General features: G+C 32.3%; 40 protein-coding genes (1 of these 40 running past the window's edge). 13 read left to right on the top strand and 27 right to left on the bottom strand.

Annotated features, from left to right (window positions below; genetic code table 11):
- From BC961_RS12415 to BC961_RS12405, 3 genes are all read right to left on the bottom strand, one after another.
- Positions 1-477: the beginning of an exo-beta-N-acetylmuramidase NamZ family protein gene (locus BC961_RS12415; protein ID WP_121926329.1), read on the bottom strand. 729 nt of this gene lie to the left of the window's left edge; only the first 477 of its 1206 coding nucleotides appear in the window; the start codon lies at positions 475-477; its stop codon lies beyond the left edge, outside the window.
- A 245-nt stretch (positions 478-722) separates the two neighbouring features.
- Complete coding sequence (locus BC961_RS12410; protein WP_121926182.1) at positions 723-2450, bottom strand: RagB/SusD family nutrient uptake outer membrane protein; 1728 nt, start codon at positions 2448-2450, stop codon at positions 723-725.
- A 24-nt stretch (positions 2451-2474) separates the two neighbouring features.
- Entirely contained in the window at positions 2475-5741 is a 3267-nt protein-coding gene (locus tag BC961_RS12405) for a SusC/RagA family TonB-linked outer membrane protein (RefSeq protein ID WP_121926181.1), read from the bottom strand.
- Positions 5742-5956: 215 nt separating this feature from the next.
- On the opposite strand from BC961_RS12405, the gene BC961_RS12400 reads away from it, so the two are divergent.
- From BC961_RS12400 to BC961_RS12365, 8 genes are all read left to right on the top strand, one after another.
- Positions 5957-6706 (top strand): DeoR/GlpR family DNA-binding transcription regulator, encoded by a 750-nt coding sequence (locus BC961_RS12400; protein ID WP_121926180.1) that lies wholly within the window; start codon positions 5957-5959, stop codon positions 6704-6706.
- A gap of 131 nt (positions 6707-6837) precedes the next feature.
- Complete coding sequence (gene nagB, locus BC961_RS12395) at positions 6838-8760, top strand: glucosamine-6-phosphate deaminase (RefSeq protein WP_121926179.1); 1923 nt, start codon at positions 6838-6840, stop codon at positions 8758-8760.
- 169 nt (positions 8761-8929) lie between these two features.
- Positions 8930-11842 (top strand): FAD-binding and (Fe-S)-binding domain-containing protein, encoded by a 2913-nt coding sequence (locus BC961_RS12390; protein ID WP_121926178.1) that lies wholly within the window; start codon positions 8930-8932, stop codon positions 11840-11842.
- Between the two features lie 48 nt (positions 11843-11890).
- Positions 11891-12712 carry an alpha/beta hydrolase gene (locus tag BC961_RS12385; RefSeq protein WP_121926177.1) on the top strand — a complete coding sequence of 274 codons (822 nt, stop codon included), beginning with the start codon at positions 11891-11893 and terminating at the stop codon, positions 12710-12712.
- 14 nt (positions 12713-12726) lie between these two features.
- Positions 12727-14562, top strand: coding sequence for an outer membrane protein assembly factor BamB family protein (locus BC961_RS12380; protein ID WP_121926176.1), 1836 nt, complete (start codon positions 12727-12729; stop codon positions 14560-14562).
- 87 nt (positions 14563-14649) lie between these two features.
- Positions 14650-17157 (top strand): beta-N-acetylhexosaminidase, encoded by a 2508-nt coding sequence (locus BC961_RS12375; protein ID WP_245980932.1) that lies wholly within the window; start codon positions 14650-14652, stop codon positions 17155-17157.
- A 4-nt stretch (positions 17158-17161) separates the two neighbouring features.
- Complete coding sequence (locus tag BC961_RS12370) at positions 17162-18466, top strand: serine hydrolase domain-containing protein (protein ID WP_121926175.1); 1305 nt, start codon at positions 17162-17164, stop codon at positions 18464-18466.
- Between the two features lie 256 nt (positions 18467-18722).
- Positions 18723-20654, top strand: a complete 1932-nt coding sequence (locus BC961_RS12365) for an amino acid permease (RefSeq protein ID WP_121926174.1) — start codon at positions 18723-18725, stop codon at positions 20652-20654.
- Positions 20655-20793: 139 nt separating this feature from the next.
- Here BC961_RS12365 and BC961_RS12360 read toward each other — a convergent pair whose 3' ends face one another.
- The 3 genes from BC961_RS12360 to BC961_RS12350 all read right to left on the bottom strand — a co-directional run bounded on the left by BC961_RS12360 (position 20794) and on the right by BC961_RS12350 (position 22937).
- On the bottom strand, positions 20794-21369 hold the full coding sequence (locus BC961_RS12360) for a hypothetical protein (protein ID WP_121926173.1): 576 nt from the start codon (positions 21367-21369) through the stop codon (positions 20794-20796).
- Between the two features lie 165 nt (positions 21370-21534).
- A complete protein-coding gene (locus tag BC961_RS12355; protein WP_121926172.1) occupies positions 21535-22035 on the bottom strand; it encodes a YqiA/YcfP family alpha/beta fold hydrolase in 501 nt (166 codons plus the stop codon).
- Positions 22036-22136: 101 nt separating this feature from the next.
- Positions 22137-22937 (bottom strand): DUF2490 domain-containing protein, encoded by an 801-nt coding sequence (locus BC961_RS12350; RefSeq protein ID WP_121926171.1) that lies wholly within the window; start codon positions 22935-22937, stop codon positions 22137-22139.
- 251 nt (positions 22938-23188) lie between these two features.
- Here BC961_RS12350 and BC961_RS12345 point away from each other — a divergent pair, with 251 nt between their 5' ends.
- Positions 23189-24412 (top strand): metallophosphoesterase family protein, encoded by a 1224-nt coding sequence (locus tag BC961_RS12345; protein ID WP_121926170.1) that lies wholly within the window; start codon positions 23189-23191, stop codon positions 24410-24412.
- 11 nt (positions 24413-24423) lie between these two features.
- A complete protein-coding gene (locus BC961_RS12340) occupies positions 24424-27465 on the top strand; it encodes an SbcC/MukB-like Walker B domain-containing protein (protein WP_121926169.1) in 3042 nt (1013 codons plus the stop codon).
- Between the two features lie 60 nt (positions 27466-27525).
- Here the strand turns inward: BC961_RS12340 and BC961_RS12335 are convergent, their stop codons facing one another.
- From BC961_RS12335 to cls, 5 genes are all read right to left on the bottom strand, one after another.
- Positions 27526-29139: an efflux MFS transporter permease gene (locus tag BC961_RS12335; protein ID WP_147440543.1), complete on the bottom strand. Its 1614-nt coding sequence runs from the start codon at positions 29137-29139 to the stop codon at positions 27526-27528.
- A 3-nt stretch (positions 29140-29142) separates the two neighbouring features.
- Complete coding sequence (locus tag BC961_RS12330; protein WP_121926167.1) at positions 29143-30228, bottom strand: HlyD family secretion protein; 1086 nt, start codon at positions 30226-30228, stop codon at positions 29143-29145.
- A 29-nt stretch (positions 30229-30257) separates the two neighbouring features.
- Positions 30258-31580: a TolC family protein gene (locus BC961_RS12325; protein WP_121926166.1), complete on the bottom strand. Its 1323-nt coding sequence runs from the start codon at positions 31578-31580 to the stop codon at positions 30258-30260.
- A 44-nt stretch (positions 31581-31624) separates the two neighbouring features.
- Positions 31625-32464 carry a universal stress protein gene (locus BC961_RS12320; protein ID WP_121926165.1) on the bottom strand — a complete coding sequence of 280 codons (840 nt, stop codon included), beginning with the start codon at positions 32462-32464 and terminating at the stop codon, positions 31625-31627.
- A 99-nt stretch (positions 32465-32563) separates the two neighbouring features.
- On the bottom strand, positions 32564-34021 hold the full coding sequence (gene cls / locus BC961_RS12315; protein WP_245980930.1) for a cardiolipin synthase: 1458 nt from the start codon (positions 34019-34021) through the stop codon (positions 32564-32566).
- Between the two features lie 585 nt (positions 34022-34606).
- Here cls and BC961_RS12310 point away from each other — a divergent pair.
- Both BC961_RS12310 and BC961_RS12305 read left to right on the top strand, forming a co-directional pair.
- Positions 34607-35785 (top strand): cation:proton antiporter domain-containing protein, encoded by a 1179-nt coding sequence (locus BC961_RS12310; protein WP_121926163.1) that lies wholly within the window; start codon positions 34607-34609, stop codon positions 35783-35785.
- Positions 35786-35851: 66 nt separating this feature from the next.
- Positions 35852-36682 (top strand): mechanosensitive ion channel family protein, encoded by an 831-nt coding sequence (locus BC961_RS12305; protein ID WP_121926162.1) that lies wholly within the window; start codon positions 35852-35854, stop codon positions 36680-36682.
- 111 nt (positions 36683-36793) lie between these two features.
- Here BC961_RS12305 and BC961_RS12300 read toward each other — a convergent pair whose 3' ends face one another.
- From BC961_RS12300 to BC961_RS12230, 15 genes are all read right to left on the bottom strand, one after another.
- Positions 36794-37696: a DMT family transporter gene (locus tag BC961_RS12300; RefSeq protein ID WP_121926161.1), complete on the bottom strand. Its 903-nt coding sequence runs from the start codon at positions 37694-37696 to the stop codon at positions 36794-36796.
- A gap of 198 nt (positions 37697-37894) precedes the next feature.
- Complete coding sequence (locus tag BC961_RS12295) at positions 37895-38674, bottom strand: glucose 1-dehydrogenase (RefSeq protein WP_121926160.1); 780 nt, start codon at positions 38672-38674, stop codon at positions 37895-37897.
- A gap of 48 nt (positions 38675-38722) precedes the next feature.
- On the bottom strand, positions 38723-40426 hold the full coding sequence (locus BC961_RS12290) for an amidohydrolase (RefSeq protein WP_121926159.1): 1704 nt from the start codon (positions 40424-40426) through the stop codon (positions 38723-38725).
- A 43-nt stretch (positions 40427-40469) separates the two neighbouring features.
- Complete coding sequence (locus tag BC961_RS12285; RefSeq protein WP_121926158.1) at positions 40470-40937, bottom strand: hypothetical protein; 468 nt, start codon at positions 40935-40937, stop codon at positions 40470-40472.
- 549 nt (positions 40938-41486) lie between these two features.
- Positions 41487-41978: a GbsR/MarR family transcriptional regulator gene (locus BC961_RS12280; RefSeq protein ID WP_121926157.1), complete on the bottom strand. Its 492-nt coding sequence runs from the start codon at positions 41976-41978 to the stop codon at positions 41487-41489.
- Positions 41979-42641: 663 nt separating this feature from the next.
- Positions 42642-43058 carry a DUF2141 domain-containing protein gene (locus tag BC961_RS12275; RefSeq protein ID WP_121926156.1) on the bottom strand — a complete coding sequence of 139 codons (417 nt, stop codon included), beginning with the start codon at positions 43056-43058 and terminating at the stop codon, positions 42642-42644.
- Positions 43059-43070: 12 nt separating this feature from the next.
- On the bottom strand, positions 43071-44078 hold the full coding sequence (locus BC961_RS12270) for an NAD-dependent epimerase/dehydratase family protein (protein WP_211331321.1): 1008 nt from the start codon (positions 44076-44078) through the stop codon (positions 43071-43073).
- Between the two features lie 602 nt (positions 44079-44680).
- Positions 44681-45127, bottom strand: a complete 447-nt coding sequence (locus BC961_RS12265; protein WP_121926155.1) for an META domain-containing protein — start codon at positions 45125-45127, stop codon at positions 44681-44683.
- Between the two features lie 298 nt (positions 45128-45425).
- A complete protein-coding gene (locus tag BC961_RS12260; protein WP_121926154.1) occupies positions 45426-46094 on the bottom strand; it encodes a ferredoxin reductase domain-containing protein in 669 nt (222 codons plus the stop codon).
- 683 nt (positions 46095-46777) lie between these two features.
- Positions 46778-49201, bottom strand: a complete 2424-nt coding sequence (locus BC961_RS12255; protein WP_121926153.1) for a polysaccharide lyase family 8 super-sandwich domain-containing protein — start codon at positions 49199-49201, stop codon at positions 46778-46780.
- Positions 49202-49707: 506 nt separating this feature from the next.
- Positions 49708-50976 (bottom strand): adenosylmethionine--8-amino-7-oxononanoate transaminase, encoded by a 1269-nt coding sequence (gene bioA, locus BC961_RS12250; protein ID WP_121926152.1) that lies wholly within the window; start codon positions 50974-50976, stop codon positions 49708-49710.
- On the bottom strand, positions 50961-51956 hold the full coding sequence (gene bioB, locus BC961_RS12245) for a biotin synthase BioB (RefSeq protein ID WP_121926151.1): 996 nt from the start codon (positions 51954-51956) through the stop codon (positions 50961-50963). The genes bioA and bioB overlap by 16 nt, the downstream gene beginning before the upstream one ends.
- 4 nt (positions 51957-51960) lie before the next feature.
- Complete coding sequence (gene bioD, locus BC961_RS12240; protein ID WP_121926150.1) at positions 51961-52581, bottom strand: dethiobiotin synthase; 621 nt, start codon at positions 52579-52581, stop codon at positions 51961-51963.
- Between the two features lie 65 nt (positions 52582-52646).
- Positions 52647-53756, bottom strand: a complete 1110-nt coding sequence (locus BC961_RS12235; protein ID WP_121926149.1) for an aminotransferase class I/II-fold pyridoxal phosphate-dependent enzyme — start codon at positions 53754-53756, stop codon at positions 52647-52649.
- Complete coding sequence (locus tag BC961_RS12230; RefSeq protein ID WP_121926148.1) at positions 53749-54357, bottom strand: hypothetical protein; 609 nt, start codon at positions 54355-54357, stop codon at positions 53749-53751. Before BC961_RS12230 ends, BC961_RS12235 begins: the two co-directional genes overlap by 8 nt.
- 66 nt (positions 54358-54423) lie before the next feature.
- On the opposite strand from BC961_RS12230, the gene BC961_RS12225 reads away from it, so the two are divergent.
- A complete protein-coding gene (locus BC961_RS12225) occupies positions 54424-55911 on the top strand; it encodes an aminotransferase-like domain-containing protein (protein WP_121926147.1) in 1488 nt (495 codons plus the stop codon).
- 416 nt (positions 55912-56327) lie between these two features.
- Here BC961_RS12225 and BC961_RS12220 read toward each other — a convergent pair.
- The coding region (locus tag BC961_RS12220; RefSeq protein ID WP_121926146.1) for a HAMP domain-containing sensor histidine kinase at positions 56328-57671 on the bottom strand (1344 nt) is incomplete at its 5' end.

Genomic DNA, 57671 nt, shown 5'->3' with positions numbered 1-57671 from the left:
ATGTAATGACGAAATATAAGTGTAAAAACGTGCACCTACATCTTGTAAATCAAAAACCATTACATCTATTCCAGCTAATTGTTCTTTTTTAGGTTTCTTGTTATCTCCGTAAAGCGAAATGATACTAAGTCCTGTTTTTGGATCTTTCCCATCTACAACATGTTCGCCAGCATCTGCAGTTCCTCTAAAACCATGTTCGGGAGCAAAAATAGTTCTGACATTGATTTTTTTTGATAATAAAAAGTCAACTACATGAGTTTGATCACTTAAAATTCCAGTTTGATTTGTAACGATTCCTACTTTTTTATCTTTTAATAATGGAAGATAGCTTTCATAATTATCGGCACCGGTTTTTATAGGTCGATTACTAATTTCAAAATCTTTTTTTGAATCTAAAATTGGTATAGTAGTATTACAATAAGTTCCAATGTAGAATATAGAAAATGTAAAAACCAAACCTCTTTTTATAAGCTTCATCATCTTTATTAAAAATTAAATTATGGAATGCATTAGATTAAATAAAAGTAACAGTAATTATTTTTTAATTTAATAAACTGAATTTTATAAATGCCGAAAAGTAGTATTATATTTTATTACAATTGAAAAAATATAATAATAATGAAACAATATTATGAGCTACTTTAGTAGGTGTGTAGCTTTAAAATACTAGCTCTAGTTTAAAAAATACTAGAGCTAGTTAATTTATTTAAGTGTGGTATTTATTACCAACCTGGATTTTGTTTTAATTCTACTCCTTCAGCAAGATATAGACTAATATCATTTGTTGGAATTGCAGTTAAATAATGCTTTGGTGAAATAAATGTTCTTGAAATAGTATACGGAATTACGTAACCATCGGCATTAACTTTAGTTTTAGAGGCAGTTCCAATCAAAGAGGGAATTCTTGCTCCTAATAAAACGTCAGGGTTTTTAGCACCATCAAGATAATCTCCTTTTTTCCAACGCAAAATATCAGCTTTTCGAAGACTTGTCCAGCTAATGAATTCCATTCTACGTTCACGTCTAATTTCCCAGATAAGAGGGCTTACAGCGCCAGTGATTTGCTCTAAGCTTGATGTTCTTTGAGGATCGTTTATCTGAATTCCACCTACAGATGCATTTGATCCATCAGTAGTTAAAACTGCAATTCCTGCACGAGCTCTTACTTTGTTTAAAGATAAGTTAAGATCAGCGTTTGTTGCTGTACCAAGTTCTGCACAAGCTTCAGCATAGTTTAAATAAACTTCGCTCAAAGTAAATATTGGTGCATCAATTTGGTTTTGGCCAATAGTTGTAACCTCTGTGCCGCTAGCAGCGGGAGTGTTGTACAACTGAAATACATATCCAGTTATTGACGTTAGACCATTAAGTGGTTTGTCAGAGTAAGCGTAATCAACATTTCCAAAAGCCTTTGCAAAACGTGGATCTCTGTTAGCAAAAACATTTGTAATTGTATTATCTCCTAAATATTGAGGATTCCCTCCAATTTGTTTGATTGGCAAACCGTTAACTGTAGAATAACTCTCAGCAGCAAATTTAGACAAACCACTTTGCACAGTAGAAGTGTTAGTGTAGGCTTGAATAGAGTTACCAAGAACTCCTCTTAAATATCTTTTAGCTAAAATTACTTCAGTATTTCCTAATAACTCTAACGAATTGTATAAAGACTTCCAGTCAGAATTTAATGAATACGAAGCGTTATTCATAACCATTAATGAAGCTGCTTTTGCTTTTTGAAGATATTCGCTTCCTGGTTGTCCAAGATTATATTTTCTATTAGTTCCTTCGTAAAGACAAACTCTACTCAATAGTGCATAAGCAGTAAATTTATTAACTGTTACGTTTTTATCATCAACAGCAAGCATTAAAGAACTTGCTTCTTCTAGATCTTTAATTACATTGTTAATTACCTCAGTTCTACTTAAAGCGGGTTTATATACGTTAGCGTCATTTTGCTGTAAAAACGCATCGGTGTAGGGAACGTCTCCAAATTCCTGAGCTAATCTAAAGTACGTATATGCTCTGAAAAATTTAGCAACACCTAAATAATGATTTTTCTTTGCTTCATCCATATTAACTGCAGGCACTCTTTCTAGCATCAAATTACTGCGACGAATTAATGTGTAATAAGAATTCCAGTTTGAGTTAGTTGCATTAGCAGTTGTATTAAATGTTGTAAACACATTCATAGCTAGATTGTCATCAAAATTCGATGAATTATGAAAATAGAAATCTGCAGTTGTTCCTGCATTATTTCCATATCCTAAAAAGGTATCGTAATTCAACCAAGAGAATGTTTTAACGTTATTTTCAGAAGTCCAAAAATTACTATCTGTAAATATATCTTTTGGTGGTGTATCTAGAAAATCTGAGCAGCTAAAAGACATTCCTGCTATTGAAAGAGCAAGAACAGAAAGCTTTATCTTAGAGTTTATTTTTAATTTTCTCATTTTCTTTAATTTTTAATTTATTTTTTAAAATGCAAGTTGAATACCCATAGACCATGTTTTAGAATAAGGGAATGTTCTTCCCCAAGTCGCCTCAGAATCATTGATTTCTGGATCCACAGGTAAATTACTGTCTTTAAAAGTCAATAGGTTTAAACCAGAAACGTAAGGTCTGATCTTATCAACACCAATTCTTTTACTTAAGCTTTTAGGTAAAGTATATCCTACTGTTACGCTTTTTAATCTTAAGTATGACATATTTAATAAATATCTAGACTGTGACACGAAGTTATTTGATCCTGGAGCATAACCCCCAAAAGCATTTGCATCATGTTTAGGGAACGGATTAGGATAATAAGCATTTGTGTTATCTGGTGTCCAGTAGTCATTCATGTTCGCATACATTGCATCAGTTCTACTATAGAATGGTAAAACTAGATCTGAAGTAGCCCAGTATTGACGCTCACCAACTCCTTGAAAAAACGCATCGATATCAAAACCATATACATTTCCACCAAGACGAATACCATATTGATATTTAGGAGTAGCGTTACCTATAACACTTAAATCACCTGAATCATCAGCTGTTCCTTTTCCTCTAGATATTTTTCCATCTCCGTTTAGATCTTTGTACATAACATCTCCAGCACCGTATTTAAATGTCCCTGAGCGAATGTCTTTGTAATCAATTCCGTTAACAATAGAACCAGTTTGATCTACAACATCAGTAGCTTGAATAAGTCTATCTGTAGTTAAACCCCAAATTTCGCCTATTTTTTGTCCTGCGTAGAATGAACCTAAAAGTCTAGAAGAGTTATTCCATTCAGTAACCTCTGTTGTGTAATCAGATAAAGTTAAATCTGTGTAAACAGAAATGTCTTTAGTGATTTCTTTGTTGAAGTTAATTCCTAATTCCCAACCTCTAGTTCTTAAGTTTCCTGAATTTGTATTTGCTGCTGATTGTCCAAATGATCCTGGCAAAGTTTTTCCAGGAGATAAAACTCCTTTAGTGTCTCTTTGATAATAGTCAAATGTTAATCCAACCATATTGTAGATTCTTAAATCTAAACCAATATCTTGAGTTGTAACTTTTTCCCATGATAAGTTTGCGTCCACATTGCTTGGTAGCGATACAGAAGGTGGGATAGTAGCTCCACTTCCTAACCACCATGGATTACTACTTGTCATAACTGGTAAAAATGCATTGTTTGCAATATTTTGATTACCAATAGATCCTATAGATGCACGTATTTTTAAGTCATTCAACCAGCCTCTTGTACTTTCCATAAATTTCTCATTCGAAATTCTGTATCCAACAGATGCTGAAGGGAAAAAGCCCCACTGTTCTTGCGTTGGAAATTTTGAAGATCCATCATAACGAGCATTTAATTCTAATAAGTATCTTCCATCATAATCATAGTTAATACGGCCGAAGAAACCTGCAATTGCATATTCAGACAATCCTGGATTAATAGAAGAATTAGAAGAAAGAGGTGATGTAAATTGGTCACCAATTGCTAAGTTAAATTCTGGTTTATTTTTATCTAGCAAAGTATTTCTACGAGCGTAAGTTCTTTCGAATGATTGCCACTCTGAGTTTAAACCACCTAATGCTTTAAAGTTATGTACACTATTAAAAGTCTTTGAATAGTTTGCGTAGATATTAGCAACGTTAGTAGTGTAAGAAGATTTTGATTGAGCAACAAAATCATTGCCAGACTCCATCATTGTAGGTTTTCCAGCAACTAAATCTGCAGCACTTGTCCACCAATCCCATAAAGGTATTTGTCCACCATTAAATTTATTACTAAAGAAATTGTTGTTAATGCTGTATTCAGCAATAATATTGAAGTCTTTTGTAACTTGAGCTGTTAATTTCGCATTGATACGAGTATCGTTCTCTAATCTTTTATTCATTGAGGCATTATTCATGTAACCCGGTGCATGACGAAAAGAAATTCCGTTATAAGTACCATAAGGGAAATAAGAACCCCAACGCATGTAGTATCCAAAATATCCATTTCCAGCAGTGTCTAAACCACTGTTGTAATAATTAAAAGGAGATTTATATTCTTGCATAGAAGATAATACTTTGAAATCTCCTGAAAGCCAACTAGATAATTGAGTACTCATACCCATGTTCAAGTTAATTCTTTGATTATTTTCAGTATTTATATTCATAACCCCTTCTTGGTTAGAAACTCCTAACGAAACAATAAATGAACTTTTCTCTGATAAAGATCCTTGTGCTGAAAAGTTATGGAATGACGTTATTGCGTTTTTCTTAAGCATTTCTTTATGTGGATCCCAAACTCTGTAGAAGTATTCTTTTCCTCCAATAACATCAAAATCTTCTCCTAAGATCATATTCTTATCGTTACTGCTTCTTGTAGCTGCATACTTTTGTTGCCAGTTAATTATCCCTGGAAGTAAAGTTTTGTAGTTCATTCCAAAAGATTCTGGATTTGCATTTCCTGCACGAGCTTGCGCTTGAATCATTGCTGGAAGTTCGATTGTTGGGTCATTAAACTCAATTAATGAAATAGGATTGCTCCAACCGTAATTATTGCTGTATGCAAACCTTACTTTTCCTTTAGCGTCCTTACCATTTTTAGTAGTAATTAAGATTACTCCAAAAGCAGCACGTGCTCCATAAATAGAAGCAGAAGCAGCGTCCTTAAGAACAGACATCGTAGCAACATCTTCAGGATTAATTAATGACATATCAGATGGAACACCGTCAACTAATACTAATGGAGAACCAGTAGCAGTACCATTAATAATAGTTCCAGCTCCACGAATATTTATATTTGATGTTTTTCCAATGTTTCCAGAATTAAAAGTAATGTTTAATCCCGGCGTAGTACCTTGTAAACCTTTACTTATATCGGTAATTGGTTTACTTCCAAGTGCCTTTTCAACGTCGATTTTAGCAACTGCACCCGTTAAATTTGCTTTTTTCTGCGAAGAAAACCCAACCACTACAACTTCATCTAAGTTTAAAGTGCTCTCAAAAAGCGAAACATTAATTGTTTGTTGTTCTCCAACTTTCATTTCTTTAGTTGTAAAACCCATATAACTAAATACAAGTACATCTGCTGCTGATGCATTGATTAGATATTGACCATCCATATCAGTAACACTGCTTTTAGTAGTGCCCTTAATTAGAATCGAGGCACCTGGAATAGGGATTCCATCTGCATTGTTTTTAATAGTTCCAGTTATTGTTTTTGTTTGTGCAAATGTAACTTGTACTAAAAAAAACAAAAATGAAATCAGTAATAATTTTTTCATAATTATTGGTTTTTTAATGGTTATTATACAAATATATTTATTTAAATTACATTAGTGCAATATTTTTCGAATATTTTTTATTTTTAACATAAATAACGCAACATAACGCAAAAAATTAGTTTTAATATATAAAACTTTTGTTAAATTTAGTTAGTAAGCGCTTTAATTTCAATTGTATATTTTAATACATTTGCATTTTACCTATAAATAGCAATATGTTAAAAGCAGAAAGACACCATTATATAATGACTAAACTCGTTGCGGAGCATCGTGTGAGTACTATTGACTTAGCTGTGGAATTATGTATGTCTGAAGATTCCATTAGACGAGATTTAAACAAATTGCACGAGAAAGGTCTTCTTGAGAAAGTGTATGGTGGAGCAGTTCCTATTGCTGAAAAGAATAGAAGTGTTTTTGATATCGTCATTACTAATGAGCAAAAGAAAAAAGAGATCGGCTATAAAGCACTTTCTTTACTTCACGATGGTCAAGTTATAATCATGAGCGGTGGAACTACTAATATGGTTTTTTCAAAATTAATCCCTCCTTCCTTAAAAGCGACTATTTATACTTATAGTTTACCTATTGCTATGCAACTCTCTCAATATCCTAATATTGACTTGATATTTATTGGTGGTAAAATGCAGAAAAATGCAATGGTTACCATCGGAATGGATGTGCTCCAAGTTCTGTCAAAAATTAAAGCTGACATTTGCTTTATGGGTGTAAGTAGTATAGATGTAAAGCAAGGACTCACAGAAGAAGGATACGAAGTATCTATCGTTAAAAAAGCGATGATTGAATCCTCAGATAAAGTGATCGCCATGTTTACTGCTGACAAGATGAATACTAAAAAACCCCATGTAGTATGCGATTTAACGATGTTAGATACCATTGTTACCGACTTAGGATCGGATGATCCGCGATTAGAAGAATATAAAAAGTCAGGAGTTTTTATATTTTAATGAAATTCAATTGTATTTAGAATGCGTTATTTTGCGTTTTTCATATTTATTTATGTTAAACAACGCAAAATAAAAGAAATGTTTTGTTTTTTGTATATATTTGTTATTCTATTTCAACTTAGATACAAAATATGAAAAACAGCGCTCCATTACAATATGACATCCCTGGTAAATTTGAAGAAACTCGATTTGAAAAAAATCATAATGTAATTTTCAAAAGTGCTTCAGATGCTTCAAAATATGTTGCTGAGGAAATAGCGCAATTAATTCGCTTTAAGCAAAGTCGCTATGAATCATGTGTTCTTGGCCTTGCAACAGGTTCATCTCCAATTAAGGTTTATGAGGAATTAGTTAGAATGCATCAAGAGGATGGACTTAGTTTTCATAATGTCATTACGTTTAACTTAGATGAGTATTACCCGATGACTAAGGAAAATCGCCAAAGTTATCACTATTTTATGCAGGAGCATTTGTTCAATCATGTGGATATAAGGCCAGAAAATATTAACATTCCTGATGGTACAATTTTATTATCTCAAGTTAATCAATACTGTATTGATTATGATAATAAAATAAAACAAGCTGGCGGAATAGACTTGCAGTTATTAGGAATTGGTCGTACAGGTCACGTAGGTTTTAATGAACCTGGTTCTCATATTAATTCTGGAACCCGAATTATAACTTTAGATCATATTACGAGAATTGATGCATCGTCTGCTTTTAATGGAACTGCCAATGTTCCAAAAAGAGCTATCACAATGGGTGTTTCAACAATTTTGAGATCAAAGCGCATTTTACTACTAGCTTGGGGACAAAACAAAGCCGAAATAATCAAGAGAACAATTCAGGGCGAAATTACTTCTGAAGTTCCTGCTACTTTCTTACAAAATCATAATAATACTACTTTTGTTTTAGATCAATTCGCCGCTTCAGAATTGACACGATTCAAAACACCATGGTTGGTGGGAGAATGTATTTGGACGCAAGAATTAAAAAGCAAAGCTATAATATGGCTTTGTAAGGAAACTAAACAATCTATACTTAAACTTACAGATCGGGATTATAATAATAACGGCATGTCCGACTTATTGGCCCAAGAAGGTTCTGCATACGATTTGAATATTAATATGTTCAATGTTTTACAACATACAATCACTGGTTGGCCAGGCGGAAAACCAAACACAGACGATAGTAATAGACCAGAACGTTCTAATCCTTCTAAAAAACGAATTATTCTTTTTAGTCCGCATCCTGATGATGACGTAATTTCGATGGGAGGAACTTTTTCAAAATTGATTAAGCAAGGTCACGATGTTCATGTGGTTTATCAAACTTCTGGAAATATTGCAGTAACTGATGACGAGGCGCTAAAATTTGCAGAAGTATGTAATGATTTTATTTCGAATGAAAATAGTACTACTTTTTCATCAGTTATCTCGGATTTAAATACCAAAAGTGAAAATGAAGTAGACTCATTGGAAGTTAGGAAATTAAAGGGATTGATAAGACGTCGTGAATCTTACGCAGCAACAAGATATATCGGTTTGAAAGATGAAAATACACATTTTCTAGATCTTCCGTTTTACGAAACAGGACAAATTAAAAAAAATCCACTTGCTAAGGAGGATATTGATATCGTTGCAGCGATCATTTCAAAAATAAAGCCGCATCAAGTTTTTGCAGCAGGTGATCTGGCAGATCCACATGGAACCCATGAAGTTTGTTTGAATGCAATATTTGCGGCAATGAAGGAACTCAAAAAAGAGTCATTTATGGACGATTGCTGGTTATGGTTGTATAGAGGTGCTTGGCATGAATGGGATCTCCACGAGATAGACATGGCGGTACCGTTAAGTCCTGACGAAGTGTTGATGAAAAGACACGCTATTTTATACCATCAGTCTCAAAAAGATAGAGTTATGTTTCAAGGCAATGATTCTAGAGAATTTTGGGTTCGTGCAGAAGATAGAAATAAGAACACAGCCAAATTATATGATGATTTAGGGCTTGCTCAATATGAGGCAATTGAAGCTTTTAAGCGATTTGATTATTAAATAACCATTTTGAAAGCTCTAAAAATGTCTAATAATTAATTTATAAATCATAGCGTGAAAATTGTAACTATTCAGACAGCGAAATCAATTTATAGCACTAAATTTATAATTCAAAGTAGTACATTAAATTTCACTTTTTCGTGAAAATAATAATAAGAAAAATAAGTAAATGTCCATATCTCATAAATTAGCAAAATTAGCGGTGTCATTAGAAGGAACTCTTCTATACGACGAGCTAAATAAAATTTTATATTCTACGGACGCTTCTGCTTACAGAATCTTTCCCGTCGCTGCTGCAATTCCAAAATCGGAAGAAGATATTGTAAAGATTATTCAATTTGCTACCGAAAATAATATTTCGATTACTCCTAGAACAGCCGGAACATCATTAGCAGGTCAGACCGTTGGAAATGGAATAATTGTGGATGTCTCTAAACACTTTACAAAAATTGTTTCTTTCGATGCTGAAAATAAAACCATCACAGTACAACCGGGAGTAATTCGGGACGAGTTAAATATTTATTTAAAACCACACGGTTTATTTTTTGGCCCTAATACATCAACCTCAAATAGATGTATGATTGGTGGAATGGTTGGAAATAACTCTTCAGGTACAACATCAATACGGTACGGCGTTACCAGAGATAAAGTCGTCGAACTTAAAGCGATTTTAAGTGATGGAAGTACAGCTATATTTAAAGAAATTAGTTCTGCTGAATTCATTGAGAAAACAAAAGGAAATTCACTTGAGAGTTCGATTTATAAGAGTATTTATGAAGAATTATCAAGTACGGAACAACAAGTAGAAATAATAAAGGAATTTCCAAAACCTGAAATCCACAGGAGAAATACAGGATATGCCGTTGATTTATTGCTTAAGTCGGAACTTTTTGGTGGTACTGAAAAAACAATAAATTTAGGACAGCTGCTGTGTGGAAGTGAAGGAACTTTAGCGTTTACAACTGAAATAAAATTAAAGGTCGATACTCTTCCTCCAACTAGTAATGTAATGGTTGTTGCGCACTTTCATACTATTCAAGAAAGTTTAGAGGCTGTCGTAATCGCAATGAAGCATCATTTGTATACTTGTGAAATGATGGATGATACAATATTGAATTGTACAAAAACTAATAGAGAACAAGCTAAAAACCGATTCTTTATTCAGGGTGATCCTAAAGCCGTTATTATGTTGGAGGTTGCTTCACATAATAGCATGGAAGATGCAGAAACTCAAGCAAACGAGTTGATAGCTGATTTAGAAGCAAATAATTTTGGCTATGCATTACCTAAGATTTACGGTGCTGATATTGATAAAATTAATGAGCTTAGAAAAGCCGGTCTTGGACTTTTAGGAAGTATCGTAGGCGATAATAAAGCTGCTGATTCCATAGAAGATACAGCAGTTGAATTAAGTGATTTACCAAATTATATTGCTGAATTCTCTGCAATGATGGAGCGTCACGGTCAAAGTGCTATCTATTATGCGCACGCAGGTGCTGGTGAACTGCATTTACGTCCTGTTTTAAATTTAAAAACTAAAGAAGGATTACATCAGTTTAGAAATATAGCAACTGAAGTAGCAATTTTAGTAAAAAAATATCGAGGTTCTTTAAGTGGAGAACATGGTGACGGAATTGTTCGTGGTGAATTTTTACCATTTATGATAGGCGACAAAAACTACGAATTATTAAAGCGCATTAAAAAGGCTTTCGATCCAAATGCGATTTTTAACATTGGTAAAATAGTGAATGCGTCTAAAATGGATGACAATCTTCGAGTAGAGGCAGGAAGAGAAGAACCTGATATTAAAACAATTCAGAATTTCTCTGATAGTATGGGAATTTTACGCGCAGCGGAGAAATGCAACGGTTCTGGAGATTGTAGAAAGCTACCTTCATCGGGAGGAAGTATGTGTCCCAGTTATCGTGCAACGCGCAATGAAAAAGATACAACGCGTGCTAGGGCAAACGCATTGAGAGAATATCTAACCCATTCAGAAAAGGACAATAAGTTTGATCATCAAGAATTATACAAAGTTTTTGAACTGTGTGTAAGTTGTAAAGCTTGCGCTAGTGAATGTCCCAGTAATGTCGATGTTTCAGCTTTAAAATCAGAATTTTTATATCAATACCAAAAAGCTAATGGATTTTCATGGCGAAATAAAGCTTTTGCATTTAATGCGAAATTAAATGGATTGGGAAGTGTTGCTCCAAAATTGACAAACTTCATGGTTAATTTACCAATCGTAAAAAAAACTATGGGAATTGCTTCATTGCGTCAGGTACCACATTTAGCGCCACAGACATTTAGAAAATGGTATGGCAAAAATTGGAATAAGGAGCCTAGTGAATCTTTTGTAAATGGTACAGTATGTCTGTTTACTGACGAATTTACAAATCATTACGATGTATCTGTTGGAATAGATGCGTATGAATTACTTACTGCCTTGGGATACGAAGTTATCTTAGTAGATCATGAGGAAAGTGGTAGAGCATTTATTTCTAAAGGATTTCTAGAAGAAGCGAAGGCTGTCGCCAATAAAAATGTTAGGATATTTTCAGATTTTATTACTGCTGATTGTCCTTTAATAGGAATAGAACCTTCTGCGATATTGACTTTTAGAGATGAATACATCCGATTAGCAGATGATAAAGAGCGTGCAGTAAAGCTTTCGAAAAATGTATTTACTATTGAAGAATTTTTTAAAAACGAAATAACTACAGGTAAAATTAAGCCTAGTCAATTTTCTGAACAACCTAAAACAATAAAAATTCACGGACATTGTCATCAGAAGTCATTGAGTACAATTGAAGCAACTTTTGCAATGTTGAACGTACCAAAAAATAATTCAGTCACCATTTATAATTCAGGTTGTTGTGGTATGGCGGGTTCTTTTGGTTACGAAAAAGAGCATTATGAAATCAGTATGCAAATGGGTGAAGATACATTATTTCCTAAAATCAGAGCAACTGAAAATAACGTCCAAATTGCCGCAGCAGGAACAAGTTGTCGTCATCAAATTTTTGATGGAACGAGTAGAACTGCGCTGCATCCTGTCACTATTTTGAGAAATTGTCTTTAATGAATTGATATATTTTTAAATAATTCCCTTTAAACATAAGATTAAATCATGAATAAAATCCGATTTACAGTAGTAGTTTTATTTGTGTTTTTCTATGCACATGCCGCTAAAGTTGACACTATTCAAGTCTATAGTAAGTCTATGGGTAAATATATTAAAAGCTGCATTATAACTCCTGACACCTATAAAAAAAGTAAAACCAGATTCCCTGTTGTCTATTTACTTCACGGTTACGGCGGAAATTATGCAACTTGGGTTCAAAGTTTTAAGGATGTTGCAAGTCAAGTTGATCTATATGGCTTTATAGCTATAGGTGTAGATGGAAATACTTCAAGTTGGTATTTTGATAGTCCCATAGATTCTTCCTTCAAGTATGAAACGTATATCACAACTGAATTAATTCCCTTTATTGATTTAAAGTACAAAACCATTGTAAGTCCGAATGCTCGAGCTATAACTGGACTAAGTATGGGTGGACATGGAGCATTATATTTATCTTTTAAACATCAGGATATTTTTGGAGCAGCAGGGAGTATGAGTGGAGGAGTGGATATTCGTCCTTTTTCTGAAAAATGGGATGTAAAGAAACGCCTAGGTTCAATAGAAGATTTTCCTGAAAATTGGGAGAAAAACACGATAATAAACATGTTAGATTTGGTCCAAAATAATAAATTAAAACTTATTATTGACTGCGGTGTAGATGACTTTTTTATAGACGTAAATAGAAATCTGCACAATAATATGCTCTCTTCAAAAATAAATCACGATTATATAGAACGTCCAGGAAAACATAATACTGAGTACTGGGAAAATGCTTTAAAGTTCCAACTATTATTTTTCCATAATTTTTTTAAAGATTTCTCTAATTAATTTAAAATTACACCATGAAATATTTGTATTTAAAAATTGTTTTTCTTTTTGCAATTGCAGCTTGTTATTCTCAAAAAAATTACGAAAGGTCAGATATAAAATTTGCACATCTTACTGACTTGCATGTATCTGTTGGAAATGATAATGACTTTTTATTACAGCAAATTATTAAAGAAATTAATAGCTCTAAAAATGAATTTGTCGTAATCACTGGTGATTTGACCAATCGCGGTGACGACGATGAGTTGAATCGAGTACATGCAATTCTTACTGATTTAAAAATTCCATATTACGTCATTTCTGGAAATCACGAAACCACTTGGAGTGAAAGCGCAGGATTGACTTATAAAAAATTATGGGGAAACGATCGATTTGCTTTTTCTAAAGGAGATTATTTATTCGTCGGATTTCCGTGTGGTCCTTACATGAAAATGGGAGATGGTTTTGTAAAGAAAGAAGATTTGCTTTTTTTAGATAAAACTTTAAAAGACAGTCTAAATAACAGTGCAAAGAAAGTTTTAAGTTTTTCGCATTATCCATTAGACAATAGCCTTAGTAATTACAAAGAAGTTCTATCTATTTTGCAAAAATATCCAACCGTAGCTAGTTTTTGTGGGCACGGACATACCTTAAAAAAATATGACTTCTCGGGATTAAGTGGAGTGATGGGTGTAGCTATTGTTACCAGAGATGGTAAAACAAAAAGCTATAATGAAGTAGAAATAAGTAATGATAGCATACGCATCTATCAAAAAGAGATTGACAAACAAAAAGCATTTAGATTTTCAGTTCCTTCTCAGCCTTCAAAAATTAAAATTGAAAATGAGAATGGTTTTGCTAAAATAGTTCCTTTTATTACAGATATTGCTTCGATATACAGCGTTCCTGCATTTGATTCAAAAAACTTATATTTTGCAAATTCCGTTGGTGAGATACAGTCACTGAATGTAAAAAGTAAAGTTTCAAAATGGAAAATAGAAACAGGTAATTCTATTTATTTTACACCAACAATTATAAAAAATAATTTGGTTGTTGGTACTATAGAGGGGAATATTTTAGGTTTTGATAAAAAAACAGGAATTCAGAAGTGGAATACTGCAATAGGAGGAATTTTAGTTGGTTCACCCATTGTTGAAGATAGCAGAATTTACACTGCAAGTTCTACTAAATTTATTTGCGTGAATGGAGAAGATGGAACGGTGATTTGGGAAAATAAATTACCAAACTCTTATTCTCAAGCAACTCCATTGATCCATGGTAACTCAATTATTTTTGGCTCATGGGATTCTTATCTTTATTGTTTAGACAAGAGTACTGGAGAATTAGTGTGGAAATGGAATAATGGCAATGAAAAACAAGAATTATATTCGCCAGGTAATGTAAAGACAGTAGCTTCAAAAAATAGACTTTACTTAGTTACACCACAACGTTTCTTAACCATTATTGATATCAATACTGGTAAAACTTTATTGCGAACATCTAAATGGAAAGTTAGAGAATCGATGGGTAGGAGTGAAGATGGAAAGTATTTCTATGCTAAAACAATGGATGGTGAATTGTTAAGATTGCCATTAAATGATTTATTAGAGTTAACAGAAGAAAATTTAGTTAAAAACAGTAAAGTTCTAGATTTAAAGATTGGATATGAGCACAATCCTGCGCCAATACTTGAAAAGAATGGTAAAATTTATTTAGGGAGTCGCAAAGGCGAAGTTGTAATAATTGATGCTGATAAATTTGAAATTATAAAAATGCTTCATTTAGGAACTTCAAGTGTAAATGGTTTTACAACAGATAGTAGAGGAAATGTTTGGACCAGTCTTATTGAAGGAGGAATCTATAAGCTATAACAATTTTTGAAATTTTAGTAAACCTTCCTTTTAGCTTTAAATTAATCTTTACTATCGCATTACTCCAATTCCATTTTAATATCGAAAATGATGAAAAAACATCTTCTATTCATACTGTTTTTTTTAGGCTTTTTGAATGATTTACAAGCACAAAAACTTGATTTAATTCCTAAGCCAGTTAAGATTGAGCAGAAAGCCGGAGTTTTCTTGATTCCACCATCCGTTCAAATAATTGTAGATAAAAAAGCAAAGAAAAGTGCTAGTTTCATAAGTGAAAAGTTTTTAAAGAACACTGGTGTTAGTCCATCACTTATAATTGGAAATAAAAACAAAAAAAATGCTATTACACTTTTAGTTGATGAAAAGATGAGTGTGCCAGCAGATGGATATACTTTGAATGTATCAAAAACTGGAATGCTAATAAAAGGAAAGTCAATAAATGGTTTGCTAAATGGTTTCCAAACATTATTGCAAATCTTTTCGGCAAAAGAAGTTAAAAAAGGAACAATTCCATTTGTCGAAATTGAAGATTATCCGCGTTTTGAATGGCGCGGAATGATGCTTGACGTTTCTAGACAGTTTTTTGATAAAGAAACCGTTAAAAATTACATTGACTGGTTAGCTGCGCATAAAATGAATATCTTTCATTGGCATCTTACTGATGATAACGGTTGGCGAATAGAAATTAAATCGATGCCAGACTTAGCCTTAAAAGGAGGTTTTAGAGGTCCAGGAGAAGTATTGTTACCCTCATACGGGTCTGGAAATAAAAGATATGGCGGTTTTTACACACAAGAAGAAATAAAAGAAGTTGTGGAGTATGCATTGCAGCGAGGAGTTTCCATTATGCCTGAAATCGAAATTCCAGGACATTCCCGAGCAGTAACAGCGTCATATCCTGAAATAGGTTGCGTGACGACTCAAGAAACGAAAAGTGTTCAGGGCGAAGTAAAAAATGTATGGTGTGTGGGTCGTGAGGAAAACTACGAAATTTTAGATTCTATTATTAAGGAGTTTTCTCAAATGTTTCCATTTGAATATATACATGTTGCCGGCGATGAAGTGAACCGTGCCAACTGGGAACAATGCCCTAAATGTAAAGCGGTGATGGAAAAGGAAGGCTACACAGATACTTTCCAATTGCAAAATTATTTTTTTAGAAGAATTGAAAAAATTGTCGAAAAATATGGTAAAAAGTCTGCTGGTTGGAATGAAATTTTAAAAGGTGGCGAATTAAGTCCTAAAACTGAAATTTTTGCATGGCAAGGAATTAGCTACGGAATCGAATCTGTGAAAAAAGGTCACACTACGATAATGATTCCGGGACAATATACTTATTTTGATATGGCACAGTCTGAAAATGAGCGTGGACATCGCTGGGCAGCTATAACTGATACGAAAAGAGTTTATTCATTTGAACCTATTCCAGAGAAAGACTTATCACTAAAAGAACAAAAATTAATTAAAGGTGTTCAAGGAGCGTTATGGAGCGAGTATTTAGATTTGCCCGCTCGATTTATGGAATATCAAAGTTATCCGCGAATTACTGCTCTATCTGAAATTGCTTGGTCTAAAAAATCAGATAAAAATTGGGAGGACTTCTACAGCCGTTTAACAAATAGTCATCTAAGCAGATTAGATAATATGGGAATTGCTTTTAGAGATTTTCCACCTACTGCACTGTATAAAAATGGAAGTATAACGGTGACATTACCTTACGAAGGAGCTATTGTTCGTTATGATGGAGACGGAAAAGAGCCAAGTAACAATTCTCCGATTTATTCTGTTCCAATCCAAACTAAAGAATATGAAAAATACATGTTTCGTACTTTTTTTAATGATAATGTGTCGAGTCCGGCAGTAAAGGTTGATAAATTGCCAGTGGCGGTATGGAATACTTCAAAAGTTGAAGTTATAAATTTTTCACAGAATATATCTGAAAATATAGATAAGAATGGGATTTGGTACCTTGGTTTCAATCCCACTTCTGATGGTTCAACAAGCGGATTTATTAAAGAAGTATCTCTTTTTGAAAATGATAAACTAATAAAATCATATACAGCTGAAAATACACTAAAGTCAAAGTCCCGTTTGCGATTTGTGGTGGATAATTATAAAGAGAAAAATAAATATCGCTTGGATTTTATTTTCGAAAATAAAGAAGCTAAAGAATCTTCGGCTAAAGTAAATTTTGACTGCAGTCCCTACCAAGAGCCAGAAGTGAAAGTAACTTCATCAATGGCTGAAAATCCTAAATTTCCAATATCGAGATTAGAAGATTACAATATTGAATCCTATTTGCGTACAGATGTTCCTTGTGCAAATGGAGATTGGATTTTATATACTTTTAAAAATCCTGTGACTTCCTCTAAAATTGATGTTTCAACTGGAATTCCGCATCATCCAAGATTTATAATTAGTGGCGGTCATGTTGAATATTCTTATAATGGAATTGATTTTATAAAAGGAGATGCATTTGATTACGGTAATGCATCAATTTATCCTTCGAATGCAGTAAAGGCTGTAAAAATTGTTATCACGGAAACCAACAATGAACCAATTATGGCAGCCCAAGATTTAAGAATAAATCCTTAAAAACATGAAAAAGATACCACTAGCATTAGTTTTTGTTTCAACACTTGTATTAGGAATTGGTTGCAGTTCTACAAAAAAAGCATATACAGTTTTTGATACTCAACAAAATGAAATTTTCATTGATTCGATGATGGCCAATGCTTTGGATAAAGGTTTTTTTCCCGGTGCCCAAATCATTGTAGGAAATAAAGATTCTGTTTTTTTAAATAAAAATTATGGTTTCCATGATTATTCAAAGAAAGAATTAGTAACATCAGCTGACGTATATGACCTTGCTTCGATGTCAAAGGTTCTAGGAGCTACATTAGTCACCATGCGACTAGTAAGCGATGGAGAAATAAATGTAAACGAAAAATTAGCGGATATTGTTCCTATTTACAAAAATACTGCTATTGCTGATTTAACTATCTTCGAATTTCTTACCCATACGTCTGGTTTGACGCCGAGCATTACCTTTTATCAAAGTTTACTTTCTACGTCAGATGGTTTACCATTTCTAAATAAAGAAAAATCAGAAAATTATATAGAGTCATTTGATAATATGTATGTCAGTAAAAATATTCTTTACGACGATCAATACTTGGCTTTTGAGCCAAAAGCAAACTATGTCAAGGTTTTTAAAAATATGTGGTTAAATCCTGAATTTTATAAAATAGTTTACCAAAAAATCAGTAAAGCAAATACAAATAAGCGGGGTGAATATTTATATAGTGATTTAAATTTACTTTTGGTTAAGCAAATGATTGAAGCCAAAACAAATAAGAAATTAGATCAATTAGCCCATATACAATATACAGAAATGGGTATTAAAAATATTGGCTTTAATCCTTTAAACTGGACGTCTAATAAAAATGTTATTCCGACAGAGATCGATAACTTTTTTAGAAAAGATACTATTAAAGGTTACGTTCATGACGAAGCAGCAGCGATTTTTGGTGGAGTTTCAGGCAATGCGGGTTTGTTTGCAAACGCATCTTCGATTGCTGTAATTTGCCAAATGTTACTCAATAAAGGAAAGTACGAAGGCAAAAAAATTATAAAATCGCGCGTTATCAAAGAGTATACAAAATCGCCATTATCCAAAAAAGGAATTTACCGCGGACTCGGTTTTGATAAAAGAAAACCAAGTGAAATATATAAAAAGAACGATTTTGGACACACAGGATTTACGGGAACTTTTTTCTTCCTGAATCCTGATTCGGGAAGGTTTTTAATTATTCTTAGCAATCGTGTCAATCCTAGTCGTACAAATCGATTGATGTACAAAGATGACTTCTCATCTAAAATTTGGCAGCAAATAAATAAATAACCACATAGCATTTTATGATAATTCCTATTGTACAGTAATAAACGCTAATTCTATTTGTAATGGCATTGCTAAAATTCAAATCTTACAAAAAAAGTAGGTTTTAATTTTTTCTATTTGCTTCAAAAAAAATATGTGATCAAATCTTTCAGAATTAAAATTGTTTTATACATTTGGTTTATGAATAACCATTGCGTTATTTATAATAAAAGAGTGTTATAGTTACAAATTATTAATTTTTATTGATAAAATCCATTATATGGCAATAAGCGGTTTATTTAGAAAAAAGACGGTTCAGGATATTTTAAAACAAGTTGAAAAAAATAATGCTGACGGAGCTAATGCGCTAAGTAAACATTTAACGGGACGAGATTTAACTGCTTTTGGAATTGCAGCAATTGTAGGAGCAGGTATCTTTAGTACAATTGGAAAAGCAAGTGCTGACGGTGGTCCTGCTGTCATATTTCTCTTTTTATTTACTGCGATTGCCTGTAGTTTTGCAGCTTTTGCTTACGCTGAGTTTGCATCAATGGTTCCCGTTTCTGGGAGCGCTTATACCTATTCTTATGTTGCCTTTGGTGAGATAATCGCTTGGATTATTGGTTGGGCATTAATTATGGAATATTCTGTAGGTAATATAACAGTTGCCATCTCATGGAGCGACTATTTCACAGGATTACTCGAAAGTGGAGGGCTTAATCTTCCACAATGGATTCAAATGGATTTTCTATCAGCATCTAACGGATTTGATGATGCGACTGCACTTATGCAAGGCGGAAAAGAATTTTCTAATTTAAGTCCAAGTCTACAAAATGCATACACAGCATGGACCACTTCACCCGTGATTGGTTCCTTTCACTTTGTCGCTGACTTACCGGCCTTATTGATTATTGTTTTGATTACAGCTCTAATTTATCGTGGAATGAAAGAGTCTCGTAATGCGAGCAATATCATGGTGGTTGTGAAATTATGTGTCGTATTGTTAGTGATTGCAGTTGGTATATTTTATGTCGATACAGCAAATTGGGATCCTTTTGCACCTAACGGAGTTACTGGAGTTTTAAAAGGTGTTTCAGCTGTGTTTTTTGCGTACATAGGATTTGATGCGATTTCCACTACCGCCGAAGAATGTAAAAATCCGCAACGCGATTTGCCACGTGGAATGATGTGGGCCATAATTATTTGTACAGTTTTATATATTGCCATTGCTTTAGTGTTAACAGGAATGGTGAATTTTAGTTTATTAAATGTAGGCGATCCACTGGCTTTTGTATTCCAACAACTAGATCTTAAGTGGATGTCTGGAATTATCGCTGTAAGTGCGGTTGTTGCAATGGCAAGTGTATTATTAGTTTTCCAAATGGGACAACCCCGGATCTGGATGAGTATGAGTAGAGACGGTTTGTTGCCAAAACGCTTTTCAAAAGTACATCCTAAATATAAAACGCCATCTTACGCAACAGTTGTAACAGGATTTGTTGTTGCGGTACCAGCTTTATTTTTGAACTTAACTTTAGTGACAGATTTGTGTAGCATTGGAACTTTATTTGCTTTTGTTCTAGTTTGTGCAGGAGTTCTAGCATTACAAAATAGAACTGATATTCCAAGAGGAAAATTTAAAACTCCTTATGTAAATTCTAAATATGTGATTCCTTTTTTAATTGTAGCGGGCTTAGTATTTGCTTTTGGTTTTAATAAAAAAGCGACTATGGACTTTATTACTAACGAAGCGAAGACGAATACTTCAGAAACTATTGTAACTGCGCTAAACAAAGAAGACACAAAAAAAGTTTATGATTATTTGGTTCAAATCGATCCGAAAAATAGTAAAGATGGAAATGTAGACTTAGAACATTTGCTCGGTCAGTATCAAAAAGACGAAGTAAAATATTCTGAAGTTATTGCAGGTTTACCTTTAGCAAATTCAATCAAATACGAAAGTGGTTTTAGTCTTTTTAAACACAAAGTACCTATGTGGATTTTTCTTATTGTTTTAGTAGGATTGACCGTTTGGTCGTTTAAATCAAATCTGTCTTTAATACCTTTATTAGGATTGATTTGCTGCCTGTATATGATGGCTGAACTAAGCGTTTGGAATTGGATTTATTTCGGAATTTGGTTATTACTAGGTTTAGTAATTTATTTTGGCTTTAGCCATAAAAATAGTAAACTAAATTTGAAAGCACTTTAATTATTTAAAATAAACGGTTTGGTACTGTAGCGTGGCGGTTTTTTTGTCGAAAAAAAAATAAATATTAAATTTAGAACGACTTATTTGTTGACAGAAAATTTTTACCGAAATGTGAAATTATTTTATCTTATAAAAGTTTTTAAGTAATTTCTAAGCTGGTTTGATATGTGATTACGCTATCGCTTTTTACGAAATCAAAATGCTTTTTTTGATACATAATGTGAGAAAGAAATTGCTCATTTTGAAATTCAGACAATGAGAAAGTAAAATCGTCTAAGTTCAGATTTCTAGAGTCTACTTTTAATTGCACTGAATTGAGTAGTCCAATTGTTTTTTGAATGACGTACAATCCTTTTTCCAGTGATTTATCTTTTATAATATTTTCTTTTTCAATTTGGAATAAAGGAAATAGAAGCATTTCGTTAAACAGTTCATTTGGCTTTAATTTCAATACTTTGTGGCGGTTCAACCAAATTTCAATTTGACTTTTATGTCTGTCTAGAATTCCTGAAATTAATTTTGAGTTTAGATCAGTTATCGAGCGTACATTAGGATCTTTCAACTGATGGAAAAAAAATGAATCAAGAAGCAAATCTGATATTTTTTGATTCTTATGCGCCGCAATTTCAGACCATTGTTGATATCTGTCGTCATCGAGAATTATATGTCTGACTTCGATTCCTTCCCCGAAAGTATTAATTTTTATTTTCTGCAATTCAATTATACGTTTAGTTCCAATAAATATTGTTAATAACCGTCAAGATGCGGCGAGCTGTAAAATAGATTTTTTAATCCTTTAGACATTCGCACTTATTCTTTTTCGATTAAAATAGTGGTAGTCTTATTCAAAAATGAATTATTTACAAATGAAAACTTAGGATTAAATCAGTTGTAACTTTCGAAAAAATTCAAGAACCTCAATTTCAAAAATTGACTTTGGAATTCTATGAGTCATTTCACTATGAATTGCCAACTGAAAATTTGTAGCGTCATTTCGATTTTCAGCGAGCCATTTTAACGTATTATTCGCTTCGATCACATCATCTTTTCCTCCTAAAGCAAATTGTAAAAATGGTGAAGTATCTTCTAATTCTAGATTTGGAATATCCTGGTGCACCGGTCTATGTGGTAGAGCAGGATTGAAAAGTAAGGCAGGAACTTTCATTTTATTTGCGAAATAATAACTCATAAAACCTCCCATGCTACTTCCCATTACTACATCAAATTGGTGCTCTTTATGTAGTTCTAACAATAATTCAAAAACGGATGAATTTTTATAATAGTCCATATCAGGTGCAATTACGTTGCCGTGATCTTGCAGAACAGCTTTTTTCTCATCGCTTAATTTACTTTCTAGTCCGTGTAAATATAAAATAGTCATATACCTTATTTTTTAATTTTGATTAGCATGTCGAACGCTATTGAATATATTTCTTGTTGCTGAAGTGCAATATAGTTTGGGATGAGATACTTCGTTAATTTTTAATTACTAAAAGGATTACTCCAAGTTACTCCTAAAGCCAGAATATTAACATCAACTTTATTTGATTTTTTCCCTATTAAATTATAGCCATAACCTACATCAAATGTGAAAGGAATTTCTTTTGGCGTAAGAGAATAGAATAAAGAAAACCGACTTTCTTTATACTCAAATTTGGTCCATTCGTCTACTGGTTGGTTGCGTTTGCTAGTAGAAAATAACGCTTCGGCGCTTCCTATAATATGATGTAATTTTTGTGTTCCTAAATCAATATTTAATTGCGTTTTGAAACGTGTTCTTAATTGGTAGTCTTCACTACTTTTCGTAAAATCAGGATTAAAAAACTTTCTGTATTCTTGTCGTATTGTAGTTTTCCACTTTAATTTATCAGTTCCTGTTAAGTAGGCATAACGACCATAAATCCTAAATTCCTGCTTTATTGCGGGATCTGCAGTTTCATATGGAGCTGTAGATTCATACTCATTTTGGCGTCGATAACTTAAACCAAATGAGTATTGCCAGTTTTTAAGAAACTTATTTGAGAATTCTTGGTTGAGGACTAAAAGCCCCATTTTGTTAAAAGGATCACTATCATCAGGAGTGCTTTTTCTTCCTATACCAATGTATGTAGTTGATTCTTTTTTGCGTAAAGTATCTAATGATTGTTTAATTCCAAAAGCGAACCAAGATGCGTTTTTTACTTTTCCAAGACCTGGAGGACTAAATTGCGCATAAGTGCTCAAGGCAAATAAGGAAAGCATTGCTGTGATTAACGTTTTTTTTATGTTTAGTTGTAGTGTCATTATTCTTAATTGTAGCTTTTAGTTGTTGAGTAATAAGACAAATGTTTATTTAATAATTTCTTAATAAGTAAGTACATAAAAAAACTTATTTTTTTAGTATTTTAAAAAACATTATTTTTTTGAAGTAGCAAATTTAATATTTAAAAATTAAGAAATCATATTTATAAATTATTGCTTTTTTACAAATTTTAATTAAGATATTGCTGTTGCAAAAATAGGAATAGAAAGAATTACGATATAGTATCAAAATAATGAAAATACTGCATACAGCCGACTGGCATTTAGGAAAAAAATTGGATCATTTTTCACGTTTAGAGGAGCAGAGGCAAGTACTCAGTGAAATTTGCGTTATTGCTGATGCTCATAATGTTGATATAGTTATTGTTGCTGGTGATTTATTTGACACCTTCAATCCGCCTATAGAAGCAGTCGATTTACTTTATAAAACTTTAAAAAAGCTTACTAATAATGGTAAACGTCCTGTTATTGCTATTGCGGGAAATCACGATAGTCCTGATCGTATTGATTCACCAAATCCTCTAGCACGGGAATGTGGAATTTTATTTGTAGGTAATCCTGATGTTACGATATCGTTAATAACTATTGAAAATGGCTTTGCGATAACAAAATCTGAAAATGGTTTTTTAGAAATTAAATTACCTCATTATGATTTTCCAATTCGTATTATTACAACTCCTTATGCAAATGAGATGCGCTTAAAAACGTATCTCGGGTCTGAAGATAAAGAAGATCAGCTGAATCAATTACTGCAAGATTCGTGGGCAGCGTTGGCGGATAAATATTGTGACACAAAAGGTGTTAATATCTTGACAACACACTTATACATGTTAAAGCGTGGCGGTGAAATCCTTGAGGAACCCGATGGTGAAAAGCCATTGCGAATAGGTAATGCAGATATCGTTTACACAGATTGCATTCCTCACCAAATGCAATATACTGCTTTAGGTCATTTGCATCGTTTTCAAAACGTAGGTGGTCATGGTAGTCCAGTTGTTTATTCTAGTTCTCCTTTATCCTACAGTTTCTCTGAAGCGGGTCAAGATAAAAAAGTGGTTTTAATCGAAGCTGAACCTAATAATGCCGTTCAATATACTGCGATTCCTTTACAATCTGGTCGCGTTTTGCATAGAAAGCGTTTTGATTCGCTTGACGAGGCAGTCAAATGGTTGTTGGCTAATCCGTACTGTTTAGTTGAATTGACTTTGGTAAGTGACACCTTTATCGCTAGTCAGGATTTAAAACGTATTCACGAAAGTCATGATGGTATTATTCATATTATTCCAGTATTAATTAAGAGTGATAACGATGAATTACACACACTTAAAGTTAATTTAGAACAAGATATTCAAGGATTATTTACAGATTATTTTAAATCTAAACACAAGCAAGAACCAAACGATGAACTGTTAGACTTATTTAATGAAATTATCGGTACTCAATCTAAAAACGAATAAATAAATCCACTATGTTACCATTAAAATTAAATATTACGGGTTTATATTCCTATCAGAAAACGCAAACCATTGATTTTGAAGAATTGACTAATGCGGGTTTATTTGGAATTTTTGGCGCTGTAGGTTCTGGGAAATCTTCTGTTTTAGAAGCTATAGGTTTTGTACTATACGGCGAAACGGATCGATTGAATAAGGGGGACAAGCGCGCTTACAACATGTTAAATTTAAAATCAGATAGAGCAAATATCGATTTTGAATTCTTGAATCATGAAGAACGAAAATTCAAGTTTGTAGCAGATTGGAAACGAAAAAAACGCTTTGAGGAAACTACTACTATAGAACGATTAGCGTATGAATGGAAAGATGGGCAATGGATACCGTTGACTTCTGCTGATGCGACAGTTATAATAGGACTTACCTATGAAAACTTTAGACGTACTATTATTATTCCGCAAGGGAAATTTAATGAGTTTTTAGGTTTAAAAGGAAAAGAACGCTCTGACATGATGAAAGAAATTTTTCATCTAGAACGTTTTGATTTAAGTTATAAAGTTTCCGCTTTACAAAAAGAAACAAATAGTAAATTGGATTTCTTAAATGGAGAATTATCAGGATTTGAAGCTATTTCAGTAGAAGCGATTGCTCTTTTAGAAAATGAAGCTTTAACTGCTGTTGCGGAATTACATAGGGATAAAGTAGATTTGAGTTTAATCGAGAAGGAAGTGAATGAGCTCGCGGATTTGAAAACCAAATTTGAAGATTTAGAAAAAAAGAAAAGTCATCTTTCAAGATTGAATAATGAAAAAGTAGCGATTGATTTTTTAGAAGTTGAATTAAATTTATTCGAAAAAACGGAACGGAATTTTAAATCGAATTTAATCACATTAAAAACAGAGAAAACAGCCTTAGAAAAGGCAAAAGAAAATCTAAATTCGACTGAAAATCAGAAGAAATTAATTTTAGATAATAATATAAAAACGCAAGCTGCTTTAGATGTTCTCCAACCTGATTTTGAAACTCTCGAGAATTCTAAATATAAAGTTTACGATTTACAATCGATTGAAAAAGTAATTATAGCAAAGGCAGAAGCCAACATTATTGATGAAAAAATAAAGTTAGCAAGAGTACTATTTTTAGAAAGTGAGGAAAAAGAAAAGGGGTTAGCTGCAAAATTAGGAACTATTCAAATCCAATTGGTCGATGCCAAAAAGAACAGATTGGATCCTTCAGTTTTATTAGATGTAGGAGCTTGGTACCAGAAACAGCTTTATCTTACATCTAATCTTGAAGAGATTAATAAAAAAAAGGATGTTTTTCAAACGAATTTAAACTCAAAATCTGATGCTTTTCAGCTCTTAAAATTAACTGTCGAAAGTTGGAAAACTATTTTAAGAACCAAGTTAGAAACACTTTCTATCGAAAAGGGAAAAGCTATCGAAATCCGAACAAAACTTTTAGTTTCTAAAGAGCTAAGTCATTTTGCTGATAATTTACACGATGGTGAAAATTGTCCACTTTGTGGTTCGCAAGAGCATCCAAATGTGATGCAAGGTGAAAATGTCGCCAATCAATTAGAAATTATTTCTAATGCAATTATAAACTTTCAGGACGAAGAAACACAAATCAATTTAAAGAAGTCGGAATGTGAAAAATTAGAATTCGAAATCACTCATTTTCAGGATGAATTAGGCAAAATTATTTTAGAAAGAGAAAGAATTGAATACGAGCAAAAAATCCATTTGTCAAAATTCGTATGGAACGATTTTGATGTACAAAATTCGCAGATTTTTGAGTCAAAAAAAACGGAACAACAAGTTTTAGAAAAGACGATAATTGCTTTAGAAGAAAATCAAAATGAACTTCGCAAAGAGCAAGACACTATAGCTTTATTACTAAAAAATCACAACGCCGCTATAAGTGAATTTGAAAGCAAGAAAGCTTCTAAAGTTGGTTCCATTGAAAATGAATTATCACAACTTAAAGTACTTTCATTCAATGATTACGAAGCAGCTGCATTAGCTTCAATTCAAGCTGAAAAAATAGCTTTACAGACTAAAAACATAAAAGTAGAACAGGATTATAATCTTTTACAAGAAGTTGTCGCTAGAGAAAAGCAAGAACTAGCAACGCTAACAGGAGTTTTAGCAACTATCCAATTACAAATTGTTGAGAGCGAAAAAGCAGTATCTAAGACTCAAAAAATCATTGAAGATTTGCTTAATGAGCATTCTTTTTCGTCTGTTGAAGAAGTGCGTTCGATATTAATCAAGAACTGGAACTTTGAAGCTGAAAAAGAGAAGGTAAAACTTTTCACTGTAAACTTACTAACTGCAATTAGTTCCGTTTTAGAAGCTGAGAAAATGGTTTTAGGTAGAAATTTTGATAGTAAAGTTCTAGAGGAAAAAGCGATACAGTTTTCAGCATTTCATTTAAGATATGAATCGCAATTAGGAAAAGTATTTACTCTACAAGATAATCTAGAACGAGTTAAGAAGGAATTTATAAAAAAAGCAGACTTACTAGCTCAATTTGATGTGTTAAAAGCACGTTCGATTAACTTACAAACTCTAGCTAATATGTTTAATGCGAGTGGTTTTGTAAACTATGTTTCGAGTATTTATTTACAAAATTTAGCTGATGTGGCTAATGTACGTTTTCATCGAATGACTAAAAATCAATTAAGTTTAACGATTAGCAATTCTAACGAATTTGAAGTGATTGACTATCTAAATAATGGTGCTTCTAGAAGTGTAAAAACACTTTCTGGTGGTCAAGGTTTTCAAGCCTCACTGTGTCTAGCTTTAGCTTTAGCGGAAAGCGTTCAATCGCTAAATAAGAACGATAAGAACTTCTTTTTTATCGATGAAGGCTTCGGAACACAAGATCCAGACAGTATCTCAGTTGTTTTTGAAACCTTGCAATCTTTGTATAAAGAGAATAGAATTGTTGGGATTATTTCACACGTAGCAGAATTGCAAGAGCGAATTCCACGTTCGATAAATGTAATAAAAGATGAAGAGAAGGGTAGTGTAGTGAGTGAAAGTTGGAATTAATTAAAAAAAAAAGCACTCAGGAATTAATCAGCAACAAGTATTCGATCGTTTGTGTGTTTTTTAAACAGCAACGGCACTTGCAGCTTTCACTTCTTCTTTCATGGTTTCTTCGTCTTGAATTTCTACATCTCTAATGTATCCTTTAACAGATTTCCCTTTTAGACGTTTTTTCAATAACACAAGTCTTCTGGTGTTTAAACCCTCAAAACTGAGTAAAGAAACATAGATTAAAACAGAAGCTCCTACCATTATTAATAGCCCATAAATCCTTTTTGTAGAAATCATTAATGCATCAAGATTAATGATTCTGTATAAACCCATCGCTTTTTGTTGCGAGTAAGCAGATGCGTCGATTTTCCCGACTAAGTTTGTTAAGACTTCTAATTTCCAAATTCCATCGATGTAATTAAATGCTATACTCCATAAACCAGGTCCAATCATTGTTCGCACAATGATCAAAACAGCAGCTGCTCCAAGCATTGAGTCTGGCGGTAAATTACCAAGTGCGTAAAGCCAAATTCCAATAAATAAAACAGCCATCCCAAAACCACGAATTATGTTTGGAACAATTAATTTCTCGTAACTTAAACCTGGTGATACCAAGAAATACATAAATATGTAATAAAAAAGTAAGGCTGAGAAGCCAGTGAGAATATAAATTTTCAAGGATTTCTCTTTTACAAGCCATTTCATACTGTAAAAAATTGCAAGTAGCAAGCCCGGAATCATCCATAGATTAAATGAGTTGTCCATGAGAGTATCAAAACCTAATATTCCAATAGTTATTTTGCTCTGCAAAGAACTTCCCGCTAAGAAAAACCCTAACATCAATAACATAACGCTACCATGAATTACGCTATAATTTTTGAAAAAATTAAAATTGACAAAAGGATCATCTTTTAGACGTTGATTAATCACATATAGAATGCTTCCAAAAATCATTACTCCGAATGCGAATATAATATTATCTGATCTAAAGTAGTTTTGTTGTTTCGCAAACGCTATGACATATGCCAAAGCTAAAAACACGATCGTAAATAAAAACATCCCAGTCCAATCGATTCCTTTTCGAGACACTTTTTTATCATATCGTTGATTGTGCATAAAAACAATGGCTAATGCGGCAAGAAATAGCATAATGATTGCCATTAAAAAGTTAGAATTTTGCCAATAGGTATTAAATCCGTAACGTGTCATTAAATACCCAACCAGTTGTGGGAAAACAATTGCAGAAGGGTAAAAAATAGCATAAAAACGCGGGCGATTTCCATCTGGAGCAATAATAAACATCATTGGCATTATCAGTTCAATAAGTGCAAACATTTTAAGAAATCCTATAAAAAATGCGCTTGAAACTATAACTATATTACTATCTGTAGTTGCAATCATAAAATTAGCCAAAGCCATAAAGAGTAGCGTTCGAACCATAAGATACTTGGTATGGAATCGCAATTTATACCTAAAAATAATTGGTAAACTAACACCCATTCCCACAACTCCAGCATAGTTTGCAAAAACTATCCATTCATTTTGTGTACCAAGACTACTTACAATATAACTCAAGTTACCTGTGTAAATACCGCTTACCACTAAAACTGGTAAGAGAAATACAATAAGTAAAACCATCATCAATGGTTTTGGAACCCAATCTGCAAATAAGCCTTTATTATACATTTTTTAATCGTTTAAGGTCATCACTACATTCATTCCTACGCGAACAAGTTCCACTAATTTCGGATCATTATTTTGTGTAAATTCAATTTTAACGGGAATGCGCTGCTGTACTTTTACAAAATTTCCAGCGGAATTATCAGTAGGAATTGCAGAGTAAGCTGCTCCTGTTGCTGCTGAAATAGAAGTCACTTTTCCTTCAAATTTTTGTTTTTCCATCGCATCAACAGTAAAGTTAATTACGTCTCCTACTTTTACTAATGATAACTGAGTTTCTAATAAATTTGCTTCCACCCATTTTGAATTATCTTGAACTAAAGCAGCAATTTGCTGTCCTTGCTGTACGAATTGCCCAGCAGTAATAGTTCTTCTGCCCATAATACCATCTTTTGGAGCTAAAATAACTGTGTATTTTAAGTTAAGTTTAGCTCTTGCTAAAGTAGCTTCTGCTGATTTGATTTGTGCATCACTAACCGCTAATTGAGACTTGGTTTCATTTGTAGATAAAGACGCAGTGTTTTTCTGTTTATTTAAAGCATTGTATTGTGATTGCAAAGTTTTTACTTGCGTTTCAATTTGCTGGTATTGCTGTAACGTAACAGCATCATTATCCAGTAAATTTTTATAACGTGCTAAATCTGCTTTCGCATTACTAAGTTGCGCTTGAACTCCAAACATATTTGCTTCAACAGTGCTCTCACCACTACCAACTCGAGCAACGGATGATGATACAGCAATTTTTCCAGCTTGCGCCTGGCTCAATCCTGCCTCTGCCTGCATAATAGCATTTTCAAATTCGGTTTCATCAAGGATTAACAGCGTATCACCTTTTTTTACAGACTGATGTTCAGTAAAAAAAATGTCGGTTACATAACCTGGAACTCTCGAATTCACAGGATTTATATACGCCTTTACTTGTGCATCACTCACGTAAGTATCGTCATTAATATGCAAATAGTTTTTAATAACATACCAAATGGCAAATAATGTAATAACGAAAACAAAAGAATTTAAAAGAATTAAATAGAGCTTATTGTTTTTTTTCATTTTTGGTGTTGCTGCTGCTTCTGGTGTTGATTCTGTTGTTGCCATAATTTCTAATTCTTTATAGTGATAGTTTTTTATAGTTCACCCGTAACACGAAGAAGTCTCACGTAGTTTAAAATGATATTTGTTTGGTCGTCAAGTTCTTGTAATTCAGCTTGCAGTTTTGTGTTTGCAGCGTCAATAATTTCGATGTAAGTTACTAGTTGATTTTTATATTTTAATTCAGTAATACGATAATTCTCTGAAGCTGCTTCCTGATTAATTATGCTAACTTCTCGCTGTTGTATTGCTTGATGGTAATTTTTATAGGCTGCATTTACATCTGATTCAATTTGTTGTCTCACTGCTTCTTTTTGCTGCTCGGCTTGGTCAATTACTATTTTATCGACTGCTTCTTTTTTAGAGTTTTTATAAATCGATCCAATATTATAGGACAAACTCAAACCAACTTGGTACGTATTTGAATATAAGTCTATTGGTGTGCCAGTTGTTTGTGGACGATTTGCATTGTATCCGGCAAAAGCAGCTAGAGCGGGAAGTCGATCCGTTTGTGTTAATTCAAGATTCTTTTCAGCAATTGCAATCTGCATATCACTTCCAGTTATTTGAGGATTTTTTGAAAATGCAATTTGTCTGTAATATTGTTCGTCTTGTTTTCGAATGTTATGATTGATATTGTCAATCGTAGGGATAATCAATATGTTTTCATCTAATCCTGTAAGTAAAGTTAAATTCTTATTGGTGATAAAAATGGCATTTTGAACCTGAAGAATACTTTGTTCTAATTGACGCTCTAAAACTTGTGCACGAAGCATTTCGTTCTTGGTAATCATATTTTGATCGTAGAAGAATTTAGTGTTTTGTGTTCGCTTTGACGCTAAATTCTTATTGTTTTCAAGAATATTCTTTTGATTTTGAAGATTGTAAAGATTTAGATATAATTCAATACCATTTAATTTGATGCTCTGTTCTGTATTATTTAGTTGATTTTCGCTAAGACTTTTACTCAATTCAGATAGAGCGATTGATTTATTGATTTTTCCACCAGCAAATAGTAATTGATTTGCTTTTACATTAAATTGATTTCCAAAATTAGGAAGATCAACCTTTTGCAATTTCTTGAATCCCGTATCGTAGATAGTTACGTCACTTAAATAAAAGGCACTTACATCTGTAGAAATATCTGGAAGTCGATTCGTTTTTACTGCTCCAATTTTTGCATCGGCAACTTTTACAGAAGTGTTTGCAATTTTTAACTGAATGTTGTTTTTACTTAAACTTTCGGCTAATTCCTGAATAGTCATGATTCGTTCTTGCGTTTCCTGCGCTACAGCTGATGCGTTTCCTAGAATAAGCAGCATTAAGCTTAAAAGTGTAAAAAATATAAATTTTTTCATTTTTAAAAATTTCAAATTAATGATAAATTCTTTTTGATATCTAATTATATCTTGATTGTTAAAACTGGTATCATCGAATGATTTGCAACATCTTCGGATAAACTCCCTTTTAAAATTGATGCAATACCTTGACGAGCGTGAGTAGGAATAACAATAAAATCTGCGTTTACATCTTGACTAAAATTGAAAATTCCTTTTTCAATTGAGTGTTCTGAATAGATAGTGACATTGTTTTTAAATTCGGAACTGTCTTTTTCTCCTGCTTTTGTAAAGAAATTAGTAAGCATTAAATCTAATTCTCGAGTATTTTTAAACTTTCTTCCATTTGGATTTATATATACCATTTTCATCGTCGTTTGCCACTCTTTAAAAAACTCTTTTGCAGTTTTGTAAGCTTCAATACTGTCTTCTGAAAAATCTGAAGTATATACACCAATTCCCATTTTATATTGTGATGCGACTTCTTTAATAACTAACACGGGCACATTTGAATATCGTATAACCTTCTCAGTGTTAGATCCTATTACTATTTCATGTAAGCCGCTAGTTCCATGAGAACTCATAACGATAAGCGACACATTGTTCTCGGTGAGCACCTCATTAATCTCACTGAAATTAGTGTTTTTCTTTATAATTTGACTAACTGACAGTCCTTTTAAATAGGGTTTATTTAAAAATTCTCCAAAGTTCTTTTCTGCTAATCTTATGTAAAACATAGTTTCAGTAAAACTCTCATCATTATTTTTTATAAGAGATGAATCTTTAATACCAGCGACATGTAAAACCAAAAGTTTAGCGTTTTGATGTTTAGCTATCAATGCTGCTGCTTTTAGCGCATTTTCACTATGTTCTGAGAAGTCAGTTGGTATCAGTATCGTTTTCATAATATTTAAGTTTTAATATAAACTAAAGTGCAAATTTACAACAAGTTCGTTTATTTACGAACTAAAAGAACTAAAAGTTTTGTTAATACGTACTATCTGTTATAAAAAAGGAGAAATTAAGCGAACAATTTTCTCCCATAAATGAATATATTTCGGTCTGCCAAGCCAAAGTTTAGCATCAATTTGTACTGATTCTTTTAAATCGTTCTCGAAAGCTACTGTTAACTCTCTCGCTGTTTTCTCATTATAAATCAAAGCATTGACCTCAAAGTTCAGATCAAAACTTCTATAATCCATATTAGCAGATCCTATAATGGCCAAATCATCATCGATTACCATTGTTTTAGCGTGTACAAATCCTTTGTTGTACTTATAAATTTTTGCACCATACTGTAATAATTCAGTATAGTAAGCACTTGCGGCTGCGTTGACCATTTTGGAATCTGATATTCCCGGAATTAACACTTTTACATCAAGACCACTTTGTATTGCAATAATTAGAGAATCCATTAAACTTTCGCCAGGAATAAAATAAGGACTAGTAATATATATACTTTTTTTAGCGCAGCTTATAGCTTCTAATAGAGAATAGAAAATAACGGGTTGTGAGCTGTCCGGTCCTGATGCAGCAATTTGCATTACTTCATTTTCGATTGTTTCATTATGATTTACAGTGGGAAAGTAAGTTTCAATGTAAATTAATTTTGTCGCGCTACAAAAATTCCAATCGCACAGGAATAAATATTGTAAATAGGAGGTAGCTTGTCCATTTATCATTAAATGGGTATCTCTCCAAAACAGCTTATTTTTTGTTTCCAAATCATTTCTGTACTTATCGCTCATGTTTATACCTCCAACAAAACCAGTTAATCCGTCGATAATTATAATCTTTCGGTGGTTTCTGTAATTAATTCGGTTTGCTAAGGCGTACCATTTTATCTTGTAAAAAGGGGCTGTTTGAACTCCGGCAGCGTTTAACTTTTCTATAAATTCTTTTCCTAAACCATGGCTTCCAAAATCATCATACATGAAACGAACTTCAAGACCTTCATTTGATTTTTTAATTAATAAATCTGCTATTTGATTACCAGTAACATCACTTTCATAGATATAATATTCTAAGTGAATGTGTGATTTTGCGTTTTCTAAAGCTATTAGTAACTCAGGAAATTTCTCCTCACCATTAATAAAAAGTTTTACTTTATTGTTAGCAGTTAACGGACTACTTCCTGAGCGACGAATAAACTCTGTTAATGTTTTATGCTTTTCGGCGATAAGGCCAGAATTAAGAATTGCATCAGAGTAAACATTCATTTTATTCTGAATTTTAACTCGTATTGGTTCATCAACCTCTAACTTTTTACTATATAACTGTCTCTTTCTGTAGTTGATTCCAAACGAAAAGTAGAAAAGCATTCCCGCTATTGGAACAAAAATGATGAATAAAATATAGGCTAAAGCTTTTGTACTGCTGCGAGTATCATAGAGAACGCGAAGGATTACAATAAAAACTGCTAATGAATAAATAATTTGAGTTGCTAATATCCAATTCATCATAAGATTGATATTTCTTATTAATTACAAAATGATTAAATTAAAAACTAGGGGAACACATTACACATTTAGAAACTATTAATTTTATTTTTAATACTAAAAACTATTTATAACAGCTAATTACACTCTTTTTTATACGTTTGACTTATCTTTATTTAATAAAACTTTTTATTAAGCCCTTTTTTATTTGCTTTAGGATCAAGTAGAATGCAAATTTTTAATACTACAAAATAATATGGCTTATAGAGATATCTTTATTAGAGAGTGTAAATTATAAAAAATATTTATAATATTATAAAAATGTAGCAGTAATTAATATTGTAAATTTCGACTCACAAAAAACAAATAAATTCTAATTTGATCGCTTACATTTTTATTTGCTTAGTGATTGTTTCTCAGCTCATTCAATATTTTACTAAAAGTTACTTTTGAATAAGAAATCAAAAATTAATTTTAAAATTTCACAAGCTGTTATTATTTTTTAAATCTGTAAAACGACGTAATTATAATTATCTTAAAGTAGTAGAGAAAATTAAATTATTTCAACAACACAATTATTTAAGCCTCGCCATCTACTAAAAACACACTATGACAATTACTTTGATAATTATACTTTGCTTACTGATATTAGTAGCATACGCCTTTGACTTGAGTTCAAAGCACACTAAAATTCCGACTGTTATCATTATGTTAATCATGGGATTTTCTATTCATCAAGGAATCAACTTTTTTGAAATTAAAATTCCCAACCTCGATTTAATGCTGCCAGTTATTGGAACAATTGGATTAATCTTGATAGTGCTAGAGGCAGGATTAGATCTTGAATTAAATAAAAACAAAAAGAAAGTTATAACTAGTTCCTTTTTCTCGGCTTTGATTCCGCTCGTATTTTTACTTTTAATTTTTGGATTTGCAATTAATTATTTTACAAATCAAGGTGTTATGATCAGTTTATTAAACGCAGTGCCATTTTGTATAATAAGTAGTGCGATTGCTATACCTAGCGTTCAAAATTTATCCTCTAGTAAAAAAGAATTTGTAGTTTATGAGAGCAGCATGTCTGATATTTTTGGTGTGATTTTATTTAATTTTTTTCTGACCAATGAAACGATTGGAGTAGGTTCTTTTTTTACCTTTTTTATACAAATACTTATCATGCTAGTAATATCGTTAGTCGCTAGTTTAGGCTTATCACTTTTGATTAAAAAAATAGACCATCATGTTAAGTTTATTCCCATTATGGTAATGATTATTTTAGTGTATGCTCTTGCAAAAATTTATCATTTGCCAGCGCTATTATTCATTCTAATCTTTGGATTATTTTTAAATAACTTAGATGAACTAAAAGGCTTTAGATTCATAAAGAAGTTGAATCCAGAAAAACTGAATTTAGAGGTTCGTGAATTTGCTAAACTAATTGCTGAAGTTTCATTTTTGGTTCGAACGCTATTCTTCATACTTTTTGGTTATACTATTACATCAGATGTCTTACTAAATAGTGAAACGCTTCCTTTTGCTTTCGGAATTATCGCTGTAATAATTTTAGCTAGAGTAATCCAACTTAAAGTTTTAAAAATTGAATTAGCGCCGCTTCTCTTTGTTGCACCTCGAGGCTTAGTGACCATTATGCTTTTTATTTCAATCCCTTTATCAAAAAGCATTAATTTTATAAATAGCTCTTTGATTATTCAAGTGATTATTCTGAGTGCAGTTGTAATGATGTTGGGATTGATGTTTAATAAAACCAAAGCTGAAAAAACATTGTAATTTAAGTCAAAAATCATTTTAGCTCAATTATTTATAATACTACAGAATAAATATATTTTTACAAGAATGAAAGAATTTTTAAAATATACTCTATTTACATTTGATGGATTTTCATTGCAAGTATTAGCGATTGTAAAGTTAATTTTATGGTTATTCATGGTTGGAATTTTGCTAAAAACTATAAAATCAATAGTATATAGGACTAGTCGTTTTGATGATGCTAAGAAATTTTCAATTTACACTTTGAGTAAATATGTAATTATTGTTTTTTCATTTATGATTGGTTTGCATCTCATTGGATTAGATGTTTCACTTTTATTAGCGGGTTCTGCGGCACTTTTAGTTGGTTTTGGATTAGGTATGCAAAACCTATTTAGTGATTATATTTCCGGATTAATTATATTAATTGATTCATCAATTAAAGTAGGCGATGTGCTTGAAATTAAAGGACTTGTATGTAAAGTGCAGCAAATAAAATTGAGAACTACGACGGTTTTAACAAGAGATGATAAGTGGATAATTTTACCAAATACTGATTTAACGCGAAATCAACTTATCAATTGGACTCACAGTGATACTACTTCAAGATTCTCTGTTTCTACTAGAGTTGATTTTAGCTCAGATGTCGATTTGGTAATGTCAATTATGGAGCAAACTGCTCAAAATTTTGACAAAATTAGATTGGAACCTAAACCTATAATTCGGTTTGAAGAATTTGCAGAGTCATCTCTTAACTTTACGATTCACTTTTGGTCTGATGATGTTTTTAGAATTGAAAATATAAAAAGTGAATATAGAGTGCTTCTTCTCAAAGCTTTTAATAAAGAAAACATCGTAATTCCTTACCCTCAAAGAGTTATACATTCCTCAATAAACAGTCAATTTACAACAGAATAAAGAGATAAAGTGAGAAGTCACTTTATCGAAAAATGCGTACCAATTACTTTCAGTTTTAGATGAGATTTTTTATCATTATCTATTTTTTAAGCAATACATTTTATAACAACATTAGTGTTTTGTAGTAGTAACAGTTAGCGCTTTTTTCTCTCGTATTAAGTAAATTCCAATTGAAATTAAAGCACCACCTATAATATACCAGAAAGTAAATTCTTCACCATCCAGTATTCCCCAAATTATTGCAACAACCGGTAATAGGTAACTTGAAATACTTGCAAAGACAGCTGACGTTTTTTGAATTAGCTTAAAGTATAAAAGCATAGCGATCGCTGTACCAAAGATAGTCAAGAACGACATATATATCATTGGTTCTATGTAAGTAGGTTGCATTTCAAAATTTTGAATCATTCCAGTGAAATACAATATTATTCCAGATGGAATTGCCCAGAAGCTATAGACCGCTGCAGTTAATTTTACTGCGTTAAGTTGGGGTAGTTTTTCTTTAACAATTAAAGAATTTACAGCATAGGAGGCACCGCCCAAAATGATAAGCATGGCATAACCAAACTGTGAATTTTCAGAATTTCCTTCTGAAAAAAAGATCAAACTTGCTGCTCCTATAAAACCAATTATTGCACCAATTACTTGGGTAATTTTGCTTTTGATTCCGAAGAGTAAAAATCCAAATGCCAGAATAAAAATTGGAACTAATGAATCCAAAATTCCTGCCAATGAGCTACTAACTTGCGTTTGAGCAATAGGAAACAAGAACATGGGAAGGAAGTTTCCAAAGAAGCCTGCGATAATCACCCATAAAAGATTATTTTTCCCCATTTTTAAAAGTGCAGGAATACCTATTGCTGCTAATATCAACCCAGATCCTAATACGCGAATCGCTCCAATTTCATAAGGTGTAAACACTAAGAGAGATTTTTTGATCAATATGAATGAGCTTCCCCATGTGATGGAAATAAATAGTAAAAGAAACCAGCGATTGTTATAAATTTTATCCATAAAAAGTAATGCCTAATATTTTTGACCGCGAAAGTAATACAAAATAGAGCCTAATGCAGTATAAAAATCTTAAGCAGTCAGAAATTAATTATTGTATTAGTGCTTCGAGTCATTAAATAAAAAGACGTAACACATTATCTAATTTTAAAAATAATTAGATTTTGTATTACGTCCTAAGTTTGTAATTTTCGATAAGATTTACATATCTAAAGTCTGCTCGCCACCACCATTGATAAAAATGATTTGGCCACTTGTCCAACTTGAAATTGGTGCTGCAAAATAAAGTACGGCTCCTGCAATGTCTTCTGCTTCACCCAACCTGTGGATAGGTGTGTGCTTCAACATAGCTTTTTCTAATTCTGGAGTTAATACTGTACTCAAAGCGTGCGTTCTTGTCGCTCCAGGTCCAATTGCATTTATTCTAATATTATCTGGCCCATAATCAAACGCTAGATTGCGCGTCATATGATTTATTGCCGCTTTTGATGATGCATAAGCACTTATTGCAGGACTTTTATTGATAGAAGCCATTGAAGACATATTTATTATACTACCGTAACCAGATTTTTTCATATGTGGTGCAACCAATTGACAAAGACGCCACATACTAAAAACGTTCATATCAAATACTTTTTTAAATTGTGCTACCTCAATATCGTAAGGGCTTTCTTTTCCTGCGCCACCACCACCAACGTTATTTACTAATATTTCGATGCTGCCAAATTTTTCAATAGTTTTATCTACTAAATTAATTAAAGCAGCGTCTTCAAGAACGTTGCAATCTATTGCGATTGAAGTTCCGCCATTGTCGTTTATTGCTTTTGATGTTTCTTGAGCAGCTTCTAAGTTATAATCTGAAACCACAACGTTAGCGCCGTAAGCAGCTAGTATTTCGCAACAAGCTTTTCCTATCCCGCCTGCTCCACCTGTTACTATTGCTGTTTTTCCTTTTAAATCAAAATGTTTTGATGTATCCATAATTGTATTTATTTTAATTTTTAATATCTATGATCTTTAACGCTGGTATTATTTCTTAAATATCGTTTTACCTTCTTTAATCGTTTCTAAAATTTGAATGTTTTTAATTTCCATTGGTTGTACTTTTAATGGATTTTTATCTAAAATTACAAAATCAGCTAATTTTCCAGCAGTTAAAGTTCCTTTTAATTTTTCGTCAAATAACTCGTAAGCGGCGAACGCTGTAATCGCTTGTAATGCTAAATAAGGAGTTGTTCTTTCAGATGCCCCAATTACTTGACCAGATCTTGAAACTCGATTTACGGCTGTCCAAATAGTGAAAATGGGATCGATAGGAGTAACCGTAGCATCAGAATGATTAGTTGGTTTTAAACCTAATTTTTTTGCCGTAACCATTGGACTTAAAAAATCAGCACGAGCTTTGCCTAAATTTTGTACGTGAACATCTCCCCAAAAATAAGCGTGATTGGTAAAGAAAGAAGGTTCCATGTTGTATTTTACAAACTTATCTAATTGCTCAGGACGTACAAATTGCGAATGAATAACAATCGTTCTTCGGTCTTTGTCTAAAAGTTGGTTTAATTTTTTGCATGCATTTTCGTGTGCTAACAAAACCATATCGATGGAAGCGTCTCCATTACAGTGAATAAACAACTGATTGTCTTTTGCGTAAGCAGTTTCGAATAAATTATTTAAATTTTCTTGAGTTAAGCTTGGCAATCCTCTACAGTCATGATGACAACCAGGAACTTCAGTTAAAAAGGGTTTGCTAAAGAAAGCTGTTTTTCCTTGTGGCGAACCATCGGCAACTATTTTTGTTCCTTGAATTTTAAATCCGTTTTTGTAGGTTTTAAAATGTAAAGTAGTATCTCCTAAATTACTTTCTAATTCTGAATATCCTGCTAAAGCAATCAAATCAATCTTAAATTTTCCTGCGTCAGCTTGCGATTGAAAGAATTTTATAGATTCTCTGCTAGTCATTCCATCTTGTGCAGTGGTAATTCCGTTTGAAGCATAATAATCTTGCGTAGTATCAAAAAATTCAGCTTGTTTAGAATCTAATTTTTCCATCATCAAACGTACAAAAGGATACATAGCTGTTTCTTGTACTAAACCAGTTGGATCACTTGAATTTGGGAAACGAACAATAGTTCCACCGTCAGGATTTTTTGTAGCTGCTGAAACTTTTAAAGATTCAAGTCCTAACGTATTAGCAACTCCCATATGTCCGCTAGTATGCTGAAGATAAACCGGATTATTTGGTAGTACTTTATCAACATCTTTTTTGGTAGGATGACGTTTTTCAGTTAATTCACCATCATCATAACCCCAACCAAAAATCCATTCACCATCTGGAATTTTCTTATCTTCTTTATACTTTTTAAGGTTTTTTAAAATATCAGAAATATTAGTGACATTTCCCACAGGTTTCGGATTCAAATCTACTTGTCCCATCGTATTAGAAACCATTCCAAAATGACTATGCGGATCAATAAATCCTGGTAAAAGTGTTTTACCTTTTAAATCAATTTTTTCAGAGTTTTTGAACTTTGATTCCGCTTTTAATTTTGTTCCTACAAAAACAATTTTACCGTTTTGCGCAACAATCGCTTCTGCATATTGAGGAGAGTCACCTTCCATGGTAAGTATGTCTCCATTATAGTAGAGCTTAGACGATTCATTTGAATCTTTATTATTTTCTTTACAACTGAATAAGTTAAAGATCAGGATAAGAGATAAAATGTGCTTCATATTGATAGGTTTTATTTTACTATTTTTTTTATTAAAATATTTTTTAATTACTTATAGTATCCTCGTTATTTATCGTGCATTCCTTCAAAGTCAAATAGTTAATAACTCCAGAAATTAGACCAGCAATTAAACCAATTATTATCAAAGCGGTAATTAATGAAACTTCAATAGTTCCCATATTCTTTTGCCATAACACGGCTAATGATGTAATAACTCCAAAAGTAAAAAAAACATGTTTTATAGCGAGCCAAAAAGCGGTTGGGAAAAACTTGACTTTTTTCTCTTTAATCGTGAAATACGCCACCACCGTCAGTAATATAGATAACGAAATTGCTAAAGAAACGGCTTCGCCTAACACCGTAGGAATATTATTTGTTATAGCATCAACTGAAATGGGTATTACTTTTAAATCTTTTAGAAAAAAGTACTGAATTCCTCCGTTAATAAACGCGTTGATAATCCCAGTGGTTATTGCGCCCTTTAATAATTTGGTTTGTTTTAATTTGGTCATAGTTTTGTTTTCTTAAAAATCTAAAAATAGTATTCTAAAATTTCATTTAATGGTTTTTTACAAGCTTGCTTTCGTACTATAAAAGGAATATTCACTATTTGAAATGTTCTTACTTAAATCTCTTTAAAAATTATGCAAAATCCTGTTCTAAATTATTCTCTTTTACTATTTAAAGAGATGTTAGCCCAACTAAATCAGGCAGCTAAATGGCTTTTAAGTAAAATTATGAAAAAGATAGAAATTTACTAAACGTTATTCATCTTCTTATTATCACACCGTGAAAAAATTTAATGCTATTTTCTAATGCTTTTTTAAAACTTTGAGTTTGAACAAAGTTTTTATGACTCTAGTTAAAAAAGGCATTCGTGTGTATTTTATTTTCTTTAAATTATTCTACATTATATCAATAGTACAAATATACGATAAGTTCGTAACAAAACGAACCAAAATGATAATACATTTTATATTTAAATTTATAAAGTCTAATTTATTTAAGGTATATCTTTTTATCTACTGATGATAAGCTTACAGATTTAAAGTATAAAATTTTTATTTTTCTTTATCACTAGCACTAAAATCATCGATTTTTTTAATAGTGTCTTGAATAAGAGTTTGTTTTTTAATTAGATAATCTTGTAATATATCTCCTAAATAGTTTTCATTGGTATATTTCGCACTATGGTACTTCTTATTGTAGGTATTGATTTTATCTATTAAACGGACCTCATTTGAGATATCTTGAAAATCAACATTTAATGTTACCAATGAAAAATATTTAGCAAGTCTAAAATACCTTTTTCTGGTACCGGATTTTGTATAAAAAGAAATATAATCCAATTGCAAAAGAACGTTAACGTTTACTGAAATTGAACTTTTACTAGCTGGAACAATAGTTTGAATTTCTTCAAATGTTAGACCTTCATTCGAAGAAAGAATTAGTAAAGAATAAATTCTTGAGGCAAGAGGAGAAAGTTTTATATTGTCCTCTAGCTGTAAACCTAATTCTTCTATAAGTCTTATTTGTTCTTCAGATTCAGTCATTGTCTTTGTTTCCTGTTTTTTATAAGAGGTAAAAATACGATTACTTTAGTTAAAGATCTTATTTTATGAGTTTATAATTGTTGTTATTAAATAGCAAAAAGAAAATAGTACAAATTAGAAATCTATAACGTTACTAGAAAATAGGAAAAGACATTCTAAATTTAGAATTAACAGTTTATCCCATTTTATTAAAGCATTTAGAGATCTAAAGTCCTTTAATCCTCTATTTACGATTATTATAAATGTGTGGTGATGTGTTTTTTTATATCGAAAAGCAGCGGCAATTTATATATACAAAATTAAATAGGTAAACTATCGAGAAAACTACTGTGTTGCAAATTTTAGATGAATGCCATTTTGTAAACGCAGTTCTTTTAAGAGTTTTATTCTATTCATTTGCAGATAAGTAAAAAGCATGAAAAGTGATTATAGAAAATCAATTATATTAAAGCATTTACTCCTTGATTTTCAAAAAAAATGCCTGATTTATAAAATCATGCACTAATTTATTAGTATTTTTAAGTAGAAAGTTCATGTTCAATTCAATTCTCAATTCAATTTATTTGTAAAATAAATGATAATGCTTCACTTCAACTGAAAAAGGATTGAATTTTAGATTACTATTTACAAAGCTAATTTTAATAAAATGGATGTTATAAATATCTAATTGATCATTTTTATATTTAAGGTCTTATTCTCTATCAATTCAAACTTACAGTCCTTAAATTTAGGTGGGCCAAATTTTGGCTTAAAATTATTGGAAAAGGCATAAGATTCTTTTGGCAGTCCCATAAAATTTCTATTACATTCTTTATCCGAATTTTCGTCATGATACATTGTAACTGCATATTCGCCCTTAGGTAAATCGGTAATTGTAATAAATGCGGTATTCTTTTCTACTTTGACAGTATAATTCTTTATTGCAGATCCCTCTTTAAGAAAGTTTTTGTCTTTGTCGAAAATACCTATTATAATCTCTCCCTTCATTTTTTCAATATTGGAAATTTTAATCGTTAACTGTGGATTTTCTGCTGAAAATAAACTTGTGATGAGGCTAAAAAATATAAATAAGTTACTCATAATTTGGTATTTTTAATTAAAATAATGTTTCATTTGAATTGGATCTTGCTGTTTAAAGGCCTGATATGGTTCTGATTTTTTTAACAAAAACCATTTAACCGGTTCTTTAATTATTGAAGTGGCAATTTTTCTAACTGAAGAAACTTTTTCAGATTCCATTTTAAAATAATCATCTAAAGTGTCTTGCCTAAAATGAACTATTTCTTCTAAATCATCGCCATCAGCATAATATCCACAATGGAAATTTTTATCTGCAAACGCGTGCTCGGGAAAATTTAACTTCCCTAATCCAAAGATAGCAAAAGATCGCTCTAAAAAAACTTTATAACTAGCGCGACAACTTTCTCCTCCTCCCAAGTTAAAAATTCGCTTAGAAAGTAAATGTTGTTTCTCAATTCCATTTACAAATGCTCGGGCAGTATCTCTTGGCGTTGCTATTTCTAATGCTGTATTTAAAGGTTGGTGAAACATTAGTTTTGATATTTTGTGATTACCCATAATTGCAGCTAATCTAAATATCGTGTAATCTAATTTACTATTCCGAATGTATTCTTCGGCTGCAATTTTAGTTGTTGCATAATAATCTCCTTCACTGGGTTGCAGTTGGTCTCCAACATTAATATAAGGATCTACTATTCGATCTCCATATACAGAAATACTCGAACTAAACATCATAAAAGCTGTAGGCGAATGCTTTTCTAACTGTTTTACTAAATTTTGAGTTCCATTTAAATTTACTTTTTTAGCTAATGGTGGAAAGTCATCAGCTACTGGCGGAATTACTGCCGCTAAGTGAATTGCAAAATCTATATTTCGAATAGCATCCAAGTCATCAAAATTGCTAATATCACCAAAGACTATTGTAATTTTATCTTTGAATGGAAGTAATTTTTCGCGAGAGGCTTCACTTTCTTGATCAAAAACAGTTATAGTATATCTATCAAGAGCAAGTAATTGCTTTAATGCCTCGAAACCTACAGTTCCAGATGCTCCAGTTAGTAAAATATTTTTCTTTATCATATCTCAGGAATGCAAAACAAATGCCGAAATTTAGCAATTCATGAATTTAACAATTCTTTATAACTTTTACTTTAAACTACATTAACGTAAATATTTATAATTTTTACTCATTTTCTAGCGTAAGTTAATTAACTCTTTATCGATAAATTGAACCATTGCTGCGATTACAATAATTATATTTCTTAAACTATTTAAAATTTAATCATTACGAAATTTCTAATTTTAAAATTCTAGTATAGGATAAAGATTTAATGTAAGTGCTTAAAAGTGTAAATTTTTAGATTAAATTTTATATGATTTTTTAATATGCAAGGAACAAATTTTATAGTCTTTAAATAGTGATTAAAAATAGAATTTGTTAATGCAGTAGTACAAATAATAACAGTTTATGCATCAGAGAAATGAATCAAGCATCTAAACTAATAAAAGAAATAATTACTATTCTCTATACTTAAGATTGATCCATTTTTTTTAGTTAAATAAAATTTTGGTATCAAGCATAAAAAAAAGATCTGATATACATTTGTATACCAGATCTTTGATTTTGTTACCACGCTAAAAAAAGTTCTTTGTAGTTATTGTAGAATTCTAGAACGATTATGTTAGTTCATGTAAACTGCTTCGAAAACAGCTAAAGGAGCTCTTCTACCTACGTTCAAAGATAACACATCATTTACAATCGTGTAATTATCAGCTAATTCAAAAACTTCTAAAAGTTCACTCTCGTTTAAATCTACATCCGGACACATTTTCATTGTAACTGCAACATTTTTGAAGCTAATTCTATTTCCTTCTTCTAACGTGTATTCACCAGACAAAGAATTACATCCTGCAAATCCTGTAAGTCTATTTTCATCTGTTTTCAAAGTAATAAAGATTTCGCGCTCCTGATTTTTTTTCATCAAAACTTCTTTACCATCTAAAGTTTTTAATTTCCAATATTTCTCAGTTATCGTCTCATCTTTCGATTCTGGATTTGACTTTTTTGTTGAATTGCATCCAATAGCTATAAAAGCTAAGAATACCAGAAGTAGGCTTTTAATTTTCATAATATTTTTATTTTTAAAATAATTGCAAAGATAGCCATACTTTAAACAATGAGGACTATAGATATTTTAAAGTGAATATTTAATTAATTAAAAACTTGTAAATTAAAATGTTACGATATATTATATGAAGTTAAGTAGCAAATTTTAATATTATTTAAAATAGCTTAAATATTGTTACGTTTTCGTTGTCAATACTTTACAATAACAGCAGTGATATTAAAGAAAACGCTTTAATGATATTTTATATCAAAGTTAAATTTGAAATAGGCATCGAATAAAAATTGAAACCTAAATATTATTAATAAGACTCTTTAATGATTTTATTTTTATTTACACCAATGGATAATAAGCTTTCATCAATTGCATTCATCATTGGCGGTGGCCCACATAAGTAGTAAGTATCAGAATTTCCGTCTACATATTTTTTAATGATTTCAGTGGTGATATAACCATTTTCATATCCTTTTTTATTTTCTTCTGATAAGACATTGATAAAATTATCACCCAAAATATTTGAAAAGAATTTTTTATCAATTATATCTTCTGCCTTTTTATTAGCAAAAATTAACTTGCTGTTTCCTACCGCTCCTTTTTGTTCTAATACTTTTAGAATAGCTATAAAAGGAGTAACTCCAGCACCACCAGCGATAAAAACTCCTTCACCTTGATTTCTAATGTCCCCAAAAGCATCTTGTAGAATAATTTCGTCCCCCACTTGCGAGGATAATAATTTATTAGTAACTCTTTGTCTTGCTGGATAGGTCTTAATTGTGAATTCTAAAGTTTCATCTTCTGGTAATGAAGTAAAGGTGAAACAGCTTTTTTTATCTTCCCAATTTGGCTGATTAACTGAAATGTCTGCTGCCTGACCCGGTATGAATGAATATCCTTTTGGTTTTTCAAAAGTCACTCTCAGCACGTCGTGAGTTATCATTTCTAAATCTGTAATTTTTACTACTTTTCCCATGTTTTATTTTTTGAGTTTTGTTTTCTAAATAGTGAAAGTACAAGAGATGCGCATTCATAATTATCTTTTTAATTAAAATAATAAATTTTCTTGCACTAACGTTCTTAAAGATATTGATTTTAAACGCTTTCATCAATATTTCTATATTTTATTTAACTTTTGTTGATTTATTAAACAGTAAATTTTTTTAAATTCTTCCGAAAAAGTAATTTTTAACAATCTATAATTATTAGTAAAATACCATGGTAATTTCAGTGATAATATTGTTCAATAGTACTTTAATTTGTAGTTATTAATACTATTACGATACTTTTTAGACCTTAAAATTTATGGAAGTAAAGTTGAACATAAAATTTCTTGTAGATTTGAAGTTGAAAGTAGGCTCAAACTAAAATTGAATTACTAATACATTTTGATCATTTCAACTGCACGATTCTTAAGATCATGTCGCAACTATTCGGGCTTCTATAAGTTATACTTCAGCACCATATTTCGATAATTCCATGGAGATGTCATTAGTAGGATTTATGAACAATTCATTCACTAATTTATCATCGCTATCGCTTATTATTTTTTGCGAACATATTATGAATTCGAATTACAAATGCTTTTTACAAAAAAAGCGCTGATTTTTCAACAGCGCTTTTAATCTTTGTGATTTAAAGAATAAATTTTTGATAGATTTATAGAGTAACTGTCTGAGAAATTGGTTTTCCGCATTCTTTGCCCTGAGGCATTGCAAACGAAATAGATTTCCCATTTAAGGTTACTACAATCTCTTTCAAGTCTTTATTCATTTCAGCATCGGTAACGCTTATGATATATCCATTACTATCTTTTTCTATCAAAACAGCGCAAGGAGCTGAAACTTTCAACGTAGTTTTGCCTGCTTTCATTATCGCATTTTTCGAATAAAATACAGCACCAAAAACTTTTCCATCCATAGATTGTACCGCTTGCAAAGTTGTATCGTTATTTGTTACAACCACTGGAAGTTCAGCATCAGGATTTCCTTTCCCCATATAAACCACATAACCATAGGTATCGTTTGTCGGCTTTTGTCCGTGATCCAACCATAATTTAAAAACTTTAACAGCTTTCGGTGCGTCTGCTTTGCTTTTATTAGTGAGATTCATTTTTATCCAATCTGTTTCTTTACTCTCTAAAGTATAATTCATTTTCTTCGAGAACTCAGGCAATAGGGTATAGGCAAACTTATTTTTTTGCTTAATCCAGATTGGTTTTTTATCGGCTAAAATAGAACCCATGTTTCCAGAAAGTGATTTTTCTTTTCCATTTTGTATTAAAGTGATCTCATTTTCCCATGCTGTTTGGTCAATAGTAGTGCGAATAGTTCCAACGAAATCAGGTTTGTTGTTCGTTACTCCAGCGCCAAGCGCTACCATGTAATCACCTATAATAAACCATGATTTATTTGCTTTCACACCATACAATACTTCGTTAGTAAGGGTAAGAGCTTTACCATTTTTATCCTTTTTATCATATGTATTATTTTTTTCGAAAATGAAACCAGAAGCACTATTTACTCCACCACTAGTTGTTGCTGCTGCAAAATTGTGTAAACTATTATATCCTTCCCAATTAGTAACAGGTGTAAGTTTTTCCATGCCTTCTCTAGCCGTTACTCCTGGCGATGCGGTTACATCATAAGCACCAAAAATAGATTTGTATTCATAACCAGTTCTTTGGAATAATGTCAATCCATCAGCAGTGTAAAAATTATAATTATCAGCAGTATTATCAGCACTTTCTAAACCAGAACATCTGCTAGAAGCCATATTAACGATGAGGTGATAATCATCAGTTTTCTTTATTAAATCATCATTATTAAAAAACCAGCGCGTGCCGTTATACATCCCCGCAGGATAATCTTTCATTTGGATGTTTTTTGTTTGAGCTTCTTTTTTTAATTGTGTTAATTCTTTTAATTCCGCTGTAGTCAGCACGTTACTATAGTTACTGATCAAATTGTTTACAATACTTATATAAGAGATAACACTCGTTTTATTATCATAAACCATTGAACCACGATCAAGACACGGCAGTATATATCCTTTATAGTAATAGAAATTACCACCTCGTATAAAATTTAGTAAAGCATCAACGTTTTCGCGATCGATATTCTTATTAAACGGAGTATCTTTTAGTAAATTCAGTATTCCAAATATTCCATTGGAGCCATGAATTGGATATCCCCAAATCAAACACTGTCTACCGTGTCCCCATCCTGCGCCATCTGCGGTCATGCCTTCATTCCAAAAATCAGTTTCATTTGTATTTTGCGCAGTATTGCTAAGTCCACCCGCTGCTACCTCTGCTAGTAATTCAATCATTGGTACCGATTTATACATTACAGCAACAGGCATTACTGCACGGTAACCAGACCAACCTCCTAATCCATTTCCACCGACCCACCAAACGTGATGTCTAAAGCGTTCTATTTGTACAACATTATTATCTGTAGCATCTTTGCGCAGTGGTTGTGTCCATGATTGTAATGCCGTAACTTTTAGCATGTCACAGGCTTCTTTTAATAATGGATTTTTCTCTTGTCCACTTTCAATAGCGTCCATTTGCTTTAAAAAACTAAAGTAAATGCTAACTGCCGAAGACGGAATACTAAAACAAGAATCGTGAAAACGATGTACATAGTTAGATCTACTAATTTCTAAATTACCATAATAAATAATAGATTTTAGATAGGAAGGCGTTAGCGCTACTTCTGCAGTTACTTCACCACGTCTAACAGATACTGCAATTTTAGCTAGTCTTTTATAAGCTTCAGCAACAGTACTTGCGACGTTTCTTTCTTTATCGATTAAATCCTTGAATGCACCATTTTCTTGAATTAATTCGCTACACTCTTTCCAACTTAATTTTACGCTGCCTATCCTACCATCTACTTCAGTTGAGGTAGCATAATGCGCTCTTAATTTTTCAATTGCTTGATCTTTCTCTGGCTCATTTACTTTTGGGTTGTAATATTTATAATAATTATCAAAAGCCCATTTGCGTGGTTCTGATTGCGCAAAAACTTGAGCTGATGCTACTAGTAATATTAGAATGTAGTAGACGTTTTTTTTCATTTTTTTTATTTTTTTTTTGCTAACACTTTTCTCTTCTCAAGAACCATGCATTTTTTAAATTATTGGCTATGTGATAAGCTAATTTTTTTGCTTTCAAAGCGGTAATGTCGAGATACTAAAGTATAATAAGTCTTGAATGTGAATTATTGGAATAATAACTTTTATAGGTTTCGCTAATTAAGTCAAAATTTTAATATAAATATTGAAATTAGAGTGATTTTTAGACTCTTTCTTACTAATGTAACGTATCATTTTTTCGACAATCTAATTATAACAAAATACTTTTGCTTTAGGTAAAAAATTTACTTCTAAGAATAAAAAACCCTAACAGATATTTGAGTTTTGTTTAATTACATATAAAATTTGCAAAACACCTTATAAAAGATTCAGCGAACTAGTTGGTTTTGCACATCTCTCTTTCGCCTTAATCAACTCCACACTAAGTGAAATTCAAAAGTATCTTAAAAAGCAAAAAGCTACTAGATTTCCCGATAGCTTTTTGCTTTTCACAACTCCAATGCCTTTAAAATAGTTTGATAAATATATCGTAAATCTGCAGTTGAAATACAATAAGGAGGAACCAAATAGAGAATATTCCCCAATGGCCGCAGTATAATGCCCTGACTCAAAAAATATGGATAGAGTCGTTCGTGCTGTTTGTTGAAATAAGAAGTTTCCTGTGTTATCTCTAGCTCTAAGGCCAGAATAGTTCCTCGTTGACGAACATTTTTTATGTTGGGATGTAAAGCTAATTCTTTTGCAAATTTTTTATGCTCATTGTAAATTCGCTGTATGTCTTCCTGCGTTTCTTCTTTTAATAGCAATTCCATACTGGCTAATGCAGCGGTGCAAGCTAATGGATTTGCAGTGAACGAATGTCCGTGAAATAAAGTTTTGTATGCATCGTCGGAATAAAAAGAATCAAAAATTACATTTGAACAAGTTGTAATTCCCAACGGAAAAGTGCCGCCAGTCAATCCTTTGGAGAAACACATGATATCTGGTTGTTCTATTAAATAATCTGTCGCAAATAATTTTCCAGTTCGGCCGAAACCAACAAAAATTTCATCCTGAATCATTAGGAGATTCTTTGAACGGCAGTATTTCATTAAAGCGCTCAAATCCTCGGGTTCATGCATTAACATTCCGGCAGCTCCTTGTACAAGAGGCTCATATATAAAACAAGCCAATTGGTCTAGGTGTTCATCAATGATTTCATTTATTTCCGGAAGATTTTCTTTTGTTGGTACATCGATAAAAATAACTTCAAAAAGCATTTCGCCAAAAGGCTGCGTCCAAATACTTCGGCTGCTGACCGACATCGCACCAAAGGTATCACCATGATATGAATTGTTAAAAGCTAAAATCTTGGTCTTTTTTAAACCTTTGTTGTGTGCATATTGAATGCACATTTTTAAAGCTACTTCAACAGCGGTAGAACCATTGTCAGTATAGAAAACTTTGTTTTGATTTTCCGGCAATAACTTCAATAGGTTTTCTGAAAGTTGTACGGCGGGTTCGTGGGTAAAACCTGCAAAAATAACTTGTTCTAAAACATGCAACTGTTCAGAAACTTTTTCTGCAATATAGGGATGAGCATGGCCGTGGAGCGTCACCCACCAAGATGAAACGGCATCGATGTATCGATTTCCTTTATCATCAAAAAGATAAGCTCCTTTACCTCTAACAATCGGAATGATGTCAGAGGCGGTTTTCATTTGGGTATAAGGATGCCAGTTTACTGCTTTGTCCCTTTCTTTTAAATCGTTGTACATGAAGATTGTCTTTCTTTAATCATTGGTTTTAATCCCAAGTTGTTAAACATTTCCATATCTTCTGTAAGGCCAGGATTTGGGGTAACCAATAAGGTTTCGCGTTCTCCTGTAAAAATAGAATTGGCTCCAGCCATAAAACACCAAGCTTGTTCTTCTTCCGTCATTTCAATTCTTCCCGCACTTAAGCGGACAACTGAAGCTGGCATGATGATTCTTGCAGTAGCAATCATTCTTACCATATCCCAAATAGCGACTTTTGGAAGATCTTCAAGAGGTGTTCCTTTCACTCTTGCTAATGCATTTACGGGAACGGATTCCGGATGTTTAGGCATCGTTGCCAAAGTCAGTAACATAGAAATTCGGTCAATATGTTTTTCACCCAAACCGATGATTCCGCCAGAACAAACAGTGATTCCTGCTTTTCTTACGTTGTTGATGGTATTGATGCGATTGTCAAATTTTCGGGTAGAAATAATTTCATCATAATATTCTTCTGAAGTATCTAAATTGTGATTATAGGCGTAAAGTCCAGCTTCCTGTAATCTCAAAGCCTGCTCTTCAGTAAGCATTCCTAATGTACAACACACTTCAAGACCTAACTCATTTACTCCTTTTACCATATCAATGATGCGATCAAAATCTCTGTTATCACGAACTTCACGCCATGCCGCCGCCATACAGAATCGGGATGATCCTCCGTCTTTTGCTTTTTGTGCATGAGCAATTACAGTTTCTGTTGGTAACAATGCCTGTACTTTAATATCGGTATGATATCGTGCTGCCTGTCCGCAATAAGAACAATCTTCGGGACATCCACCTGTTTTTACAGAAAGTAAGGTGCAGACTTGTATTTCTGAATGTTTGTGCCATTGACGATGAACGGTTGCAGCCTGGTAAACCAGTTCTAGTACCGGTTGATGGTAAATGGTATTAATTTCTTCTTTAGTCCAGTCGTTTCTTAATTTTTTTGTTTTTTGCATAATGTTAGGTGTTTTTTAAATTGTTAGCGATTTCTCTGATGGTGTTAGTATCGATTATTTCTAATTTTGGAATATTTAAAATAGTTGTGTCTTCATCAAGAAATTTTTTAATGACCCGATAAGTATCTTCATCAAAAGTTCCATTAAAAATGAAGTAGGCTAGTGGTATATTATTTTTCCGTAAGGTTTCAATTGATAATAAAGTATGATTGATACATCCCAAATAGTCATTAGCGACCAGAACTACCGGTAACTTTAATTTTTTGATAAGGTCCAGCATGAAAACTTCATCGGAAAGCGGAACCCACAACCCACCGGCTCCTTCTACAATCAAATGATTTTCAGTTTCTGGTAATTCAAAATCTTCTAACTCTATCGAGATGTTTTCTTGTGCTGCTGATTTATGGGGTGAAGCGGCCAATTCAAAACGGTGTCTTTCTGGATGGATTTTAATTTGATCATTAACGAAACCCTGAACAAGCATGCTGTCAGTTTTGTCTAAATCTCCGGATTGGATGGGTTTCCAGTAATCTGCTTTTAAATGTTCGACAAGTATAGCGGAACAAATCGTTTTGCCGATTCCAGTATCGATTCCGGTTACGAATAATTTTATTGGAGAATTCATTTTTTAAGTAATTGTTTGATTTTTTTAAACCACAAAAGGCACAAAAGTTTTTGGTCTTATCTGAGTTAAATAAATTCCTTGATAATTTTAGTTAATTGATCAATTTCTTCTTTTGAATTAAAAGAATGCAGGCAAATCCGCAATCGTTCTTCGCCTTCCTTTACGGTTGGAGCAACCGCGGCAAAAGTTAAAAATCCTTTGTTTTCTAAATGCTGTTGTGCTCTTTTTGCTGATGAAACATTCGCCATTGGTACAATCTGAATCGGACTTTGAGGATCTGAAAGTGTAGGCAGATTACTCTTTCTAAATTCACTGATGTTTTCCTGTAAATTTTGATTTAAAATTGAATTGTTTTCCAGAAAATGATATCCCTTTTTGATACTCATTGCATGCAAATCATTGCTGCCTGTCGTATAAATAACGGGAGAGGAAAAATTGACCAAATAACAAATCATTGTTTGATTTCCCAATATCGCTGCTCCGTGCATTCCCAAAGCCTTCCCATAAGTTACTATCGTGGCAAATACTTTTTTATGTAAGTTTTTTTGAGCCACTATACCATATCCGAAAACTCCGAATGCGTGTGCTTCATCAACAATTAAAGCAGCGTTGTATTTTTCAGCAAGCACTGCCAGTTTTTCTAAAGGCGCAAAATCACCTTCCATGGAATATAAACTTTCAACCGCTATAAAACGGTTTCCGTTTGCCTCTTTCAATAGTTTTTCTAAATGCTCTAAATCGTTGTGTTTAAATTTTAGTGATTTTGCATTTGACAATCTTAGGCCGTCACGAACTGATCGGTGAATGCATTCATCCATCAAAACTATATCTCCACGTTGAGGTATGGCCGAAAGTAAAGCAAGATTTGCGAGGTATGCCGAAGGTAAGAGTAAGGCGCTTTCAACCATGTGCTTATTTGCTATAAAAGCTTCAACTTCCATAGTGAAATTTGAATTACCACTGATTAATCTTGATCCTGTAGCCCCTTTTAAAAGCTGAGGTTGTTGATTAATTTCCTGTAAAACGATTTCTTGGAATGGTACATTTTGTGCCATTCCCAAATAATCATTGGAATAAAAATCAACACCTTCTTTCTTGTGTTTTAACGATCTTAATACATTTTCGGTATTTCGCTTTTCTAAACTGTCTTTAAGTTTTGATAAAGTGTTAAGCATTGGTAATCTCTTTTTCAATGTAAGCGATCCAGTTATCAAAAAGTTTGTGTTCTAAAGTCAGAATAGAAGTAGCGTACTTTTCCCAATCCGGATGAAAGGTTTTTAGTTGCTGAATCATTTCTTCAAGATGACCTTCTTCTTCTAGTATGATTGATTTCACCATTACTTTACTTTCTTTTTCAGTAAGCACTTGCTGGTATTGAGGATACAATTCGTCGGCACGTACTTCAATCGCATAGGTCACAAACAGATAGGCCGCATATTTCAATTCCTCTCCTGATAATTGAAAATTTTCTTTCAGATAGCGACAGGTTTGAATGTCTAATAACTGTAAATAGTAACGGGTCGCTTTAGCAGCGAGGAGTTCATCATTATCATAGTTTGAACAAATTTGAGAATTGATTTTGCCAATTTGCTTTTTTAAATAATAAGCGTGGCGGTGTTCTTCTGCGGCATGTTTAAGCTGGATTATATTCACTTTTGTGGGATGCTCGCATAAAGAGATTTTCCTAGCGCCAGCATTTTCCATAAAGGATAAGGTATTTAACCATTTTGCATGCAATTCATTATTATTTACAAGTTGTTGAAGTAATTTGTACATCTTATTTTTTTATTGTGCCAAAAGTATTATCTTTCCGGTCAATCAAATGGTGCCACTTTTTGTATTATGGGTAGTCCGGTTTTAATTCCTTTTCAAAGTTTTATAATTATCGATCGTGATTCGGCCACTTCCGTGTATATGCAAATTGCAAATCAACTCATCAATGCTGTTCAACGTGGATATCTTATAAAAGGGACAAAATTGCCTGGAACACGGGTGCTAAGTGAAATTCTGGAAGTACACCGCAAAACTATCGTTGCAGTTTATGATGAACTGGATTCTCAAGGTTGGGTAGAAACTCGACCAAATAAAGGAACATTTGTTCTGAGTAGAAATGATAGTAAACCCAGCCATTTTCAACCTTTGGCACAAAATAAGCTAGCCACTTATCCAGGAAATACTGGTTATTCTTTTAAAAAATCAAGTTTACTGGATAATCCATTTGAGCACTCAAAATGTGAATATATATTTAATGATGGAACGCCAGATATAAGATTGACTCAAATTGAGCATTTATCTCGATTGTACAGTTCGAGCATGAAACGTAGAAGCAATCGCCGTAAACTGGGATATTACAATCAGGACGGAAGTGAATACTTTAAAGAAAATCTTTCCAATTTTCTCAACTTATCCCGAGGACTGCATATTTCTAAAAATAATTTACTTATTACCAGAAGTACTGAAATGAGTGTTTATATTATTTCTGAAATTTTACTGGCTGCAAATGATATAGTACTTGTGGCTTCATTAAGTTATTTTTCTGTGAATATGATTTTTCAGAAATCAGGTGCTCGAATTCTTCAGGTCCCTATTGATAACGAAGGGATTCAGGTTGATGCTGTTCGGGATTTGTGCGGAAAACATCGTGTGAGAATGCTATATCTTACGCCACATCACCATTACCCCACAACTGTTACATTGAGCGCACAACGCAGAATTGAACTTTTGGAGTTGGCGAATGAATTTGGATTTGTGATCTTAGAAGATGATTACGATTATGATTTTCATTATGATAAAAGTGCTGTATTGCCTTTGGCAAGTGCAGATACCAACGGAATGGTCATTTATGTTGGTTCGTTTGGTAAATCTTTAGCGCCTGGATTTAGAACTGGCTTTATAGTTGCTCCCGAGAATTTGATGGATGAAATGCGAAAGTATTTAGGGATTATTGACCGACAAGGCGATGTCTTGATGGAGCAAGTTTTAGGAGAAATGATTGATGAAGGCGAAATTCACAGGCATCTAAAAAAATCAATAAAAGTTTACCATCAACGAAGAGATACTTTTACAGCACTTTTAGAGAACAACTTCAAAGACTATTTGCAATTTAAAAAACCATCGGGAGGTTTGGCAGTTTGGGCAGAATGGCAGTTGCCTATAAATCTTCTACAGTTAAGTACTAGTTGTGCAAAGGATAACCTATTTATTCCTAAAACATTACTGTATCAAAATCGTCAGTTAAGTGCAATGCGTCTTGGATTTGGACATCTAGACGAAGCCGAAATGCAACATAGCGTTGCTATTTTATTGCATCATGTGAAAAAATTTTCTTGAATATCTTTTTGGGATAAAGTTTAAAAGAAAATTTTCAAGGTTGAAATGTAGTAACGTGTTTTGCAAATGTTGCTCATATTTTCAGTATAAAGCATAAAAAAACGACATTTTACTGGTATTTTTTGCATTTTTTAGTGACCTTGACTACACAGTTGACAAATCATTTTATACAAGATCTAAAGAAATTAGCTGTTTGGAATCCATTATAAAAAGTAAAAACCTGCCTCTATCAAAAGTAAATTTTCACCAGTTTTTTTAGATAGTCCACATTATAAGATTGCTATGGAAAATATGTTTTTTAGTTGGAGAGAGAAACTTGATTGTTAAAAAAATAATTGAATTAAATATTTCAGTTTTCAAATAAAATAAGAGGGAAATTTTAGTCATTTTTTTTACTGAAAAATTTCATAATGTGATCAACAAACAGCATTTAGTCGGATACTAAAAGTACTTCCTAAGCCAAGCTCACTTTGCACTCCAATTATACCATTTTGTGCTTCAATAAATTCTTTGCTAATAGCTAATCCTAAACCAGTTCCTAATTTATGACTTCCTGGAATCTGGAAATATTTATCGAAAACTCTATTCTTATAGTGATCATCAATCCCTTTACCTCTGTCAATAACTTCAAAAAGTATTGTGCTATTCTCTTTTTTTACTTTGATAATAATTTTACTATTTTCAGAGGAGTAAGTGATGGCATTTGTTAAAAAGTTAATGAGAACCCAAGCTGTTTTATCGTTATCTGCCTTTACAAAAGGTAAGTTTTCCTCGGCATCGATTATTATATTTATTGCTTTTTGGTCGGCTTTTACTTTTGCAGCTGCTATGGCATAGTTTACTATTTCGTATGGATTGCTGTTTTCTATGGTTAGATGTATGTTTCCCGTTTCTACTTGAGATAAATCTAATAATTCTCCGGTAATTTTCAGCAATCTTTCGCTATCTTCTTTGATACTTGTAATTAATTGTTTTTGATCCTCATTCATCTTTCCAGTATCTTCTTTCTCAAGAATTTGCAAACTCATTTTTATCGAAGAAATAGGTGTTTTTAATTCATGAGAAACCGTAGCTATAAAATTAGTTTTTGCAAAATCAAGTTCTTTAAAAACAGTAATATTTCTTAGAATGATTACATCGCCAATATCAATTGTTTGATCTTCACCCGTTGGTTTAATGGTAATATTCACAATTTCTTTCTCGAAATAACTTTCGATGTTATCTGCAAATATTTTCATTGGTTCTGCTTTTTGCTTGTCGTTTTGAAGCGTACTTACGATCAATGATTTCAATAAATCGTTCTTCAATGCAAGAGTAGTAGCTAATTCTCCCACAACTTCTTCGGACTTTAGTCCGATAATTTTCAAAGCTTCATTATTTACAAATAGTATTGTTCCTGAATTGTCTAATCCAATAATAGGATCGTGCATATTATTGATCAGAGTTTCTAATCTTTTTTTCTCAAATGATAATTTGTGTAAGTTACTGCTACTATATTCTTGTAATTTCTCCGCCATTGAATTAAATGATTTTGCCAAATCTCCAAATTCATTATGGTTCATAAAATGTACTCGTTGCGAATAATTTTTGTTTGCAATTTCCTTGATACTATCTGTAAGTTCTCTAATAGGATTGGCGATATTATTAGGTAAATTCACTAATAAATTAAAAGCAATCAAGAAACATAACGTTCCTGTAATAGCAATCCATAAGTTGGCCGTTTCAGCAGTATGAGTTGCCACATCGCTTTTTTGCTTAAT

The organism is Flavobacterium weaverense (assembly GCF_003688495.1).
GTDB lineage: Bacteria > Bacteroidota > Bacteroidia > Flavobacteriales > Flavobacteriaceae > Flavobacterium > Flavobacterium weaverense.
This window is presented reverse-complemented; position numbering and strand designations above follow the sequence as displayed.

Bases quoted from the DNA above. Each gene is read 5' to 3' on its own strand.
- BC961_RS12410 (WP_121926182.1), bottom strand. From the start codon at position 2,450: ATGAGAAAATTAAAAATAAACTCTAAGATAAAGCTTTCTGTTCTTGCT.
- BC961_RS12405 (WP_121926181.1), bottom strand. From the start codon at position 5,741: ATGAAAAAATTATTACTGATTTCATTTTTGTTTTTTTTAGTACAAGTT.
- BC961_RS12400 (WP_121926180.1), top strand. From the start codon at position 5,957: ATGTTAAAAGCAGAAAGACACCATTATATAATGACTAAACTCGTTGCG.
- nagB (WP_121926179.1), top strand. From the start codon at position 6,838: ATGAAAAACAGCGCTCCATTACAATATGACATCCCTGGTAAATTTGAA.
- BC961_RS12390 (WP_121926178.1), top strand. From the start codon at position 8,930: ATGTCCATATCTCATAAATTAGCAAAATTAGCGGTGTCATTAGAAGGA.
- BC961_RS12385 (WP_121926177.1), top strand. From the start codon at position 11,891: ATGAATAAAATCCGATTTACAGTAGTAGTTTTATTTGTGTTTTTCTAT.
- BC961_RS12380 (WP_121926176.1), top strand. From the start codon at position 12,727: ATGAAATATTTGTATTTAAAAATTGTTTTTCTTTTTGCAATTGCAGCT.
- BC961_RS12375 (WP_245980932.1), top strand. From the start codon at position 14,650: ATGATGAAAAAACATCTTCTATTCATACTGTTTTTTTTAGGCTTTTTG.
- BC961_RS12370 (WP_121926175.1), top strand. From the start codon at position 17,162: ATGAAAAAGATACCACTAGCATTAGTTTTTGTTTCAACACTTGTATTA.
- BC961_RS12365 (WP_121926174.1), top strand. From the start codon at position 18,723: ATGGCAATAAGCGGTTTATTTAGAAAAAAGACGGTTCAGGATATTTTA.
- BC961_RS12355 (WP_121926172.1), bottom strand. From the start codon at position 22,035: ATGACTATTTTATATTTACACGGACTAGAAAGTAAATTAAGCGATGAG.
- BC961_RS12350 (WP_121926171.1), bottom strand. From the start codon at position 22,937: ATGACACTACAACTAAACATAAAAAAAACGTTAATCACAGCAATGCTT.
- BC961_RS12345 (WP_121926170.1), top strand. From the start codon at position 23,189: ATGAAAATACTGCATACAGCCGACTGGCATTTAGGAAAAAAATTGGAT.
- BC961_RS12340 (WP_121926169.1), top strand. From the start codon at position 24,424: ATGTTACCATTAAAATTAAATATTACGGGTTTATATTCCTATCAGAAA.
- BC961_RS12335 (WP_147440543.1), bottom strand. From the start codon at position 29,139: ATGTATAATAAAGGCTTATTTGCAGATTGGGTTCCAAAACCATTGATG.
- BC961_RS12330 (WP_121926167.1), bottom strand. From the start codon at position 30,228: ATGGCAACAACAGAATCAACACCAGAAGCAGCAGCAACACCAAAAATG.
- BC961_RS12325 (WP_121926166.1), bottom strand. From the start codon at position 31,580: ATGAAAAAATTTATATTTTTTACACTTTTAAGCTTAATGCTGCTTATT.
- BC961_RS12320 (WP_121926165.1), bottom strand. From the start codon at position 32,464: ATGAAAACGATACTGATACCAACTGACTTCTCAGAACATAGTGAAAAT.
- cls (WP_245980930.1), bottom strand. From the start codon at position 34,021: ATGATGAATTGGATATTAGCAACTCAAATTATTTATTCATTAGCAGTT.
- BC961_RS12310 (WP_121926163.1), top strand. From the start codon at position 34,607: ATGACAATTACTTTGATAATTATACTTTGCTTACTGATATTAGTAGCA.
- BC961_RS12305 (WP_121926162.1), top strand. From the start codon at position 35,852: ATGAAAGAATTTTTAAAATATACTCTATTTACATTTGATGGATTTTCA.
- BC961_RS12300 (WP_121926161.1), bottom strand. From the start codon at position 37,696: ATGGATAAAATTTATAACAATCGCTGGTTTCTTTTACTATTTATTTCC.
- BC961_RS12295 (WP_121926160.1), bottom strand. From the start codon at position 38,674: ATGGATACATCAAAACATTTTGATTTAAAAGGAAAAACAGCAATAGTA.
- BC961_RS12290 (WP_121926159.1), bottom strand. From the start codon at position 40,426: ATGAAGCACATTTTATCTCTTATCCTGATCTTTAACTTATTCAGTTGT.
- BC961_RS12285 (WP_121926158.1), bottom strand. From the start codon at position 40,937: ATGACCAAATTAAAACAAACCAAATTATTAAAGGGCGCAATAACCACT.
- BC961_RS12280 (WP_121926157.1), bottom strand. From the start codon at position 41,978: ATGACTGAATCTGAAGAACAAATAAGACTTATAGAAGAATTAGGTTTA.
- BC961_RS12275 (WP_121926156.1), bottom strand. From the start codon at position 43,058: ATGAGTAACTTATTTATATTTTTTAGCCTCATCACAAGTTTATTTTCA.
- BC961_RS12270 (WP_211331321.1), bottom strand. From the start codon at position 44,078: ATGATAAAGAAAAATATTTTACTAACTGGAGCATCTGGAACTGTAGGT.
- BC961_RS12265 (WP_121926155.1), bottom strand. From the start codon at position 45,127: ATGAAAATTAAAAGCCTACTTCTGGTATTCTTAGCTTTTATAGCTATT.
- BC961_RS12260 (WP_121926154.1), bottom strand. From the start codon at position 46,094: ATGGGAAAAGTAGTAAAAATTACAGATTTAGAAATGATAACTCACGAC.
- BC961_RS12255 (WP_121926153.1), bottom strand. From the start codon at position 49,201: ATGAAAAAAAACGTCTACTACATTCTAATATTACTAGTAGCATCAGCT.
- bioA (WP_121926152.1), bottom strand. From the start codon at position 50,976: ATGTACAACGATTTAAAAGAAAGGGACAAAGCAGTAAACTGGCATCCT.
- bioB (WP_121926151.1), bottom strand. From the start codon at position 51,956: ATGCAAAAAACAAAAAAATTAAGAAACGACTGGACTAAAGAAGAAATT.
- bioD (WP_121926150.1), bottom strand. From the start codon at position 52,581: ATGAATTCTCCAATAAAATTATTCGTAACCGGAATCGATACTGGAATC.
- BC961_RS12235 (WP_121926149.1), bottom strand. From the start codon at position 53,756: ATGCTTAACACTTTATCAAAACTTAAAGACAGTTTAGAAAAGCGAAAT.
- BC961_RS12230 (WP_121926148.1), bottom strand. From the start codon at position 54,357: ATGTACAAATTACTTCAACAACTTGTAAATAATAATGAATTGCATGCA.
- BC961_RS12225 (WP_121926147.1), top strand. From the start codon at position 54,424: ATGGGTAGTCCGGTTTTAATTCCTTTTCAAAGTTTTATAATTATCGAT.